This window comes from Mobilisporobacter senegalensis (assembly GCF_003752155.1).
Classification (GTDB): Bacteria; Bacillota; Clostridia; order Lachnospirales; family Lachnospiraceae; genus Mobilisporobacter; species Mobilisporobacter senegalensis.
Genome location: NZ_RJVG01000009.1, coordinates 57,672 through 115,342, shown reverse-complemented (window position 1 = coordinate 115,342; position 57,671 = coordinate 57,672). Strand labels below are relative to the sequence as shown.

Annotated in this window: 27 protein-coding genes (1 of these 27 only partly in view); 25 read left to right on the top strand and 2 right to left on the bottom strand. The window is 36.0% G+C overall.

What is annotated here, in order from left to right; translation table 11 throughout:
* Positions 1 to 238 precede the first annotated feature (238 nt).
* The 6 genes from EDD66_RS14095 (at position 239) to EDD66_RS14070 (ending at position 6,423) form a co-directional block, all read left to right on the top strand.
* Positions 239 to 2,542 carry an ABC transporter permease gene (locus EDD66_RS14095; RefSeq protein ID WP_170164367.1) on the top strand — a complete coding sequence of 768 codons (2,304 nt, stop codon included), beginning with the start codon at positions 239 to 241 and terminating at the stop codon, positions 2,540 to 2,542.
* A gap of 17 nt (positions 2,543 to 2,559) precedes the next feature.
* Positions 2,560 to 3,237 carry an ABC transporter ATP-binding protein gene (locus EDD66_RS14090; RefSeq protein ID WP_243115370.1) on the top strand — a complete coding sequence of 226 codons (678 nt, stop codon included), beginning with the start codon at positions 2,560 to 2,562 and terminating at the stop codon, positions 3,235 to 3,237.
* A complete protein-coding gene (locus EDD66_RS14085; protein WP_123610235.1) occupies positions 3,230 to 3,676 on the top strand; it encodes an acyl-CoA synthetase family protein in 447 nt (148 codons plus the stop codon). The genes EDD66_RS14090 and EDD66_RS14085 overlap by 8 nt, the downstream gene beginning before the upstream one ends.
* Positions 3,676 to 4,269, top strand: a complete 594-nt coding sequence (locus EDD66_RS14080) for an N-6 DNA methylase (protein WP_207667798.1) — start codon at positions 3,676 to 3,678, stop codon at positions 4,267 to 4,269. Before EDD66_RS14085 ends, EDD66_RS14080 begins: the two co-directional genes overlap by 1 nt.
* A complete protein-coding gene (locus tag EDD66_RS14075; RefSeq protein WP_123610234.1) occupies positions 4,259 to 5,410 on the top strand; it encodes a restriction endonuclease subunit S in 1,152 nt (383 codons plus the stop codon). Before EDD66_RS14080 ends, EDD66_RS14075 begins: the two co-directional genes overlap by 11 nt.
* 80 nt (positions 5,411 to 5,490) lie before the next feature.
* On the top strand, positions 5,491 to 6,423 hold the full coding sequence (locus tag EDD66_RS14070) for a site-specific integrase (protein ID WP_123610233.1): 933 nt from the start codon (positions 5,491 to 5,493) through the stop codon (positions 6,421 to 6,423).
* Positions 6,424 to 6,462: 39 nt separating this feature from the next.
* On the opposite strand, the gene EDD66_RS18735 is transcribed toward EDD66_RS14070, so the two are convergent.
* Entirely contained in the window at positions 6,463 to 7,644 is a 1,182-nt protein-coding gene (locus tag EDD66_RS18735) for a restriction endonuclease subunit S (protein WP_243115369.1), read from the bottom strand.
* A 343-nt stretch (positions 7,645 to 7,987) separates the two neighbouring features.
* Between EDD66_RS18735 and EDD66_RS14055 the strand changes: the two genes are divergently transcribed.
* The 14 genes from EDD66_RS14055 to EDD66_RS13990 all read left to right on the top strand — a co-directional run bounded on the left by EDD66_RS14055 (position 7,988) and on the right by EDD66_RS13990 (position 53,730).
* Positions 7,988 to 11,152 (top strand): type I restriction endonuclease subunit R, EcoR124 family, encoded by a 3,165-nt coding sequence (locus EDD66_RS14055; protein ID WP_243115376.1) that lies wholly within the window; start codon positions 7,988 to 7,990, stop codon positions 11,150 to 11,152.
* Between the two features lie 134 nt (positions 11,153 to 11,286).
* Entirely contained in the window at positions 11,287 to 11,538 is a 252-nt protein-coding gene (locus EDD66_RS14050; protein WP_207667797.1) for a hypothetical protein, read from the top strand.
* Positions 11,539 to 12,186: 648 nt separating this feature from the next.
* Positions 12,187 to 13,797, top strand: coding sequence for an AMP-binding protein (locus EDD66_RS14045; RefSeq protein WP_123610230.1), 1,611 nt, complete (start codon positions 12,187 to 12,189; stop codon positions 13,795 to 13,797).
* 16 nt (positions 13,798 to 13,813) lie between these two features.
* Positions 13,814 to 14,035 (top strand): phosphopantetheine-binding protein, encoded by a 222-nt coding sequence (locus tag EDD66_RS14040; protein WP_123610229.1) that lies wholly within the window; start codon positions 13,814 to 13,816, stop codon positions 14,033 to 14,035.
* A gap of 179 nt (positions 14,036 to 14,214) precedes the next feature.
* On the top strand, positions 14,215 to 31,314 hold the full coding sequence (locus EDD66_RS14035; protein WP_123610228.1) for a non-ribosomal peptide synthetase: 17,100 nt from the start codon (positions 14,215 to 14,217) through the stop codon (positions 31,312 to 31,314).
* A gap of 11 nt (positions 31,315 to 31,325) precedes the next feature.
* A complete protein-coding gene (locus EDD66_RS14030) occupies positions 31,326 to 42,632 on the top strand; it encodes a non-ribosomal peptide synthetase (RefSeq protein ID WP_123610227.1) in 11,307 nt (3,768 codons plus the stop codon).
* Positions 42,633 to 42,720: 88 nt separating this feature from the next.
* Positions 42,721 to 44,445, top strand: a complete 1,725-nt coding sequence (locus EDD66_RS14025) for an ABC transporter ATP-binding protein (protein ID WP_123610226.1) — start codon at positions 42,721 to 42,723, stop codon at positions 44,443 to 44,445.
* A gap of 65 nt (positions 44,446 to 44,510) precedes the next feature.
* Entirely contained in the window at positions 44,511 to 45,563 is a 1,053-nt protein-coding gene (locus tag EDD66_RS14020) for a saccharopine dehydrogenase NADP-binding domain-containing protein (RefSeq protein ID WP_123610225.1), read from the top strand.
* Between the two features lie 65 nt (positions 45,564 to 45,628).
* Positions 45,629 to 46,732 (top strand): DUF3810 domain-containing protein, encoded by a 1,104-nt coding sequence (locus EDD66_RS14015; RefSeq protein WP_123610224.1) that lies wholly within the window; start codon positions 45,629 to 45,631, stop codon positions 46,730 to 46,732.
* Between the two features lie 6 nt (positions 46,733 to 46,738).
* Positions 46,739 to 47,518, top strand: coding sequence for a thioesterase II family protein (locus tag EDD66_RS14010; protein ID WP_207667796.1), 780 nt, complete (start codon positions 46,739 to 46,741; stop codon positions 47,516 to 47,518).
* Positions 47,519 to 47,552: 34 nt separating this feature from the next.
* Positions 47,553 to 48,248 carry a 4'-phosphopantetheinyl transferase family protein gene (locus EDD66_RS14005; RefSeq protein ID WP_123610222.1) on the top strand — a complete coding sequence of 232 codons (696 nt, stop codon included), beginning with the start codon at positions 47,553 to 47,555 and terminating at the stop codon, positions 48,246 to 48,248.
* Between the two features lie 359 nt (positions 48,249 to 48,607).
* Positions 48,608 to 49,051, top strand: a complete 444-nt coding sequence (locus EDD66_RS14000; RefSeq protein ID WP_123610221.1) for a cadherin-like beta sandwich domain-containing protein — start codon at positions 48,608 to 48,610, stop codon at positions 49,049 to 49,051.
* A 291-nt stretch (positions 49,052 to 49,342) separates the two neighbouring features.
* Entirely contained in the window at positions 49,343 to 53,182 is a 3,840-nt protein-coding gene (locus EDD66_RS13995; RefSeq protein WP_123610220.1) for a cellulose binding domain-containing protein, read from the top strand.
* Between the two features lie 125 nt (positions 53,183 to 53,307).
* Entirely contained in the window at positions 53,308 to 53,730 is a 423-nt protein-coding gene (locus EDD66_RS13990; protein ID WP_170164366.1) for a hypothetical protein, read from the top strand.
* Between the two features lie 340 nt (positions 53,731 to 54,070).
* Here the strand turns inward: EDD66_RS13990 and EDD66_RS13985 are convergent, their stop codons facing one another.
* A complete protein-coding gene (locus tag EDD66_RS13985) occupies positions 54,071 to 54,403 on the bottom strand; it encodes a winged helix-turn-helix transcriptional regulator (RefSeq protein ID WP_330511247.1) in 333 nt (110 codons plus the stop codon).
* 209 nt (positions 54,404 to 54,612) lie between these two features.
* Here EDD66_RS13985 and EDD66_RS13980 point away from each other — a divergent pair, with 209 nt between their 5' ends.
* The 5 genes from EDD66_RS13980 to EDD66_RS13960 form a co-directional block, all read left to right on the top strand.
* Positions 54,613 to 55,173 carry a nitroreductase family protein gene (locus EDD66_RS13980; RefSeq protein ID WP_170164365.1) on the top strand — a complete coding sequence of 187 codons (561 nt, stop codon included), beginning with the start codon at positions 54,613 to 54,615 and terminating at the stop codon, positions 55,171 to 55,173.
* A 24-nt stretch (positions 55,174 to 55,197) separates the two neighbouring features.
* A complete protein-coding gene (gene dmpI, locus EDD66_RS13975) occupies positions 55,198 to 55,380 on the top strand; it encodes a 4-oxalocrotonate tautomerase DmpI (RefSeq protein ID WP_123610216.1) in 183 nt (60 codons plus the stop codon).
* Between the two features lie 58 nt (positions 55,381 to 55,438).
* Positions 55,439 to 55,939, top strand: coding sequence for a nitroreductase family protein (locus EDD66_RS13970; RefSeq protein WP_123610215.1), 501 nt, complete (start codon positions 55,439 to 55,441; stop codon positions 55,937 to 55,939).
* A gap of 220 nt (positions 55,940 to 56,159) precedes the next feature.
* Positions 56,160 to 57,410: an RICIN domain-containing protein gene (locus EDD66_RS13965; protein WP_123610214.1), complete on the top strand. Its 1,251-nt coding sequence runs from the start codon at positions 56,160 to 56,162 to the stop codon at positions 57,408 to 57,410.
* 200 nt (positions 57,411 to 57,610) lie between these two features.
* Positions 57,611 to 57,671, top strand: partial view of an ArsR/SmtB family transcription factor gene (locus tag EDD66_RS13960; RefSeq protein ID WP_207667795.1) — the 5' end (the start) only. 278 nt of this gene lie beyond the right edge of the window; only the first 61 of its 339 coding nucleotides appear in the window; it begins with the start codon at positions 57,611 to 57,613; its stop codon lies off the right edge, out of view.

Sequence of the window (57,671 nt, the reverse complement as noted above, 5' to 3'; positions counted from 1 at the left end):
ATTACTTATAAAAGTTGTAATTTATAAGTATGAAAGGAAATGAAATGAAAAAACATATTATTATGAAAAACATAGCTAGAAATATGGTGGAGAAAAAGTTTCGAACATTTCTAATTATTTTCTCAATTATGATTTCATCCGCACTTTTTTTGTTGCCAATTCCATATCAGATACTTTTGAAACTATGTATCTCGAAAAAATCAAACAAAATTATGGGAGTTCAGAGTTAATTGCCCAGATGAATGAAACATCACAGAATCCATTCTATTCCAATGATAAATTGGATAAGTATTCTGATGAATTTGAATATAGTATAGGTGCTATACAATGTAATAGCTTTTATAATAGTAAAGATGGATATGAAAGTACACTAATATCTGGGATGGATTTAGATGAGTTCAAATCCATATATAAACTTGAATTAGAGTCAGAAAAGAACTTATCCCCATTTGAGGATAACAAGATTATTGTTAGTAACCGATTCTCAGAGAAACATAATATTAAAGTTGGAGATAATATTAATCTTGAATTAAATGGAAAAGAAAGAGAATTCAAAGTGGCGGGAGTAGCGTATCCAACGGGGCCTTTTCAAGATGTGGGTTCAATGAACTATATCCTTACACCAAAAGATAGCTTATCCAAACTATTTGGAGTAGATGGAAAGATTAATGTTACATATATCAAAATGAAAGATCAAGAAAAGAAAGCATCTATAATAGAAAAAGTGAATGATGAGTCTGATGATATTGTGTTACAAGAGATTTTTACACAAGAAGAATTAGAAAAACAGACCAGCGGTATGACGACACCATTCATGTTAATTGTAGTTATGCTATCATTCATTAGTATATTTATCATACATAGTTCTTTTAAAATTATTACAATTGATCGACTTCCAACGTTAGGAACTTTTCGAAGCGTAGGTGCTACCAGAAAACAAACTTGTGGAATGCTTATTTTTGAAAGTGTCTTTTATGGATTTATTGGAGGCATCCTAGGGTGCTTTAGTGGTGTTGTGATTCTCTATTTTATCACTGCTATGACGATGCCTGCATGGGCCACTGGAATGGAAGTAAAGATTTCAATAAATATCGTATATATGATTTTGTCATTTGCCATGGGCGTGTTGCTTTCTATTGTTAGTTCTTTAGCAGCGGCAATCAAAATCTATAGAATTCCAATCAAAAATATTGTATTTGGTATAGTTACAAATGAAAAAGACAATGGAAAATGGAAATTAATACTTGGGCTGCTTCTAGCAATCTCGGCAGCGTTATGTTTACTTATTCAAAAGCAAGATATGTTGTTATATTTAGGAACGATTAGCATGGTATTTATTATGATTTCAATTATATTGTTGGTACCAAGTATTGTGTTTTTATTTACAAAAGTATTTGGAAAATTGTATGGGTTTATATTTGGTAATGTTTCGAATATGGCAATAAAGAATGTAAGGGAAAATCGAAGTATTTTAAATAGTATTTCCTTATTAGCAATTGGAATTGCTGGAATCGTTACAGTCAATATTGTAAGTTATAGCGTAGTAGAAGAGTTAACCAATTTTTTCGCAAATAGTACTTTGTTTGAAGTTTTAGTTCGAGATGCAGCAGCTGATGCAGCATATGAGAAGCAATTAAAAGATCTAGATGGCGTTGAAGATGTGTACGGAGTGTACTATGCAAAAAATATAGGGATTCATGATTCTGATGTGAAGATTAAAGCAATCCAAGGGGTGGATAAAGATAAATTTAGAGATTTCTGGAATGTTGATATATTAGAAGATAAAAATGGTTCTATAAAGAAGTTAGATGATGAGAGGAACATTATTATTTCTATATATTTAAAGGATAAGCTTAATGTAGAAAAGGGCGATATAATCGAATTGAGTATGTCAGAGGGAATAAGAAAATATAAAGTTATTGATTTCCTCTATACACAAAATTATGCTGGTAGTTTTGCACTTATATCTGATAACAATTTAGTTCGTGATACGGGGAATAAATTCTATTCAGAATTGGATATAAAAACTAAGAAAAAGCCAAAAGATATTGCACAGACGATTAAAAGAAAATTTTCTGATAGAAAAAGTGAAGTTGTTATAATGGAAGATTATGAAAAAGAGATATTGGCTTCTAATCAGCAAATGTATTCGATGTTAAAAGCGTTTACTGGAATTACATTAGTTATTGGTATCCTAGGAATAATGAATAATTTAATTATTGGCTTTATGGAAAGAAAAAAATCATTTGCAGTACTTCGTTCAGTAGGAATGGAAAAGAGACAAATTATTAAAATGTTATTCATTGAAGCTTTTACGGGCGGATTAATTGGAGGAACGTTGGGGTCCATTGGTGGAATGATACTGATTTCCATAGTACCAACGATTATGAAAGCAATCGGTAATCCGATTGTCATTCACAATTCGATAGAAATAGTTGCAATTGCTGGCTTATCTGGAATGGTGATTACTTTGATTGCAACCATTAGTCCATCTCGAAAAGCATTTAATTTAAATATTATTGAGACGATAAAATGTGAATAAATTAGGGGGATAACATAGTGAGAACAGTTGTTGAGACAATTAACTTATGCAAAACGTTTGACATGGGAAGAAATAATAAAGTCCAAGTGTTAAAAGGAATTGATTTTAGTGTTTCGAACGGTGAATTTGTTTCTATAATGGGACCATCAGGTTCTGGAAAAAGTACGCTTCTATATTTACTAGGAGGGTTGGACAAAACAACTAGTGGGAAAATAAAAATAAATGGGAAAGAAATCTCCAGTATGAAGGATAAAGAAGAAAGTATTATGCGAAGGAGGGATATGGGTTTTATTTTTCAATTTTATAATTTGATTCCTAATTTGAACGTCGAAGAAAATATTATGTTACCACTTGTATTGGACGGAAAAAAGACTAAAAATTATCGCGACAATTTGGATGCAATTCTTGAAAGTACAGGGCTCATAGAACGAAGGCTTTATAGACCGAGTGAGTTATCAGGTGGACAACAGCAAAGAGTAGCAATTGCAAGAGCCTTAATCAATGATCCTGAGATTATTTTGGCGGATGAGCCCATTGGAAATCTTGATTCAAAAATGGGAAATGAGATTATGGAATTACTCAAAAAGATTAATATCGAAAATAAAAAAACAATTATTCAAGTTACACATTCCATTGAATCATCAAAATTTGGAGATAGAGTAGTTAATATGAAGGATGGCGAATTGTATGATTAATTCTTTGAATGAAATAAGTACGTTAGATAATGCTTTGCTTAGAGCAAGCAATCAAGAGAACAAAGGGGTTACATTTATAAAGTCTGATCAAGTAGAAAAGTTCGTAACATATAAAGAAATATGGAAGAGTGCGAGGAAATTATTGTCTGCCCTACGAATGAGAGGATTGGAAGAAGGTAATGAACTTATTTTTCAGATAGAGGATGCTGAAGTATTCGTTTACACTTTTTGGGCGTGCATTATAGGAAGGATTATTGCAGTCCCAATCACTGTGGAGAATAATAATGAACATAAGTTTAAGATGCTAAATATATGTAAGTATTTAGAACATCCCTTTCTTGCAACGGATGATCCAGATAAAATTCAGAGATTAAAAGAGTTTGATGTGGAGCTGAAATATGGCTACATGGGTTCTACCACCTTAAAAATACCGGTGTAATGGCTATTGTTTTGCCCCACGGAGTATTATTTAGAGGAAATGCAGAAGGAAAGATTCGCCAAAAACTTTTAGAAGATGGTGCAATCAATACCGTAATTGGAATGCCAGCAGGAATCTTTTACAATACAAGTATTCCTACCACTGTAATCATTCTTAAAAAGAAAGATCGTGAAAAACGTGATGTGTTATTTATTGATGCTTCAAAAGAATTTACCAAGGGCAAAGCACAAAATACAATGAATGACGAGCATTTAGACAAGATTCTTGAGGCGTATATGAAAAGAGAAACTATTGATAAATTTGCCCATTTGGCTGCTTTTGATGAAATAAAGGAAAATGACTTTAATCTTAATATTCCTCGCTATGTGGATACTTTTGAGGAAGAAGAACCAATAGATTTAGGTGAAGTTACGGCAGAGATTGCCCAAATAACAAAAGAAATAAAGAATTCGCAAGAATTATTATTAGAAATGCTTCAAAATTTAGTTGGAAATGATGAGGAATCAAAAGTAGAGTTGCAAAGTGCTATTAGTAATTTAATGGAAGAAGGCATGGAAAAGATAGCAGAGGATGGTGTGAAAAGTGAAAAATGATAGGATACCAAAGATAAGATTTAAGGAGTTTACTGACGCTTGGGAACAGCGGAAGCTTGGAGAGTGGGGATTGTTTTATTATGGACATAGCTGTCCTAAATGGTCTGTAACAGAAGAAGCAACAATACCATGCATCAGATACGGGGAGTTATATACTAAGTTTGGAACAAAAATCGATAAGGTATATTCTTATACAAATATGCCAACAGATAAGTTGAGATTTAGCAAAGGTACAGAAGTCTTAATACCTCGAGTTGGGGAAGATCCTATGGATTATAATCATTGTACATGGCTATCCGTGCCGGGTGTAGCTATTGGTGAAATGATCTCTGTTTATAACACAGAACAGAGTCCATTGTTCACTGCTACGATGTTTAATGCAACTTTACAAAAGGAATTTGCTATTAGAGTCGAAGGTGGAAGTGTTACAAATTTATATTATGAGAAACTAAAAAATATAAATGTATTATTCCCATCTTTAGCAGAACAAGAAAAAATTGCGGCATGCTTTGAACAACTCGACAACCTTATCACCCTTCATCAGCGAAAATTAGATAGGCTAAAGCAGATGAAGCAAGGATATTTGCAGCTAATGTTTCCGAGAAATGGGGAAAGTGTACCGAGATTGCGTTTTGCTAACTTTGAAGGTGAATGGGAACAGCGGAAGTTGGGAGAAATTTGTAAAGTAAACTCAGGAAGAGATTATAAACATCTAAATGAAGGGAATATTCCTGTTTATGGAACAGGTGGCTACATGCTATCTGTAGATGATAAATTATCAGATGTTGATGGTATTGGAATTGGTCGAAAAGGAACAATAGATAAACCCCAATATTTGAAAGCTCCATTTTGGACTGTCGATACTTTATTTTATATGACATCTATGCCTAATAACGACTTAAAGTTTTTATTTTCATTATCTCAAAATATTAAATGGAAAAAGATGGACGAATCAACTGGTGTTCCAAGTTTATCTAAAACTTCCATTGAAAAAATTACTTGCTCATGCCCATCTATGGAAGAACAACAAAAAATCGGAGCTTTCTTCGATCAAATAGATAAAACTATAATCTTTCAACAAGTACAGTTGGATAAGTTAAAATTACTCAAAAAGGCTTATTTGCAAAAAATGTTTACCTAAACCTCTTTTCAATTTAGAAAAAATTCTTAATAATAGATAATTGTGATTTATTCGCTAAATATTATTAGGAGGTTTTTTACATGGCAAGAAAGAAAAAAACATCACAATTATTTCATGAATATTTTGGAGAGTGGATTGAACTTTATAAGGTTGGTGCAATCCGGTCTGTTACCTTAAAAAAATATTATATGAGCAAGCAACGAATCATGGAGATAGCGCCTGACTTAAAAATCCATGATTTGACTCGGAAAACTTATCAAAAGTTACTGAACGACTATGCACTCACCCATGAAAAGCAGACAACGATGGATTTTCATCATCAGTTAAAAGGAGCAATTCTTGATGCAATTGAGGAAGGAATGATTGAACAAGATCCAACTCGAAAAGTGATTATTAAAGGTAAAATACCTAAAGAAAAGAAACCAAAATTTTTAAATCAATTCGAAGTGCAGGCTTTGCTCAAGCAATTAAATTTAACTGATGAGATTAATTGGGATTGGTTCATTTTTTTAATAGTAAAAACAGGTATGCGCTTTTCTGAGGCTTTGGCTCTTACACCTGATGATTTCGATTTTTCAACTCAAAAGATAACAATTGAAAAAACATGGAATTACAAATCTCCTGAAGGAGGATTTCAACCAACTAAAAATAAATCTTCAAAAAGGAAAATCCAGCTAGATTGGCAAACAGCGATGCATTTCTCTGCCCTTATTAAGCACATGTCAAACAAAAATCCAATTTTTGTAAAAGGACGGGTTTTTAATTCTACAGTAAACAATCGGTTGCAAACCCTTTGTAGTAAGGCAGATATTTCAAATATTACAATTCATGGTTTACGTCATACCCACGCTTCTTTACTCCTTTTTGCAGGTGTTTCCATCGCAAGCGTTGCTAGAAGATTAGGGCATTCAAGTATGTCCACAACACAGGAGACTTATTTACATATTATTCGTGAACTTGAAAATCAAGATAATGATAAGATTATGCGACACCTATCGGCGCTGATGTATTAGTTAGTACGAAAAAGGCACTTATTTTGTGCCTTTTTCGTATTATATGAACATTTTCTGTAAATAGGCCTTTTTGAGTGATTTCAGTTTATCTAACTTTGCTTGATAAAGAATAATAGTATTATCGAACTGTTTAAAAAAATTACCAATTTTAATTTGTTCTTCTTTTTCTGGAAAAAGAGTTGCAAATCTATATAGATTTTTAATTGTAATCCCAAAAACTTTCATACCTGTTCCCACTCTGCTTCCGAATCGTTTAAATTCTTCTGTATGAAGTAAATAATACAAAAATAAAGGACAAATTTCTTGAGGACGCATTGCTATTGTATGGAGACCAGCTACAACTCTATCTGTTGGTCGCTCTAGTAGAATACTTGGTTCTGCAATCCCAACATAATCTTCTGAAGCATCTGCTACAACTATATCACCTTGTTGAAGTAATTCATAAGAGCCACCTTGAATAATTGGAAGTTGTTTGTCAGACTCTATCAAATCTGCAATTTTCTTATGAATATCTCCATAATGAATATATCGATATCCAGTCGGTTCATCTGTTTCTACCTCACGGGACAGTGAATATGATTTCACGGTATCAACCAATTCCCCCAACTTACGCTGTTTCCATCCCCCCTCAAAGTTAGCAAAACGCAATCTCGGTACACTTTCCCCATTTCTCGGAAACATTAGCTGCAAATATCCTTGCTTCATCTGCTTTAGCCTATCTAATTTTCGCTGATGAAGGGTGATAAGATCATTTAGCTGCTTAAAATACTCACCTATTTTTCTTTGTTCATCTATATCTTGTGGCAATGATAATGTAGTTTCAAAGAAATCTACAGGAGCAATATTAAGCAACCCATGATTTCTGGCACCTTCTGCGGCAATTGCCTGAATCCCTTTATGCCATCTGTCAGTATCATAATATGTCACCAGAAAATCTGAGTTTGTGCTTTCTTCATTCATTATTTTGAAAACAATATAAAGCGTTGATAATACGCCATTTTTGTATCGATCCAATCTTTTTATCGCACCCCAAGGAGTATCACTTGAAGTACTCTTGTTATACGCAAATTCTCCCTTTCTAACGAGAAAATATCCGCTTACATCCTTACTCGCTATTCGCTTATCAAAAAATTCATTTTGATCTATTAGTCCATATTGAGCTGAAATTGTAAGCGGCAGTGTAGACTCAAGATCTTGATTCTTACGAGTTATTCCTTCCACGGTATCAGATAACTTACGCTGTTCCCAAGCGATAATAAATTTCTATGATGCTTATTTTACGGTTATTTCCATATCATTGAAGCAAACTTAAGACACTTCCTAAGTGATATAGCCATATATTCTGATTGAGGAAAAGGCATGACTATGATAAAATGCAGATAGAAGTTATTGATAGTCCAAAAGCTATTTTGCCATCAAAAATAGTTTTACTGCGAGTAAATCTGGTGCGGAAAATCAGATTGCACATGCAAAATATGGATATAGATTACCTAGCAGCTAGAGTTGAAAATCATGTACAGAGTTTGGATAAAAATAATAAGTGGGAGGCACTGCATTGGTACGAATGAGTTTTGAACAAGAGTTGGAAATGGAAAGGTTATTAATTAATCAGCTTACTACAAGGAATAGTGCATCAGGATATGCACAATGGGAATATAGAAAAGATTTGAATAACGAAAATAAATTATGGGATAATTTTCGTAAGATTATTACAGATAAAAACTTGAGTGTTTTAGATGGAAATCCGATTACGGATCAAGAATTTGAACAAATCAAAAACTTTGTTTCGGGATTTAATACACCTTATGATGCCGGAAAGTGGCTTGCAGGTGAAAATGGTATCTATAAAATTATCCTTACTAGAGAAGATGCCAGTCTTGGCAGGATTCCTATGATTGTAGGAAGACGTGATGCAGTTGCAGGTGGTGACACGGTATATCAAGTAGTGCATCAGGTGAAGCGAGATAAAACAATATTTGAAGACCAAGACCGTAGATTTGATGTAACTTTACTAATAAATGGATTGCCCATGATTCAAATTGAGTTGAAGAGTCGAAAGCATAGTTATATGGAAGCGTTTTACCAAATAGACAAATACATGAAAGAAGGTAAATATAGGGGGGTATTCTCTACGCTACAGATGTTTGTTATCAGTAATGGAAGTGAGTCCCGATATATAGCTTCAAGTCTCAAAATGAATTCTAAATTTTTAACAAAATGGGTGGACGAAAATAATAAGCCGGTAACGGAATATTTAGAGTTTGCTGAGGATGTATTATCCATTCCTGCTGCCCATAATATGGTGCTTCAATATTCTGTGCTGGATAGTGATAAAAAGAGTGTAATTTTGCTTCGCCCATATCAAATTCATGCTATAGAAGCTGTAAGAGAATCCAGTAAAAGGCAAGAATCAGGATATATATGGCATACAACAGGTTCGGGAAAGACGTTAACTTCTTATAAAGTTGCCAGAAACTTACTTCAAATCCCTTCAATTGAAAAAACTATATTTGTGGTGGACAGAACAGATTTAGATCAGCAGACAACAGAAGCATTTACATCATATGCAGAAAATGATGTTATTGACGTTGATGAAACAAATAATACAAATAATCTGATCGAGAGGCTTTATTCACAGGATCAAACTATGATAGTAACTACAAAGCAAAAAATTAGTGCCATGCTCAATAGGTTTGATACATGGAGAAAAGCAGATAGAAATATAAAGAAAATTGATCGTATAAGTAAGTTGAAAATAGCTTTTGTTGTTGATGAATGCCATCGTGCAGTATCACCACAGCAAAAGAGAAAAATTGAGACTTTCTTTAAATCTTCTATGTGGTACGGTTTTACAGGCACACCAATTTTTGCGGAAAACAAGAAAAAAACATTAGGAGATTTACCAGCTACTACTAAGGGGCAATATGGTGAGGAACTACATAGTTATACTGTGAAGGAAGCCATTGATGACAAGGCAGTTTTAGGCTTTCAAGTCGAATATAAGCACACATTAAGTGATGAAACGTTAGACGACATTGTGAAACAAGCTACTGGTAAGAATCCATGTGACTTGGAAGCTGATGAAAAAGAAAAATTAATTCCTTCAAGTGTGTATGAAAATCAAGAACACATGATAGAGGTAATAAAATCAATTGTAAATAAATCTCGTAAAAAGCTGGGATTTGACAATGGAGTGGGGCAAATCTATAATGCTATCATTACTACATCTTCCATCAAACAAGCACAAAAATACTATGAATTATTTAAAATGCTAAAGAATGGTGAGCTTGTTGATAAAGACGGAGGGATTGTTCAAATTGATGAAAAAACAAAAAGGGTTTTACCGGATTTCCCAAAAGTAGCAGTAACATATACTGTTTCAGAAAATGAAGAAGATAGTTCGCTAAATCAAGACAAAATGAAAGAATCAATCAAAGATTATAATGCTGAATTTGCCACTAAATGGTCTATGGAGAATATTAAAGCATACAATGCTGATATAAGTAAGAGAATGGCAAGAAAAGAGGAGCACTATCAACTTCGCTCAAATCAGTTAGATATTGTCATTGTCAGAGATCGTATGCTTACCGGGTTTGACGCACCATGCTTATCTACAGTATTTATCGATAGACCACCTCAGCAGCTATATGATATTATTCAGACATTCTCAAGAACTAATCGACTTTATGATAAGAGGAAGACTTATGGGCAGATTGTAACATTCAGAACGCCATTAATCTATAAAAAGGAAGTGGATGCTGCGTTATTGCTATATTCAAATGGTGGGGAAGATTTCGTTTTAGCACCAACCTTTGAAGAAGCCAAGGAAGAATTAAAAAAGAGTATTGATGAACTAAGAAACATTGCTGCAGAACCTAAAGATGTACAAACCTTAAAAACAAAAGAAGAAAAGAAGAGCTTTGCAAAAGCATTTCAAGAACTTGATAAATGGTTTGCTTCTATACAGGTTTATTCAGAATATAACAGTGAAATTTTGTCTGTAGAATTTCAGATTACTGAAAAAGAAATAGAAGAATATTACGGTTATTATATCAATATCCTTGAAGAATTAAAGCGAAATCGAGGTGATGGGGACGAAAGTGTTTTGGATGTTGAGTATGAATTGACATCAATTCGTATTGATGATGTGAATTATGAATACATTATATCTTTGATGCAATCCTTCATACCTATTGTCAGTGAAGCTATTTCGGTTAATAATGCATATAGTCTGCCATCAAGGGATGATACTATTATGTTAAAGTTTGCAGAAAGAGATGATTATGTTGCACAGTCGGTGAAAGAAAAAAGTCGGGAGGAAATTGATAAATACATTAATGATTTAAGTGGTCGCAATCCTCAATTAGGCAGTGTCATGATGCAGTTGTGGCTTGAGATTCAAATGAATGTAGCGAGGTTTGAGGATAAGAGCGTTCTAGATGTTTTAAATGATATGATAGAGCGAACTATTGATGATACTATTAGAAAAGTATCAGATGAATGGTTTGTGGGATATGAAGAGTTAAAGTTTTATCTAGAAAACTATAGGGAAAAACGCGATAAGCAAGTAGGAGAGACTCAGCTTACAAATTCTCAGAATTACGAGGCATATAAAAAGAGATCCTTAAATCCTTTACCAAATAAAATAAAGTACAACAAAAAACTTCGCGAAGAAATCTATCCACAGATTTTACGTGATGTGATTTTTCCGTTGAGGAATCGCCGGTAATAGATTGATGAAATTAATCACATATCATTTGCCTCTTTCATTTTCGCAGCACCGTGAATACCGATTCCAATTCTCACAGTATCTGTGACCACGGTGGTTGCTCCGATAAGGTTAACAGAGTTTACATAGATCACATGGATAAGCTAAGTAATGTAGTTGAAGTTTTGAAGAAGACAGATTGGGATACTTTCACCGCAGAAGAAAAGCTTATTACTGAAAACGTAGCTTTGCTTGTAAATCTTCTTTTCAATATGAGAAAAATTCAGCTTGTTTTGGCATCTGGTAATGAAACAGAACCTAATAAAGTGAATACAGAAGTTGTGAATAAAGCAATTTCTGACTCGGAAACGTTTCTTAATGAAAGAGGACTTGCTGGGGAATTCTAAAGTAATATTATGTCAAATACAACCGCCATGTGGGTATCTATGGATAGATAGCCGTATGGTGGTTGTCTGATAAAAAGTATATAGAAAATTGGCTTAATAATTATCCAAGAAAGATACTGGGATACAGAACTCCAAATGAGGTTAAGATAGCATAGTACTTACTATACGTAATACGATAGGAAATATCAAATAATTACCAAATATTTACACAACATTCAAATTCACAGTTTCCATTAATATGGATGAATTGTTAAAATTTGTTGACAATAGGAAAAAAAAGTATTACAATACAAAAGAAGGGTATACTTTATTGAATCATAGGGGAGAACTGAATTTTATATTTATTATGGAGATATTTGAAAGTGTTTGAATGTTCCCTTTTTGAAGACGTAGGTTGCTTATACCTATGTCTATTTTTTTATTTAATAAAATATGCCTCTGCTGGTAACAGAGACATATTTTGTGATACTATTGCAAGCTAGGCTTGATATAATATCTATTCAACAAATAAATTATATCATAAATACACCTGGCTTTCAATAGGTGTATTTTTTTTGCCTAAAAATTGAGACTACAAATGCAGGTATCCAAATATGAAAAAATAAAAATATCGTAAATGAACTAAGAGAGGGAGAGTGTATAAGGGACATGAAAGGAAAAGATTATCCAAAATATGAGCCATATCAACCCTTGGATTTAAAGGATTTAGTAAGAAATCAGGTGAGTAATAATCCAAGTCATATGGCATTTGAGTTTTATCAGAAAAAAGAATATGTAACAAAGACATATCAAGAGTTTCAGGACGACATTATTAACCTGGGAACTTTTTTCTATGCCAATCTTTTGAAAGATAGCAAGATTGCCATCATTGGAGAAAATAGTTATGAATGGATTGTTAGCTATTTTGCAACGGTGATTGGAAGCAATGTGGTAGTTCCAATTGACAAAGATCTGTCCATTCAAGAAATCTACAACATCACAGAGAATAGTGGCGTTGAAGCAATAGTATATTCGGATGATTACGGGGATGTGGCAGAGGAACTACAAACCCTTAGTACAAAGATACGATGTTATTTTAATATGAAAAATATGAATGAATACAGGGAGAAAGGACAAGGGGAAGTTCAGCAGAAGAAGACCTTTATAGACAATGAGATTGATCCTGACCAGCTATGTACAATAATCTATACTTCTGGAACAACGGGAAAACCAAAAGGGGTCATGCTTAGCAACAGAAACTTAGCATCTAATGTAGCAGGATCTTGTCAAAATGTCCTGGTTACAGAATCATCAATGCTGGTATTGCCGCTGCATCATACCTTTGCATTTACAACAAGTATATTATGTATGCTTAACTGGGGTATCCGGATTCCTATTAACTCCAGTTTAAAAAAGTTCAATTCAGATTTAAAACAGTTTAAGCCATATTGTATGTTCTTAGTTCCCATGTTTGTGGAAACTATGTATAAACGAATTTGGGAAGTTGCAAATGAAAAGAAAATCACCACAAAACTGAAGTGGGTCATTGGAATTAGTAATTGCCTGAGAAGGATTGGAATTGATATAAGAAGACTGCTATTTAAGCAAATCATAGATCAGTTTGGTGGGAATTTGGGATTGATTGTTTCAGGTGGAGCCTTCCTAGAGGGTAAGTACATAAAAGGATTCGAAGAGTTGGGAATTACCGTTTTAAACGGATATGGAATTAGTGAGTGTTCTCCTGTGGTTGCGGTGAATCGGAACCAATACTATAGTTACAAAAGTGTGGGCTTACCATTAGTAAGCAATGAAGTGAAAATAGGACCTTGCGACCAGGAGGGAAATGGTCCGATTTTAGTCAAAGGACCAAACGTAATGCTCGGTTATTATAAGGACGAACAAGCCACGAACAATGCAATCTGTGATGGATGGTTCAATACAGGAGATATTGGATATTTGGATTCAAAAGGATTTTTGTATATTACAGGCCGGGAAAAGAATCTGATTATTTTAAGCAATGGAAAGAATATTTATCCGGAAGAGATAGAGGCAGAGTTGATGAATTGTGAATGGATCCATGAAGTGATCGTGTATGGACAAGAGGATCGTTTGCATGCGGCAATCTTTTCAGAATTGGAAAATCAGGATGCAGTAAGAAAGTTTATTAATACCTATAATCATGGAAAGCCGGTATTCAAACAAATACAGAGCATCACATTCCGAGAAGAGGAATTTAAGAAGACCACAACAAAGAAAATTATAAGAAACTTTACAAAATGATCAAAGGAGAAGAAGGATGTTAGAAAAATTGACAACAATACTGCAGGACTATGTGAAGAGCAACATACCAATTTCTGAGGATGCGGCATTAGTAGCTGATCTGGGACTGGATTCACTGGATGTTTTTTCTCTGGTTACAAGGATTGAAGAGGAGTTTGAGGTAGAAGTTTCAGAAAGGGCGATTCGTAAAATGGTAGTGGTGCAGGATATTATGGACTACCTGGATAAAAATTGTTAATAGTCAATTGCGAAACTCTAAAATTTTGGTTATTTGTGATACAAATAATACAATTCCGGAGCGGAAGCTAAGGGTCAGGAGCGTTGGAGCGGAGGAATTTGTATGAGTTGTATCACAATTTAGAATATATATTAGTTTCGCAATTATCTGTAAAAACTTACTATTAAGGGGGAGAAAATATGAAATCTTTTATAAAATCATTATTAGAGGATGAAGTTAGTATAACACTGGATCAATTACTTAAACAGTATGCAAATGAAAAATCAAGGGGAATTTACTTTACTCAATACGATGGCTCTGAATTATTTGAGTCTTATGAAAAGCTTTATTTTAATGCCAAATGCATCTTAGGGGCATTACAAAAGCAGGGATTTAAACAGGGCTCTCATATTATCTTTCAGACAAACAATAATCTATTCTTTATAAGGTTGTTTTGGGGTTGTATTTTAGGAGGAATGATACCCGTTCCTTTGTCTGTGCCGCTACTTGCATCGCCTGATACGGAAGCTTTCAAAAAGCTGGTAAAAGTAAGCAAACAGTTGTCAGATGCGTGGATAATTTCTGATAAAGAAAATTTAGATATAGTTAGAGAACATTATGAAGCAAATAATTTGAAATATTTAGAGTATGAAACCTTAGCTTCGAATTTGGAAGAGGGACAATGCGTTACAGTAGATTGTGAGGATGTAGCCTATATACAATATTCGTCTGGCAGCACAGGTAATCCCAAAGGAGTAAAATTGACACATAAAAATTTAGCTTATAATTTGTCACAGATATCAGAACGTATGAAACTACAGAAAAATGATATTATGGCAAGCTGGTTACCATTGACACATGATATGGGGTTGATAGGTTATCATTTAACTCCTATATTTGTGGGAGTATCTCAATTCCTCTTAAATTCTGTTATGTTTTTAAAGAAATCCTGGTTATATTTTCAAAAATGTACACAATTAAAAGCAACGGTACTTGCAAGTCCTAATTTTGGATTAGACTGGATGATGAATACTATGAAGGGTTCCCGTTTAAATAATATTGATCTATCCAGTGTACGAAACATAATGTGCGGGGCAGAACCAATATCAATGGATACCATTAGACGATTTTATGCAAAATTTTCGCCTTATGGCTTGCGTGAGAATACGATCCATCAAGTCTATGGTATGGCAGAAGCTTGTGTGGCTGTTACAATTCCTACAGAAGGACATAATAGAAGTGTATGTATTAACCGTCATAAAGCCCGTACTGGTCAAGAAGTGGAGTATGTAGAAACGAAGGAGCCCAATGCAGCAGAGTTCGCTATAGTAGGACAACCATTAGATGGATTAGAATTAATGATTGTAGATGATGAGGACCATATCTTAGGAGAAAATTACATAGGCAATATAGTTATCAAAGGGAAAAATGTATTTGGGGGATATATGAATCAAGATAGTTCCCCTTTCAATGAGCAGGGCTTCTTCTATACGGGAGATTTGGGATTTATACGCAATGGAGAATTAATTGTAATGGGCAGGAAGAAGGATATTCTGTTTGTAAATGGTCAGAATTATTATGCCAGTGATATAGAAAATATGTTAACATTGGCGATACCACAATTGTCTCAAGTAGTTGTGTGTTATTCTCGCAGTCAATCATCTAACAAAGATGAAATTATAGTATTTGTACATGATCGGCATGATGTTAAGACATTTTTGCCACTTGCCCATCAAGTACAGAATATGGTATTAGAACGGGTAGGAATAGCTGCAGATTATGTAATACCAATAAAAACGATACCGAAAACAACAAGTGGGAAGGTGCAGCGATATCGTTTAATGGAGCAATTTGAGAATCATGAGTTTGATGAAGTTATGGCAATAGCTCCATATTCTTATCAGAGTATTGAAAAATCTACAAAGAAGTCACCATGGAACAAAACAGAGATTGAAAATCAAATCCTTGAAATTGCAAAAGATGTATTCTCTATTACTTCTTTGAAAGTAGATGATGCTATTTCTCAGATGGGAGTTAGTTCATTAACACTGATTCGTTTCCAGGATGAAATAAATCAAAGATTTCAAGTTGAAATTCCTATTGTAAGCCTGTTAAAAATGTCTACACTAGAACAAATAATTATGTTTGTTGAGGAACAACTAAAGATAGAGGATGTCAATACATCTGAATTAACAGGCAATAAAGACATGTGGTATGAGCCGTTTCCAGTAACAGAAATACAAGGAGCCTATTTAGTTGGAAGACAAAATATTATGGAAATGGGTAATGTTTCTACACATGCATATTATGAGATTGAAACAGCATTGGATATAAAACGCTTAAATGATGCGTTGAATCATGTTTTAGAACATCAGCTTATGCTGCGTACTATTTTTGATGAAACAGGATTCCAAAAAGTTCGTCGTTCTATTTCTTCTTATAATATTTGTATAGAAGATTTACAAGACTTATCTTCAGATGAGCAACAAAAACGTATATTGGAAAAAAGAAATCACAGGTCACATTTTGTTTTCCAACAAGATCATTGGCCATTATTTGAGTTGTCTGCATTTATTCTTGGTGAGAAAAGAAATTATCTTTTCCTGGATATTGATTTATTAATTGCTGATGGAGGCAGTTTATTAATTTTCATACAAGAGATAATGAATTATTATGAGAAACCGGATATGGAAATGAAACCTTTAGAATTCCAGTTTTCAGATTATGTAAGAGCATTGGAGAGTTTTCGTGAAACTTCAGCTTATCAAAGAGCTGGGGACTATTGGCAAGCCAAAATAGAAAATTTTGCATATGCACCTCAGCTGCCATTCGTTCGTGAGCCAGAAACCATAGAGAAACCTATATTTCAACGATTGGAGAAGAGTCTGACAGCTGATAAATGGAATATTGTGAAAAGCTTGGCAACTCAGCATGGCGTGACACCATCCGTATTCTTATGTACAATTTATGCAGAAATTTTGTGCAAATGGAGCAATCAATCCAGAATGGCACTTAATTTAACATTATTTAATCGACAGTCCTTTCATCCGGATGTAATGAAGTTAATTGGAGATTTTACATCAGTTTTGTTGTTAGATATTGATTTGTCTGTTCATAGAGCTTTTTGGGAGAGAGCATCTATGGTTCAAGATATATTATTTGAAGCAGTAGACCATCGTTTTTATAGTGGTGTTGATGTTATACGAAATATTGCAAGTAAAAGAGAAATGACTAGTAAAGCAATTATGCCAATTGTATTTACCAGTATGTTATTTGACAAATTGGAATTTACAGATAGTATGACAAAATGGGGCAAGATAAAATACGGAATAAGCCAGACCCCTCAAGTATTTTTAGATTTCCAGGTTACGGAAAGAGACGGACAATTATTATTGACTTGGGATTATGTAAAAGATTTGTTTGATGAAGATATGATAAATGCTATGTTTGAAACTTATCAACTTCGGTTACAGCAAGTTATAGAGAATAATTCTGCATCTGTGCCGCTGCCTTTGAAGCAGTCTGAACTGCTTCTTGATTACAATCATACACAAGGAGATTATGAAGGAGATTTACTGCAAAAATTAATAGACCAGCAATGCCAGAAGACTCCGGATGTGATTGCAGTTAAATTAGGACAGGATACATTGACCTATGGTGAATTGGCAAGAAAATCAAATCAGATAGCCCGCTATTTAGCAGAACAAAACTATCCGCACAATTCTTATATTGGAGTTTGGGCAGAGAGACGAATCGAGACAATTGTAAATACTGTGGCTATTTTAAAAGCCGGACATGCTTATATTCCTGTTAATCCGGAACATCCTCAGGAAAGAATAGAATATATCGTGGAACATAGTGATATCAAGCTGATGCTTCACCCGGATCTATATGAAAAAGAGAACCTTTCTTCCTATAACGATGGAACTTTAGAGTCGTTAGAAAACTGCCGGCAGAATAAAGCCTATGCTATTTATACGTCAGGAAGTACAGGACATCCTAAGGGAGTTGTCATCACCCATGAAGCAGTAGTGAATACATTATTGGATATTAATGAAAAATTTAAAGTAGGCAGAGAAGATAAAATCATAGCACTATCATCCATGTGCTTTGACTTATCCGTCTATGATATTTTTGGAGCGCTCATTAGCGGAGCCCAGTTAGTGTTAATTCCAGATCTTTTAGACATGGATAGTATTCATCAGATCATGTTAGAAGAAGAAATTACCATATGGAATTCTGTTCCGGCAATTATGGATATGTATATGGAAAGCACAAATCAAGACACAGTGCAGAGAGCATTTACAGAAAGCTTACGTGTTGTTATGCTGAGTGGTGACTGGATTCCTCTTGGTCTGCCGGAGAAAATCAAAACAAGGATGCCAAAAGCACAGGTAATCAGTTTAGGTGGAGCAACCGAAGGTTCCATATGGTCCATATATTTTCCAATCAAGGAAATGAAGCCGGAGTGGAAGAGTATTCCTTATGGATATCCGTTGAAAAATCAGCAAATCTATGTACTGGATGAATTTGGAGAAGAATGCCCAGTAGGAGTTCCGGGAGAACTCCATATTGGAGGAAAAGGAGTAGCCGTGGGCTATCTGGGTGAAGAAGAGAAGACGAAAGCAGCCTTTATCAAACACAGATTAGGGTACCTGTACAAAACAGGTGATTATGGTGTTATGCGTCTGGAAGGATATATAGAATTCCTTGGAAGAAGAGACAGTCAGGTTAAGATACGCGGACATCGTATTGAATTAGGAGAGATAGAGCACTGTATCAATCATTTGCCAAAAATCCGCCAGTCAGTAGTAGCAGATTATTGTGATCAACAAGGAGAAAAGCATTTGTGTGGGTATATTGTCGCTGACGAGACGGTAGAATTGACAGAAATACAGAGAGAGCTGGCAAAATACCTTCCTGATTATATGGTACCGGCACAATTAGTACAAGTAGATGAAATCCCGCTTTCTGCAAATGGTAAGGTAGATCGTAAGTTATTGCCAGACCCGGAAAAGTATTTTGAAGAAAGTAAGATGACAAGAGGATACGAGGCACCAAAGACTCAGACGGAGAAATTGGTAGTAGAGGCATTTGAACATGTACTTGGTATGGAAAGAGTAAGCGTAAACGACAATTTCTTTGATTTGGGCGGAGATTCTATTAAGGCTATCCATATTTTAAACAAGATAAGAGAAGCGGGATACGATAGCTCCATGCGAAATCTTTTGATGGAGAGAACACCAAAACTAATAGCCATGAATTTATCCGCAAAACAAGAACTTATACCTGCGGAGCAAGGAGAAATAAGTGGTGAAATTCCACTGACACCAATTCAAAACTACTTCTTCGCACAGAATATGATGTATCCTGAACATTTTAATGTATGCCAAGTGTTTAAGGTTCGTGAAAAACTAAATGCCCTGGCACTGGAAAAAGTTTTATCTGCATTAGTGCAGCATCATGATATGTTGAGAGCTACGTACAAAGATAAGAAACAGGTTATAGGAAAAGCAGACGATAAGAAATGGTATGGCTTTACAAAAATAGAATGTGAATCTAAAGAGGTTAAGGAAAAAATTAAGACAACGAAGGTAAAGATGGATTTGGAGGAAGGACCATTATTGCAGGTTGTTTTATTCTGTACGCCGGAGCAGGATTATATGCTGTTGGTGGCTCATCATATGATAATGGATGTGATTTCCTGGCGGATCTTAAGTGAAGATTTGGAGAAGGGCTACTGCCAAGCTTTGGATCAGAAAGAGATAACATTACCGGCTAAAACCGTTTCTTTTAAAGTATGGAGCGAGGGATTAGCTCATTACAGCCAGAGTGAAAAGTTAAAGAGAAGGGTAGCTTACTGGTCAGAAATAGAAAATAAATTGGTTGATGGTAAGTTAAAAGAAGATGGAGTTGATGGAGGATTCCAACCGAAGACAGCTGTTGCATGCCTCAATGCCACCATTACAGAAAAATTATTAAAAGAAAGTGCTCATGCTTATAATACAGAGATTAATGACTTACTTTTAACAGCACTGGGACGTGCGGTATACAGAGTAACAGGTCAGAAAATACTTGCTTTACAGATGGAAGGACATGGTCGTGAAGAAACAGTAGGTTCTTTTGATTTAGGCAGGACAATAGGCTGGTTCACCAGTATATATCCCGTAGTTTTAGAAGAGTTAGGTACTGATATTGCACAGGATATTCGAAATACGAAAGAGACACTACGACGTGTGCCGGCACATGGAATCGATTATGGCATCATAAAGAATGCAGACATGGTTAATTCAGAAGAAATGGATGTGGAAGCTGCACCGGATATATCATTTAATTATCTTGGAGAACTGGGAACAAAGAAAGAATCTGACAATCCATATTTCCAGTTTTCACAACTAGGTTATGGACAGGATACGGATCCTCATAACCAATTTGGACCATCCATTAACGTCATAGGTCATGTACAAGAAGGTAGTTTATCTATGACAGTAACCTGCAAGACCAGTCGCTATTCAGCTGAGAGAATTGAGCAGATAGGAAAAGCATATGAAGAAGAACTGATAGCAGTCGCAGGACATTGCTCCCATGCACAGAAGAGTGAGTCAACGGCAAGTGATTTTGGTGAGAGAGTATGGACAGATAGTGAATTTTGTTATGTGCAGGAAGCTGTCAAAATCCACGGCGGAGAAATTCAACGTATCTATCCATTGACTCCTATGCAAGAGGGAATGCTGTATGAGAAGCTTTTAGATGAATCATCTACGAAATATGTTGTTCAGCAGACGATGCGGTTGGCAGAAGTAGATGTAGAGAAGATGCACAAAGCTTTTGAGTATTTAGCAACACAGCATGATATTCTGCGTACAAAGATCTGTTATCGGGGAGTAAGTGTGCCAAGACAAGTTTTGTTGAAAGAAAGAATTCCGGAATTTAATTATATGGAAGTAGATAATGAATCCGCTTATCTTGATTTAAAGGAACAAGATGTAAAACGTGGATTTGAACTGGAAGAAGATACACTAATTCGTATGAATCTGGTAAAAATAAACAATAGTGGGTATCGGTTAATCATGACGAACCATCACATTATTCTGGATGGCTGGTGTTTACCAATTTTGCGTAAAGAATTGTTTAGTGCGTATATGGCAACAGACGACGAACGATTAAGAGTATCTGCTAAGGCTGCTTCTAATAAAATTGGACGCTATGAAAAATTTGTACATTACATCAATGAAAAAGATAAAGAGATAAGTCTTAAATATTGGGAAGACCTTCTTCAAGGATATGAGACAAGGGCTGATATTCTGCCTATAGGTCGTCCGGAAGAAACAGAAGAAGAGAGTCAGAGTCAGGAGTTTAAGTTAAGCCTGGAGGTAACCGAACAAGCAGAAGCCATATGTGCCCAGTATGATGTAACATTGAACACGCTGGTAGAGGCTTGTTGGGGAGTATTATTGGAAAAATACAATCTGACAGATGATGTGGTATATGGAAAAGTTGTATCTGGTAGAAATGCAGAGATTGAAGGTATTGAAGAGATCGTTGGTTTATTTATCAATACAATACCAGTACGTATATCCACAACAAAAGAAGACACGTTTGCTGATTTATTGAAATCATTGCAGAGCCAGGCAATTGCTGCAAATGAACACGATTTCCTTTCCTTGGCAGAAATACAGAATCGTACCGTATTAGGAAGAGATTTAATTGGAACATTATTCTTCTTTGAAGGCTATCAAGGAACAAGTATAAATATTGATGGAAACTTAAATGTGGAATCTGAATATTACCGGGAACAAATCGGATATGATTTGGGAATGACGGCATTTAAGAGTGATAGTCTTCATTTTAGAATTCTATTTAGTACAAAGGTGTATAATAAGGAAGAAATAAATATTATTGGTTCTCATTTGCAAAGACTTATGGAACAAGCAATTGCAGCACCACAGACGAAATTAAATGAATTAGATATGACAAATGAAGCAGAAGAAAAGAAAGAATTAGTACAGTTTAACGCAACGGATAGTGACTATCCAAGAGACAAGACAATTGTACAATTATTTGAAGAACAAGTAGCAAGAACTCCTGATAATACAGCAGTAGTATGTGGGGATGAGAAATTGAGTTACGCGGAACTGAATGCCCGTGCCAATAAACTTGCATTAAAGTTACGACGGGAATACCATATCCAGCCTGACGATTTTGTTGCTATTATAGCAGAAAGAAGTTTAGAGATGGTGGTGGGATTATATGCAATCCTAAAGTCAGGAGCAGCATATGTTCCAATTGACCCATTTTATCCAGAAGAACGTATCAAGTACATATTGGAAGACAGCCAGCCAAAAGCGGTTTTAATTGGTCATGGCGAATATGATATTTCCCCTGAAAAGGTTGTTGACTTGTATAGTACAAGGGATTATGAAGAAGGTGCAGAGAATCCGGAACATGTGAATACTCCTCATGATCTTATTTACCTGGTTTATACATCTGGTACAACAGGAAAACCAAAAGGGGTTATGGTAGAGCATCAGCATATAGTCAATCAGCAGATATGGACACAAAGAGAATATCCATTGCACGAGGGAGAATCCCTTTTAATGAAGACCACTTGTGTATTTGATGTTTTTGCCTGGGAAGTATTCTGGTGGATGCTGGAAGGTGGTAAACTTGTTATTTTACAACAAGGAGAAGAAAGTCAAAGTGACAAGATAATCAAGATAATTCAGGATTACAAAGTAAATGCAATCCAGTTCGTTCCTTCAATGTTCAATATGTTTTTAGAAGAATTAGATACGAGCAAAGAGAAAATAAATACCCTGCGTTATATCATTAATATTGGTGAGAAACTGAATGCAGAAAGTGTGAGACATTATAATCAATTAAGGGAAAAAGGACAAGTAAGAGCAGAGCTGCTTAATCTCTATGGTCCAGCAGAAACTACAGTGAATTCCAGTGGATATCATTGTCCAACAGACTTAAATGTAGATAAAATATTAATTGGTAAGCCTATTAGTAATACACAAATTTATATATTATCTAATGAAAAAATAGCTGGAATAGGAGTAGCAGGGGAATTATGTATTGCAGGAGAAAGTGTGTCACGTGGATACTTAAATCGTGAAGAATTGACAGCACAGAAATTTATTAAAAATCCTTTTGGTTCAGGAATGATGTACAAAACAGGTGATTTGGCACGGTGGCTGCCGGATGGAAATATCGAGTATCTTGGCCGTATAGATGATCAGGTTAAGATACGAGGTTTCAGAATCGAGCCAGGAGAAATAGAAAGTACTTTATTGAAACTTGAAGGAGTCAGTGGAGCAGCCGTTGTAGTACGACAAGACAAGCAAGGAGAAAAATATCTGTGTGCTTATGTAGTCGTTCGTACGGAAGTAGAAGAATTAGACGAAGATAAAATCAAGAGCCAATTACGCAAAAAGTTACCAGACTATATGGTTCCTTTATATATTATCCCTATTGACCGAATTCCGTTAAGTCATAATGGGAAGCTTAATAAAGGGGCACTGCCGGAACCAGAATATAAATTAAAGGAATATGTAGCACCGGCAAACAGAGAAGAGAAGTTAGTAGTTGAAGCATTTGAGAAAATCCTTGGAATAACAGAAATTAGTGTCAATGATAGCTTTTTTGACTTGGGTGGTCATTCACTCAAAGCTACATTATTGTGTAACGAATTAGGAAAGACAATCGGCATAAAACTGCAGCTTAGTGAAATATTTGCTTTAGCTACACCAAAACGTATTGGGGAGAAAATTAGAAGTTTACAACCTGATAGTTTTTCAGAAATACCGAAAATAGCTAAAGCAGAGTTCTATCCTATGAGCTCTGTTCAGAAGCGGCTTTATCTTCTAAATGAGATGGTAGGTCCTAGTATTTCCTATAACATTTCTAATGTTATAAAATATGAAAACACTCTGGATAAAGATCAGTTACAGGGAGCATTAGATAAACTCTTAGAGAGGGAAGAAATATTGAGAACCAGTTTCCATCTTATGAATGGAGAGCCAGTTCAAATGATTCAACCAGATGGGAGAGTAATATTAGATTACAAAGAAGCAGATACAGTAGATATTCAGGCTGAATATGATAATTTTGTCTGCCCATTTGATTTATCCAAAGCACCTTTGATGCGGGTTAAGCTATTACAGACACCAAAAGCTTCTTACTTGATGCTGGATATTCATCATATTATTTTTGATGGAGAAAGTCTGCCTATTATGATGAACCGGATAAGTGAGTTATATGAAGGACATACTTTACCAATGCCGCGGGTTCAGTATAAAGATTTCTCTGCTTGGCAAATTACTCAGGATATTACGAAACAGGCAGCATATTGGAAGAACGAGTTCTCAGGCGAAATACCAATACTAAATTTGAATACAGATTTTCCACGTCCTAAGAAAATGAGCTTCAAAGGTGCCGATGTACAAACTAAGATTGAAGAACCAGTTTGTATGGAAATAAAAGAATTAGCAAAGAATTATGGTGCTACAGAATTCATGATTATGTTATCAACCTTTATGCTTCTATTGAGCAAATACAGTCAACAGGAAGAAATCATAGTCGGGACCCCTGTATCAGGCAGAACCCACGTTGATACACAAGAAATGCTGGGAATGTTTGTGAACTCCTTGGCTATCAAAGGAAAAGTGAAACAAGAGGAGAGTTTTGAACAGGTATTGCTTGGAGTAAAAGAAAAATGTCTTCGTGCATACGATAATCAGGAATTTCAATATGAAGACTTGGTTGAGGCGGTAGATGTAAAGAGAGATCTATCAAGAAATCCACTATTTGATGTAATGTTTATGATGTCAGAGAGTGAAATTATGTCTGGTCTAAAGAGCATTATGAGTGGAACATGGGTACCAATGGAAGGAAAAGTAGCTAAGTTTGATCTGAATTTAATGATAATACATACATCAGAGGGTTATGTGGTTAACTTAGAGTATTGTACAGATTTATTTAAACAGGAAACCATAAAGCAAATGGTGGATGATTATGTTTCATTGCTCTCAGAAGTTGTAAAACATCCAGAGGATAGCTTGCAAAAGCTGCTTAAGAAAGAGGATGTTAAGAAAGAGGAGATAGATTCGACACAAGCAGAACTTAATAATCGTGCCAATCATTTAGCACAGGAAGTTTCAGATCTGATGCAGGCCTTGTATCAAAGAGATCAAGCTTATTGGAAGAGAAAAGTAGAGAATTTCCCACTTGCACCACAGCTGCCATTTCTTTCTGATGGGAAGGTTGTAAATAACGCAGCAGTGAAACGTTTAGAAACGAAAATTTCTGGGAAAGACTGGACAATTGTGAAAGACAAAGCTTTGGATAAAAAAATTGCACCATCCGTGGTATTGTGCACAATATATGCGGAAGTTCTATGTAAATGGAGCAATCAATCAAATATGGCCCTTAATTTGAATCTGTCTAGTAGTCAGCCTTTTCATCAGGATGGAATGCGTCTGATGGGAGATTTTGTATCAAAATTGTTGTTAGATATCGATTTATCATCTTCCAGAGAATTTTGGGAAAGGGCTTCTAAGATCCAGAATGGATTATTTGAAGCGTTAGATCACAGATTTTACAGTGGGGTTGATTTCATCCATGATCTGGCTGAAAACCGTGGTCAAGAAGATCAAGCTGTAATGCCAATTATATTTACGACTATGCTTCGGGACGAAGCAGATTCTTTCAATACCAATATGGGCAGCAGAGAAGAATTCAAATATGGAATAAGCCAGACTTCACAAGAGTTCTTAGCTCTTCAGGTTATGGATAAAGATGGAGAATTATTAATGGCTTGGGATTATGTAGAAGATTTGTTTGATGAAGATATGATAAGTGCTATGTTTGAAACTTATCAACTTCGGTTACAGCAAGTTATAGAGAATAATCCTGCATCTGTGCCGCTGCCTTTGAAACAATCTAAACTGCTTCTTGATTACAATCATACACAAGGAGATTATGAAGGAGATTTACTGCAAAAATTAATAGACCGTCAATGCCGGAAGACTCCGGATGCGATTGCAGTTAAATTAGGACAGGATACATTGACCTATGGTGAATTGGCAAGAAAATCAAATCAGATAGCCCGCTATTTAGCAGAACAAAACTATCCGCACAATTCTTATATTGGAGTTTGGGCAGAAAGACGAATCGAGACAATTGTAAATACTGTGGCTATTTTAAAAGCCGGACATGCTTATATTCCTGTTAATCCGGAACATCCTCAGGAAAGAATAGAATATATCGTGGAACATAGTGATATCAAGCTGATGCTTCACCCGGATATATATGAAAAAGAGAACCTTTCTTCCTATAACGATGGAACTTTAGAGTCGTTAGAAAACTGCCGGCAGGATAAAGCCTATGCTATTTATACGTCAGGAAGTACAGGACATCCTAAGGGAGTTGTCATCACCCATGAAGCAGTAGTGAATACATTATTAGATATTAATGAAAAATTTAAAGTAGGCAGAGAAGATAAAATCATAGCACTATCATCCATGTGCTTTGACTTATCCGTCTATGATATTTTTGGAGCGTTCATTAGCGGAGCCCAGTTAGTGTTAATTCCAGATCTTTTAGACATGGACAGCATTCATCAGATCATGCTAGAAGAAGAAATCACCATATGGAATTCTGTTCCGGCAATTATGGATATGTATATGGAAAGCACAAATCAAGACACAGTGCAGAGATCTTCAACAGAAAGCTTACGTGTTGTTATGCTGAGTGGTGACTGGATTCCTCTTGGTCTGCCAGAGAAAATCAAAACAAGGATGCCAAAAGCACAGGTAATCAGTTTAGGTGGAGCAACGGAAGGTTCCATATGGTCCATATATTTTCCAATCAAGGAAGTGAGACAAGAGTGGAAGAGTATTCCTTATGGATACCCATTGAAAAATCAACAGATCTATGTACTAGATGAATTTGGAGAAGAATGCCCGGTAGGAGTTCCGGGAGAACTCCATATTGGAGGAAAAGGAGTAGCCGCGGGCTATCTGGGTGAAGAAGAGAAGACGAGGGCATCCTTTATCAAACACAGATTAGGGTATCTGTACAAAACAGGTGATTATGGTGTTATGGGTCCGGAAGGATATATAGAATTCCTTGGAAGAAGAGACAGCCAGGTTAAGATACGAGGACACCGTATCGAATTAGGAGAGATAGAACACTGTATCAATCATTTGCCAAAAATTCGCCAGTCAGTAGTAGCAGATTATTGTGATCAACAGGGAGAAAAACATCTGTGTGGGTATATTGTTGCTGACGAGATGGTAGAATTGGCAGAAATACAGAGAGAGCTGGCAAAATACCTTCCTGATTATATGGTACCGGCACAATTAGTACAAGTAGATGAAATCCCGCTTTCTGCAAATGGTAAAGTAGATCGTAAGTTATTGCCGGACCCGGAAAAGTATTTTGAAGAAAGTAAGATGACAAGAGGATACGAGGCACCAAAGACTCAGACAGAAAATCTGGTAACAGAAGCATTTGCACAAGTACTGGGAGTAAATAGAGTTGGAATAACTGACAGCTTCTTTGATTTAGGAGGATACTCCCTTAATGTAATCCAGCTGTGTAATGAATTGGAGAAGAGTACAGGGGTAAGACTGCCGCTTAGAGAGATTTTTGATTTAGTTACACCAAAGAATATTGCAGAAAGAATTAAAAACTCAAAGGTAAGTGCGTTTGAAGAAATACCAAAAATAGCAGAAGCAGAAAGCTATTCCATAAGTTCAGCTCAAAAGAGGCTTTATCTTTTAGACCAACTAACAGGTCCTGGTACAACTTATAATATTCCTGTAGTAATAAAGCTTAAAGTTAAACCAGACGATGAGCGGCTTCAGAGAGCATTGGATCAATTATCAGAGCGTGAAGAAATTTTGCGGACAAGCTTTCATATGGTGGATGGTGAACCAATTCAAAAAATTGCCTCAAGTGCAAGAATTGTGCTGGAACACAGTAAAGTGAATACAGCAGATTCACAGTATATTCAAGACGAATATAATGATTTTGTCCAACCGTTTGACTTGTCAAAAGCACCACTGATGCGTGCACAAATGCTGGATACTCCAAATGGTTCATACTTGTTTTTAGATATTCACCATATTTTATGTGATGCAGGAAGTATGCCAATTATGCTTTACGAAATACAAGAGTTATATGAAGAAAGAAAATTGTTAACACCACGAGTACAGTATAAAGACTTTTGTGTTTGGCAGAATGCCAGAAATATTACAGAACAGGCAGCATACTGGAAGAAAGAATTTTCTGGCGATATACCAATCCTGGATTTAATGACGGATTATCCACGTCCTCAAAAGCAAAGCTTTAGAGGTGCTAATTTCCGGACACAGGCAGAAGAAAAAATTAGTATCCAGGTAAAAGAGTTAGCAAAGAAGTACGGTGCAACTGAGTTTATGGTATTGCTGTCAACCTTTATGTCATTGTTAGGAAAATACAGCCGACAGGAAGAAATCATAGTAGGAACTCCAATATCAGGACGAACCCATACTGATACACAAAACATGTTGGGAATGTTTGTAAATACTCTGGCAATCAAAGGAAATGTCTGCTCCGATGATACATTTGAGAATGTATTATCAGGTATAAAAGAGAAGTGTTTGCAGGCATACGACAACCAGGAATATCAGTTTGAAGATTTAGTTGAAGAAGTGGGAGTAAAGAGAGATTTCTCAAGAAACCCGGTATTCGATGTGATGTTTGTATTGCAGGACAATGAGAGAGAGAGTTATTCGGATAGTATTCAATTTGGAACGAGAGAATCAGTCGAAGGAAATATTTCTAAATTTGACCTGACATTAACAATGATAAGCGATTCAGAAGGCTATAAGATTGATTTTGAATATTCTACAGACTTATTCAAACCAGAAACTATCCAGTACATGGCAAAACATTTTGTAACACTACTTGAAGAAGTTGTAATGTCTCCAGAAAAGAAGATGCAGGATATTCCCCTGACAGATACGGACGAAGAAGAAAAAATATTGGGTGAGTTCAATATGACGGATGCAGAATACCCTCATAATAAGACGATTGTGCAGTTATTTGAAGAGCAGGCTGCCAGAGTACCTGATAATATAGCAATCACATTTAAAGGACAACAGCTGACCTATGCACAACTAAATGAACGTGCAAATGCCCTGGCAAGAAAACTGCGAAAGGAATATGATATTCAACCAAATGACTTTGTAGTTATCTTAACAGAAAAGTCGTTAGAGATGATGGTGGGCATATATGCTATTCTAAAGGCTGGTGCGGCTTATGTGCCGGTTGATCCATCTTATCCGGAGGAAAGAATTAATTATATCATCAATGATTGTAAACCAAAGGTAGTATTATGTGGTGCAAAAGAACCTGAAATTTACATTCCTATATTGTATCTTCATGATGAGGCAAATTATGAGATGGAATGCAGCAACCTTACCCATGTAAATCAACCAGGTGATTTGATGTATATTATTTATACTTCCGGTACGACTGGCTGGCCAAAAGGTGTTATGATTCAGCATGTAAATGTAGTGCGGTTATTTAAGAATGACAAGTTCAAGCTTGATTTATATGAAAATGATATTTGGGTACAATTCCATTCTTATTGTTTTGATGTTTCTGTTTGGGAAATATTTGGTAGCCTGTTAAATGGGGCAAAGCTTGTAATACCTTCTGAAGATACGGTAAAAGATGCCTATGCATTTGGAGAGCTGCTGCAAAAAGAAGCAGTAACAATCTTATGTCAGGTACCTTCCCCATTTTATGCATTGATCGATGCAACGACAGGACAAACAATAAATAGTTTACGGTATGTTATTCTTGCAGGAGAGGCACTTTATCCAACACGTTTGAAGAAATGGCATGAGAACAACAGGCATTGTCGTCTGGTAAATATGTACGGACCAACAGAAACCACTGTATATGCTACTTATCGTGATATTGACACTGAAGCCATCGAGAGAGGAATCAGTGACATAGGAAAGCCGCTTCCAACATTAAAGATTTATATGTTAAATGGAAATGCACTTTGTGGAATTGGAGTTCCAGGTGAGTTATGTATAACGGGTGACGGTGTATCTCAAGGATATTTGAATCGACAAACGCTGACAGACGAGAAGTTTGTAGATAACCCATTGGGAACAGGAAAGATGTACCGAACAGGAGATCTGGCACGTTGGTTACCGGATGGAAATATTGAATACATTGGACGTATGGATGACCAGGCAAAAATCAGAGGATATCGTATTGAACCCGGAGAAATAGAAAGCCGTTTATTGGAACTTGAAGGCATAAGTGAAGCTGTAGTAGTAGTTCGGGAAGACAAAGTGCAAGAGAAATATTTGTGTGCATACATAATAGCTGAGACAGAAATAGAGGAAAAGGACGTAAAAATCCACTTGAGAAAAGTATTGCCAGATTACATGGTACCTGCACACATTATTCCAATTGATGCAATTCCACTGACACGTAATGGTAAGCTTGACAGAGCGTCATTGCCGCTGCCGGAGTATAAGTCAAAGGAATATGTTACACCACGAAATGAGAATGAAATGCTGGTAGTACAGGCATTCGAGCAGATACTGGGTGTGGAAGATATAAGTATAACAGATAGTTTCTTTGAGATGGGAGGATCTTCACTGAAAGCAGTGTTACTGTGTAATGAATTGGAGAAAGCCACAGGAGTAAGGCTATCACTTAGCGATATTTTTGCTTTTGGTACTCCGGAGCAGATAGCAGAAAAAATGGGGTCTACAGAGGTCTCAACATTTGTGGCAATAGCACAAGTTTCAGCGGCTGAATACTACCCTGCAAGTGCAGCTCAAAAACGACTCTATCTTCTGGACGAGGTGACGGGACCTAACATTAACTACAACATATCGGATGTCTATGCTTATGAAGAACCGCTGGATAAAGAACGATTACAGAAAGCTTTGGATAAACTGTTGGAGCACGAAGAGATACTGCGAACTAGTTTCCAGGTTGTGGACAGTGAGCCGGTTCAAACAATTTCTCCAGACGCAAGGGTTTTATTAGACTACATCGAAGTGGATACACTGGATATACAAACGGAATATGATAAATTTGTTCAACCGTTTAATCTATCCGAAGCACCATTGATGCGTGTAAAATTAGTAAAGACAACAAATGGTTCCTACCTGTTTGTTGATATTCATCATATTATATGTGATGGAGAAAGTCTTCCAGTTATACTGCATCAAGTAAATGAATTTTATGAAAATGATGGAACTGATCGTCATTAAGAGGTGAACTTATGAATAAAAATTCTAATCGAGTCCAGTATAAAGATTTTAGTGTATGGCAGAATGTTCATGATATTACAAAACAGGAAGAATATTGGAAGAGGGAATTCGCTGGTGAAATATCCAGAGTAGATTTGAAGACGGATTTCCTCCGTCCTCAAACACAGTCTTTCAGAGGGTCCAATGTTCTGGCAAAGGTGAAAGAGCCAATAAGTTCAGGGGTTAAAAATTTAGCCCAAAAGTATGGTGCCACTGAATTTATGGTGACCCTATCTGTATTCATTTTATTATTAGGCAAATATAGCCGCCAGGAAGAAATTATCGTGGGAACAGCCGTGTCGGGTCGCGTTCATGCAGATACGAAAGGTATGTTGGGGATGTTTGTCAATACCCTGGTAATAAAGGGAAAAGTTTGTCCTGACGATACTTTTGAGCATATGCTTTTAGTTGTAAAGGAGAAGTGTCTCCAAGCATACGATAACCAGGAATATCAATTTGAAGATTTGGTTGAAGCAGTAGAGAAAAAGAGAGATTTCTCAAGAAATCCCATATTTGATTTCATGTTCGGATTGAAAGAAAAGAAAAAACCATCGGAAATGCAAGGTCTGTTGGGAGGAAAAAGTGCATTTATAAAAAGAAATGTTTCAAAGTTCGACTTATCCGTTCTGGTAGAATGTACGTCAGAAGGGTATGAAGTTGATTTTGAGTATTGTACAGATTTATTTAAACAAGAAACCATTGAATACATGGCAAAGCATTATGTAACACTACTTGAGGAAGCGGTAACACATCCGGAGAAGAAACTTAAGGATTTGCATATGATCGATGTCAATGAAGAAGAGAAGATATTAACTGATTTCAATGCAACGGATATAGAATACTCTCGGGATAAAACAGTTGTCGGCTTATTTGAAAATCAAGTAAAGAAAACAGCAGAAAATATCGCACTTAAATTTGAAGACAAAAAAATGACATATGCCCAACTGAATGAGAGAGCAAATCAGTTGGCATGTACTCTTAGGGATGCAGGAGTGGTTCCAAACGATTTGGTAGCTTTGGTTACAGAGCGCAGCATGGAGATGATTGTAGGAATATTAGCGATCATCAAGGCCGGAGGAGCATATGTGCCAATCAATCCGGAATACCCGGAAAATAGAATTAGGTATATGCTGGCGGACAGCAGACCAAAGGTTGTATTGACGTACAAGACCCAGTTGCCAGGAAAGGTAGAAACTCCAGTATTAGATTTAGAAGATGAGAATAATTATGCAAATGAAACGGACAATCTTTCACCTGTTAACAGCCCAAGTGATCTAGTATATTGTATCTACACTTCTGGTACAACTGGAAATCCAAAAGGGGTTTTAATTGAACATGGAAATGCAGTCAATATGTGGGTAACATATAAGGAAACATTTGCACTAAACCACAAGGATACGGTGTTACAATTTGCAAATATATCTTTTGACCAGGCGGTTGGTGATATTTTCCCTGCACTTTGCAATGGTGCGGCATTATGTATTGTACCAAAGCATATAACATATGATATGGAGCAACTACAAAAATATATAAGTGAAAATAATGTAACAACAGCATCATTGACGCCTAAAGTAATTGAAGGGTTGTGTGCTGAAGAATTACCGACACTTCGTTTGCTGGAGTCAGGCGGAGAAGCGGGTAACTTAGAAAGCTTAAAAGAATGGGCGAAAAGATTAAAAGTATTAAATACATATGGTCCTACAGAATCTACGGTAAATGCAACCAGCTTTAGAGTGAATCCGGACTCTGCTGCAATTACCATTGGACGTCCCATTGCAAACACAAAAGTATATCTTCTAAATGGAATGGAGTTATGTGGTATTGGAGTACCTGGCGAGTTGTGTATAGCAGGAGATGGTTTAGCAAGAGGTTATTTGAATCAGCCGGAACTGACATCTAAGAAATTTATCAAGAATCCATTCGGAGAAGGCAGACTGTACCGTACAGGAGATCTAGCACGTTGGCAGCCAGATGGAAATATAGAGTATTTAGGTCGAATGGATGAACAAGTCAAAATCCGTGGGTACAGGATAGAGTTAGGCGAAATCGAAAGTGTGTTAAGAAAACAGAGCAAAGTAGCAGATGTTGTCGTTGTCGTAAAAGAAGTTGGAAGTGATAAAATTCTCTGTGGGTACCTGATTGCAGAGAAAGGTGAAAAACTCAATATATCTGAAATTAAAGAAGCATTAAAAGAAGAATTAACGGAGTATATGGTTCCTGCCTTTATGGTGCAGATAGATGAATTGCCGCTGACCATGAATGGAAAATTGGATAAGCGTGGGTTACCAGAGCCAGATATATTAGAAAGCCTGAAATACGTACCACCAGGAAATAAAACGGAACAAGCAATTGTAGAGGTATTTGAGGAAATACTGGGAGTATCTCCAATCGGAGTAGAGGATAGTTTTTTTGAATTAGGTGGACATTCGCTAAGAGCCACAGCAGCAATTAATGCAATCGAGAAAAAAACAGGAATTCGTTTGCCGGTAAAAGAGATATTTAGTTCACCAACTCCTTCCCTGTTGGCGAAAAAGATTGAGGCAGAGGGAGAAGGCGAATACAGTCCAATACCAAAAGCGGAACAAAGAGAAACTTATCCGGCATCCTCTACGCAGAAACGATTGTTTATTCTGGACCAGATGGAAGGCAGCAGTACAGCATACAACATGCCGTCAGCATTAGAAGCAACAGGAACCCTTGATTTGGAGAAAATACAAAAAGCGGTAGATAGCCTTATCAAACGTCATGAGTCACTGCGTACAAGTTTTGGAATGAAAGAAGGAGAAACGATTCAAATCATTGCAGACGAAGTATCCTGCAAGGTGGAATATGAAGAAACCGACAGCTGCAGCGAAGCAGAAATGGAAAAATTCGTACGTCCATTTGACTTGGGAAAAGCGCCACTAATGCGTTTTAAAGTAGTAAAAGAAAGGAATCGTAACAAATATATTTTACTATTTGATATGCACCATATCATTTCCGATCATAAGACTCTGAATATATTAATCGAAGATTTCTCACGATTCTATAACGGTGAAGTATTAAAACCACTTGAAATCCAATACAAAGATTACAGTGAATGGATGGGTGGCAGGAACCTGGAGAGTCAAAGAGACTATTGGAAAGAAGTATTTAAAGAAGAGGCACCAGTTCTGGATCTGGCAACGGATTATCCGCGTCCAAAAACCCAGAGTTATAAAGGAGCACAAGTATCTACTAGATTGAGCAAGGATCAAAGAAGTGGAATAGAAAAAATAAACAAGCAAAATGGAACTACAGATTACATGACCTTACTGGCTGTATTTATGGTAGAACTGCACAAATACAGCAGGCAGCAAGATATTGTGGTAGGAACACCAATATCGGGCAGGGTGCATCAGGACACCGAGACGATCGCAGGAATGTTTGTAAATACCCTGGCAATGAGAGGATATCCAAGGGATGAAAAAACTTTCTTAGAATTTTTAGGAGAGATAAAAGAGCTTGCATTGAATGGGTATGAGAATCAAGAATATCCATTTGAAGAATTAGTAGAGGAAGTAGAAGTACGCCGTGATATGTCACGTAATCCGCTGTTTGACGTTATGTTTGCCATTCAGAATAACGAGGATACCAATCTTACGATGGATAAAACGGTGCTATCTATACTGGAGCTGGATTCTGCTGTTGCAAAGTTTGATTTAGACTTACAAGCTACGGAGTATGAAGATGGGTACATATTAAATATCGTATACTGTAGTGATTTGTTTATCAAAACTACAGTACAGGCAATGCTGGAACATTTCAAGACATTGCTGGATTCTATTATAGCTAACCCGGAAGCAAAATTGTCCGAACTAAAAATGGTCAGCGAGGAAGAACAACAAAGAATACTAACCGTTTTCAACGATACACATACGGAGTATTCACAGAATCCTACGGTAGTAGAATTGTTTGAGAAACACGCAGAACAGACACCTGAGAAGACGGTCATAGAATATGAAACGGGAGCTCTTAGTTATAAAGAGGTAAACCGTAAGGCCAATGCATTGGCATGGAAACTGATTTCGTTAGGTGTTAAGCCAAATGACAGAGTCGCCGTAATGACTTCACTGGAAGCGGAAACCATTATTGGAATTTTAGGAGTTCTAAAGAGTGGGGCTTCCTATGTACCAATTGATCCGGCGTCTCCGAAAGAACGAACAGGGCATATACTTGACGATGCAGCACCAAAAGTAATATTAGCAAAAGATAAGAGTCTGGAAGCAGAAATACCGGTCATTTCTATGAATCTTGAGGATATGGACGAGAATGGGAAAAATCCAGAGCGTACTGTTGAAAAAGACCACATTGCATATGTGATCTACACATCAGGAACCACAGGAAAGCCAAAAGGAGTGGCGGTTACACGAGGCAATTTGGAACACTACCTGTCATATGCAGATAAAACGTATCAAAAAGGCGCCTGTACTGCTGTATTAATTACAAGCTTAAGCTTCGACCTTTCCGTAACTTCGTTGTATTTACCGCTTATCAGCGGTGGATGCCTTCTGCTAAAGGGAGGAGATACTGAGGAAAGGTTAAGAGCAGCATTAAAAGATAACAGGGTGACCTTCCTTAAGCTTACTCCTTCCCATCTAAAGATGCTGGAAACTTATGCAGACGGAGTAGATTTACCGAATTTAGAAACGCTGATTGTGGGTGGAGAAGAGCTGACAACAGATACAGCATGGAAAACCCAGAAACTATTAGGAGAAGGTGTAAAGATTCATAACGAATATGGTCCTACAGAGGCTACCGTAGGATGCTGTGACTATATATATTCCAAAGAGAAAGATAAAGGTCTAAGCGTAGGAATAGGACATCCAATTTCCAATATACAGATATACATACTGAATGGTATGGAGTTATGCGGCGTAGGAATTCCCGGTGAGTTATGCATAGCAGGAGACGGAGTAGCGAAAGGATATCTGAACCAGCCTGAATTAACCGCCAGGAAGTTTGTCGACAATCCATATGGAGAGGGTAAGTTATACCGCTCCGGAGATTTGGCGAGATGGCTGCCTAACGGGGATATGGAATACCTGGGAAGAATAGATGAGCAGGTAAAAATACGGGGATTTAGAATAGAGCTGGGAGAGATAGAGAATGCTTTAAGGAATCAGCCGGGTATATCTGATGTAGCGGTTGCTGCAATGGAAGCAGGTGGTGACAAGAGTGTATGTGCATACTTGATACCGACAAATAAAGAGCGGAAACTGGATATGTCTGAAATTAAAAACGCTTTGAGAGAAGAATTACCAGAGTATATGTTACCTGGCTTTATGATGCAGATAGACGCATTGCCACTGACTCAAAATGGTAAGCTGGATGTAAAAGCACTGCCAGAACCAAATGCATTAGCGGGACAGGAATATATACCACCAAGAAGTAAAACAGAGAAAGCAATTACGGAAGTATTTGAAGAAATCTTGGGAATATCACCAGTGGGCATAGAAGACAGTTTCTTTGAACTTGGTGGACATTCGTTAAAAGCTACGGCAGCAATTAATGCAATCGAGAAAAAAACAGGAATTCGTTTGCAGATGAAAGAGATATTTAGTTCACCAACTCCTTCCCTGTTGGCGAAAAAGATTGAGGCAGAGGGAGAAGGCGAATACAGTCCAATCCCAAAAGCGGAACAAAGAGAAACTTATCCGGCATCCTCTGCACAGAAACGATTGTTTATTCTGGACCAGATGGAAGGCAGCAGTACAGCATACAACATGCCGTCAGCATTAGAAGCAACAGGAACCCTTGATTTGGAGAAAATACAAAAAGCGGTAGATAGCCTTATCAAACGTCATGAGTCACTGCGTACAAGTTTTGGAATGAAAGAAGGAGAAACGATTCAAATCATTGCAGACGAAGTATCCTGCAAGGTGGAATATGAAGAAACCGACAGCTACAGCGAAGCAGAAATGGAAAAGTTTGTGCGTCCATTTGACTTGGGAAAGGCACCGCTAATGCGTTTTAAAGTAGTAAAAGAAAGGAATCGTAACAAATATATTTTACTATTTGATATGCACCATATCATTTCCGATCATAAGACTCTGAATATATTAATCGAAGATTTCTCACGATTCTATAACGGTGAAGTATTAAAACCTCTTGAAATCCAATACAAAGATTATAGTGAATGGATGGGTGGCAGGAACCTGGAGAGTCAGAGAGACTATTGGAAAGAAGTATTTAAAGAAGAGGCACCAGTTTTGGATCTGGCGACGGATTATCCGCGTCCCAAAACCCAAAGTTACAAAGGAGCGCGTGCGTCTGTTCAGCTTAGTAAAGAGCAAAAGATCGGAATAGAAAATCTTAATAAACAAAATAAAACCACAGATTACATGACCTTACTGGCTGTATTTATGATAGAACTGCACAAATACAGCAGGCAGCAAGATATTGTGGTAGGAACACCAATATCGGGCAGGGTGCATCAGGACGCTGAGACGATCGCAGGAATGTTTGTAAATACCCTGGCAATGAGAGGATATCCAGAGGATGAAAAAACTTTCTTAGAATTTTTAGGAGAGATAAAAGAGCTTGCATTGAATGGGTATGAGAATCAAGAATACCCATTTGAAGAATTGGTAGAGGAAGTAGAAGTACGCCGTGACATGTCACGTAATCCGCTGTTTGATGTTATGTTTGCCATTCAGAATAACGAGGAAATCAATCTTACGATGGGCGAAGCCCAATTGAGTATGTTAGAAATGAATTCCAGTGACACAAAGTTTGATTTGGATTTACAAGCTACGGAGTATGAAGATGGGTATGCTTTAGATATGGTATATTGTAGAGATTTGTTTACCAAAACTACAGCACAGGCAATGCTGGAACATTTTAAGACATTGTTGGATTCCATTATAGCTAACCCGGAAGCAAAATTGTCCGAACTAAAAATGGTCAGTGAGGAAGAACAACAAAGAATACTAACTGTTTTCAACGATACACATATGGAGTATTCACAGAACCATACAGTAATAGAACTGTTCGAGCAGCACGCAGAACAGACACCTGAGAAGACGGTCATAGAATACGAAACGGGAGCACTTAGTTATAAAGAGGTGAACCGTAAGGCAAATGCATTGGCATGGAAACTGATTTCGCTGGGTGTTAAGCCAAATGACAGAGTCGCCGTAATGACTTCACTGGAAGCGGAAACCATTATTGGAATTTTAGGAGTTCTAAAGAGTGGGGCTTCCTATGTACCAATTGATCCGGCGTCTCCGAAAGAACGAACAGGGCATATACTTGACGATGCAGCACCAAAAGTAATATTAACAAGAGATACGAGTCTGGAAACAGAAATACCGGCCATTTCTATGAATCTTGAGGATATGGATGAGAATGGGAAAAATCCAGAGTGTACTGTTGAAAAAGACCATATCGCATATGTAATCTACACATCAGGAACCACAGGAAAGCCAAAAGGAGTGGCGGTTACACGTGGCAATTTGGAACATTACTTATCATATGCAGATAAAACATATCAAAAAGGCGCCTGTACTGCTGTATTAATTACAAGCTTAAGCTTCGACCTTTCAGTAACTTCATTGTATTTACCGCTTATCAGCGGTGGATGCCTTCTGCTAAAGGGAGGAGACACTGAGGAAAGGTTAAGGGCAGCATTAAAAGATAACAGGGTAACCTTCCTTAAACTCACTCCTTCTCATTTAAAGATGCTGGAAACTTATGCAGACGGGATAGATTTACCGAATTTAGAAACGCTGATTGTGGGTGGAGAAGAGCTGACAACAGATACAGCATGGAAAACCCAGAAACTATTGGGAGAAGGCGTAAAGATCCATAATGAATATGGTCCTACAGAGGCTACCGTAGGATGCTGTGACTATATATACTCCAAAGAGAAAGATAAGAGTCTAAGTGTAGGAATAGGACATCCAATTTCCAATATACAGATATACATACTGAATGGTATGGAGTTATGCGGCGTAGGAATTCCCGGTGAGCTATGCATAGCAGGAGACGGGGTAGCGAAAGGATATCTGAACCAGCCTGAATTAACCGCCAGTAAGTTCATCGACAATCCATATGGAGAGGGTAAGTTATACCGCTCCGGAGATTTGGCGAGATGGCTGCCTAACGGGGATATGGAATACCTGGGAAGAATAGATGAGCAGGTAAAAATACGGGGATTTAGAATAGAGCTGGGAGAGATAGAGAATGCTTTAAGGAATCAGCCGGGTATATCTGATGTGGCAGTTGCTGCACTGGAAGCAGGTGGCGACAAGAGTATATGTGCATACCTGATACCAACAGATAAAGAGCGGAAACTGGATATGTCTGAAATTAAAAACGCTTTGAGAGAAGAATTACCAGAGTATATGTTACCTGGCTTTATGATGCAGATAGACGCATTGCCACTGACTCAAAATGGTAAGCTGGATGTAAAAGCACTGCCGGAACCAAATGCATTAGCGGGACAGGAATATATACCACCAAGAAGTAAAACAGAGAAAGCAATTACGGAAGTATTTGAAGAAATCTTAGGAGTATCACCAGTGGGCATAGAAGACAGTTTCTTTGAACTTGGTGGAGATTCTATTAAAGCGATCAGGGTAGTTTCGAAGTTACGGGAAAAAGGTTATAAGCTTTCTTTCGCAGCATTAATATATCAACAGACACCAAGAATGATTGGTGAAAATATTCAAAAGGGAGGAGTAAGTCAAGTATATGAACAGGGAGAAATCAATGGGGAAAGTTCACTAACTCCAATACAACGAGAATTTTTCCATAAGTGTCACATGGTACCAAATCATTTTAATCAGGCCTTAATGTTAAGAAGTGATGAGCGGTTTGATATACCTGGTTTAAAGGCAGCAATTACTGAAGTCATTAAACATCATGATGCCCTGAGAAATGTATATGACGGACAACGTCAAATTACGCTGTCTACAGAGGAAAGCAAGCTATATGACTGGTACGAAAATGATTATACAAAAGTACAAGATATATCGAAAGAGATAGAATGTGCCAGCGATAAATTACAGGCAAGCATAGACCTTGCCAAAGGACCTTTGGTAAAAATAGGGCTGTTCCATTCAAACAGTGGAGATCATTTACTAATTTGTATACATCATCTGGTAATAGACGGTGTATCATGGAGAATTCTGCTGGAAGATCTATTCGGTGGATATGGACAAATACAAGAGACAGGTAAAATCACGCTGCCAAAGAAAACGGCTTCGTACAAGGAATGGGCGGATGCTTTAACACAATATGCTAAGAGTGCAGTGCTTTCAAGTGAAATAGCATACTGGGAAAATATATCAGAGAAATCAAATAGTGCTGAGACATTCAAGAGTACACAAACAGCAAGTGGTCAATACAAAAACACAGTGGTGAAAGTGGACTCTGAAACGACGCAAAAGTTGTTGTTTGAAGCAGGAAAGACATATAAAACAGAAATAAACGATTTGTTATTGGCATCGCTGACAATTGTGATAAAACGATGGAGAAACTCTAAGTACCTAACCATAGAAATGGAAGGTCACGGTAGAGAGGCAATAGATAGAGAGATAGCCATAGATCGTACAGTTGGTTGGTTTACAAGTGTATATCCTGTTATTTTGGAGACAAAAGATACGGTTGAAGAAAGTATTTTTGAGACAAAAAAAACATTGAGACAGGTTCCTAATCATGGAATCGGATATGGAGTTCTGAGATATCTTGGTGAGCAAAAAGGACTTGAGACGAGAGCAGCAATAACATTCAATTATCTTGGAGAATTGGATAACGAGATAGACAGAATTGAAGGAATATCAATGTCGGAAATGCCATTAGGAAGAAGTATGTCAGAAAAAAATTCATCAGGGATGGGATTGTCTCTAAATGGGGCTGTTTTAAATGGGCAACTTGAATTTGATATAATATATGATACTGGCTTGTATACTGACGAAGATGCTCAAACATTTGTGCTGGCATATGAAAGAGCAATTAAAGATGTTGTCGAAACGTGTTTAACCAGAAAAGGAGCAGTAAAAATACCATTAGATATACCATTTATTGATAATAACCGTGATGGCGATTTAAAGAGCATGATACAAGAACAGTTGAATTATTATGGAGATAACTATATTAAAACACATTCTATTTTAGAATGTCCTGTATTGACAGGACATGAAGATTTCTTGCGGCCAGATACAGAAATTATTACTGGAATCATAAGAATAGAAGGAACGGCAGAGAATGCTTCTTTGGCAGTCAAGAAAATAATTTCCAGGCATGGGGCATTAAGAACAAAACTGAATCAAAAAATGGGCTATTTAGAAGAATACGATTATTCAGATGAATGGGAAATTCCAGTAATGAAAGGAAACTTAGAACTATCTACAGAACAATTTAAGGAAATTGTGAATGAAATGAGTTTTCTGACAGACGGTAAGCTGTTATCTAGATTTTTAATTGTAGAAATAGATGCAGATAATTGCTTAGTACTTAGTGCAATTCATCATTTAATATGGGATGGAGTCTCACAGGATTTGTTTAAGACTATGCTTAATGAATCTTTGAACAACAGACTTAACACTCAAAATAACTATTCTTTCATAGAATATTGCAAAATGATTAAAAAGCAGGTTGATGAACTGGAAATTTCTAATAATCAAGAGGCTGAAATTGAAAAGTATATTGAAGTTGCCAAAAAGGCAGCTAACTTAGTCTCTCGACGAAACACGAAAAGGTTTACAGAAATTCATGTAAAACTAAGTGAGTTACAATATCAGAAATTTAGTGAACATCCCGTTAATACAGCAGCAGAATTTATATCAGGGCTTATGTATAGTGACTTATCTGAAGAATTAAATAATATGCCTATTTCTGTTTTGACACATAACAGAGATGAATTCAATAAGGGAATGCTGGGGCTGACTTTAAATTTAGAGTATTCAATTTATGATATGAAAAGCAAAATACAAAAACAGCTTTTATCAGCATTAGAAAAATCGAGTGTTAATCAATCTGCAATTACAGAAAAGTTGATGCTTATAGCACAAAAGTACGGTTTTAATGAAATGTTAAATAGCATTCCAATTATTAATTATCAGGGAGTCCTTGATAAGTTTGCAAGTAGAGATGACATATCATTAGAGAAAATGTTTTTACAAACAATGATTATGGAGTCTGAAGACTTTGGAGTCAGCATGCACTTCTACATTCAAAATAGCACTCTAATTGCTCGTATTACAGGTATTACAATTGAAGAAGAGCTCGTTAAGGACGTTATGAAGAATATTTAATATTGTATCTTATCCAAAGCAAATCCAGAATCCATTTCATTTTACAGACATGCTCTAAATGAGATTAGAAACAAGGAGAGGGCTTAATATGAATAAAAAAATTTCAAAAAGCATATACAAAAAGAATATAATCTTATTTGTTTTTTCATGTTTACTTGCTACGGTAACATCTATGTTGTTTATTGCACTGGCGATTATACTACAAAAATTTATTGATTATTCTATTAATAAAGATATTAACAATATCGTTGCGCTGACCACTATTTCAGGTATTTTATTACCTTCAGGTGCAGTGGGAATGTATGCAGGGTATGCTATAAAAAATTTATATACAAAAAGGGCAACATTGAACCTGAAAAATACCCTTGTTGAATATATTTTACGGTTAGATATGAGAAGTTTCAACAATGAGAGTAATGGAACCTACATATCACGATTGTCAAATGATATAACTGTAATTCAAAACGATTATATAAAAGGGACCGTGGAAATCGTTGTTCAGCTGACCATGCTTGTAGGCGGAGTGCTTATGATGTTTATCATTAATTCAATCCTTGCATTGAGTATATTACTCACTTGTATCATTCCTCTTGCGGTTTCCAGTGTATTTAATAACCGTATGCAAAAAGCACAATGTGAAGTAGCTGAGCAAAATAAAAGTTATGTATCTTTTATCAAAGATATATTATCTGGAAATCAGGTTGTTAAGAGTTTTAACATCGAAAAAGAGATTTTTGAAAGGGCAAAGGCAAAGGCCAACAAGCAGGAAAAAGCTAAAATGGTATACGAAAATCTATTGTCACTAATTATGTCACTTACTGATATTTCAACATTTCTTGTTGCCGTGGTAATATTTGTAGTTGGAACTCGGTTGCTAATGAAAGGAGACATTACGGTAGGGGAAATCATGGCTTTTATCCAGTTGCTAAATTGTGTAACAGTTCCTATTAACAGACTCATAACTGGTTTTACCAAAAGACAGGCCAGTCGAGCTTTATTAATGAATTTTAATAAAATAGGAGAAGCAAAAATTGATCAATCTCATAGAGTTGATATTCCTGAATTTAGCAATAGTATTATCTTGGAAGGACTTTCATTTAGCGTAGATGAGAAAAAAATTCTAAATGATATTAATTTTGAATTTGAATATGGAAAGTCCTATGCAATCGTAGGAACAAGTGGGAGTGGAAAGACAACCTTATTAAAGATGATCACAGGGTTTTATGATGGGTATGAAGGAAATATCAGTTACGATGGAGTTGATCTTGGGAAAATAAGTGATCAGTCAATTTTCCAGAATGTTAGCTTTATACATCAGGATTGTTTTATATTTGATGATACGATTGAACAAAATATTAAATTGTTTCGCGAATGTGAATCAGATGAATTTGAGCAGGTAATAAAGAAGAGTATGTTACAGAAATTGATTAACGACAGAGGCGGTATTGATGTATTATGTGGAGAAAATGGAATTCATTTTTCAGGTGGGGAAAAACAGAGAATTTCTATAGCAAGAGCACTCCTGAGAAAATCTCCTATATTACTTATGGATGAAGCGACTTCAGCGTTGGATAATCAAACAGCCAGGGACATTGAATGTATGTTAAGTGAAATGCAGAATATTACAAGAATCGCCATTACACATAGGATGGATGAATCTATTCTCAGTGGATATGATGAAATTGTCCTGTTGCGTAATGGAAAAATTGAAGAACACGGTACGTATCATGAATTAATGGAAGCAAAAAAAGGATTTTATGCATTGAGTATGTTGAGTAGTTATAATAGTGATTTTTCAATGGAAGTGGAATAGGTGTTATTGAAATAAGTTTTTAGACTGTTTTATGTCTGAATCAAACGAAAGGAGTGGTCATACTGATGGAACAAATAGGGGTAGTTGGATGTGGCGGAATGATCGGTGAAGTTATTTGTAAGAACTTATGTAAAGACTTTATAGTTAAGGGGGGACAGCGGCATGAACCTACAGTATTATTGAACCTCAATAATTTCAAGTGGCATTTTCTAGACCTTTTTAATTCAGATAACCTGGATGATTTTTGTGCTGGTTGTGCAATAGTGATTAATTGTGCAGGACCTGAATTTGTAATTAAAGACAGAGTTGCTCAGGCCGCTATGAAAGCGGGAGCAAAATACATTGATGTTTCCAATGCTTTATTATTGAATCAAGAGGAAAAGGCAGTGCTTAGTGCTAATGGTGTAAATTATATAGGTGCCGGTTTTTGTCCTGGTATCACAGGTCTGCTATTAAGACGAGTGCTGAATCATTTACTGGATGAAACCCAATATGTAAATTGTTATATAGGTGGTGCGGAACATTATACAAAAACATCTATCTCAGATATTTTAATGAGTGGGTATAGTGTAATTGGGAAAACAGATTCCTATTGGAAAGATAAGTCTGTTAAAATGGAAAATATAAATATGATGAAGAAAGAATTTGTGCCTGAAGTCGATGTACCTGTCTATAAGAAACCGTATTTAAGCCAGGAGATAATTGATATTCTGGAAGCCAGTTCAGTACAAGAACTTCACTGGTACAATATAGCATCCAATGATCACATCTTTCGTTTGGCAATGCAATTTTATCAAATGCAGCTTGAGTCTTCAATGGAAGAAGCAATGGCAAAAATAGACATTCATTTAGAGGATCAGCCTAAAGAGGAATGGGTAGCTTTAGTAATTGAGGCTTCAGGAGTAAAAAATGGTAAGAATGTAAAATGTAAATTGAATTTACAAATGGAAACGAGTTCAGAGCTGACGGGTATGGTAGCTGCTGAAGTTGCACGACAAGCTATTTCAAGTAATAGACCGAATGGTATATATTGGGCTTATGAAGTACTACCTTTAGATTTTATGAATCAATATACTTTTTCTAATAAACATGATTTTTATGAGGAAAAAGTATATTGAAATAAATGATAGTACATATGCTGCATTGAGTACAAGCTATACTAATTTATCAGAAGGAGCATCTTATGAGAAAGTTTTTACTTAAGCGATTGCTGTTTATCTTATTTGGAGTTGTGGCATATATACTTACAAAATATGCCCAGAATCATCAAGATTGGGCGGAACGATACAGTAGATCAGTATATCCGATGTTGTCTAATACAGTAGGATTTTTACCTTCTCTAGTAGAATTTTCTATTAGTGAATGGCTGGTGGTAGTGGTTTTGTTGTTTCTGATATTATATATTGTTTATTATGTGCGCAAGGTTATCATAAGTAAAGGTGCACGTAGGATGATAGTTTATCGTGGCGTTATGGGAACAGCCGCGATATGTAGCGTGATATATTTTTGTTTTACTGTTTTGAGTGGATTAAATTATCATAGGTATTCTTTCTTATCTTATACCGAATATCATGAGGAGAACTACAGCGAGGAGGAACTGGTGAAATTGTGTAAGTCACTTGCCCATGAAATGGGACAGGCAAGAGAAAAATCAGGTGAAGATAATGACCTTATGCTTCAAGCACCGGATGATTTTGATTATTATGCACAACAATCCGTGTTGTCGATACAAACGTTGGCAAAGAAGTATCCTATTTTGGAGCGTTCTTTATATTCCACACCAAAACCAGTGGTAATGTCAAAACTGATGTCTCGTGCAGGGATACAAGGTGTTTTTGTTCCTTTTACTTTTGAATCTGATATTAATGTGGATATGCCAGTTTTCATGATGCCTGCTGCTATGGCACATGAACTGGCACATCAGGGTGGTTTTATGCACGAGGATGAGGCAAATTTTATATCTTATCTGGCATGCAGGGAGCAGGATGATCCATTGATACTTTACAGTGGACTTTTTCTGGCGTTTGATCATTCTATATCTGTGCTAAAGAAAGTTGATTCGGATAAGGCATCGGAGATAATATCCAGTCTGTCCAAGAGGGTGCAGCATGACATGGTGCAGCGTGAGCAGTATTGGGGCAAGTATAAAGGTATTATTTCAAATATTTCAAGTATTGTTAATGATGCATATCTGAAGGCGAATAACCAGACAGACGGTTTGAATAGCTATGATAAAATGGTAAATTTATTGCTGGCAGAGCAGCGGGGGTTAGAGAAGTATAATTAATTTATTGTGGACAAAAAAGTTTTTGATAGAAGACGTGAGTATCTTGTTGGGAGAGGTGTGAGTGAAATAAGTAAAATAAAAGTATTTCCCATTCCATATGCTGGAGCATCAGTAAATGTATATTATGGATGGAAAGAACTACTACCGGATAGATATGAATTGTGTATGATTGAATTAGCTGGAAGAGGAACTCGATTTGGCGAGCCTTATTATCAGTCTGTTGATGAAGCAAGTGATGATATTGCAAAAAGAATAAGTGAACAATTAAAATATGACGATGAATATGTTATATTTGGACACAGCATGGGGGCCTTATTGACTTATGAGATATATTATAAACTTAAGCAAATAGGAATTAGAGAACCAAGGCATCTGTTTGTTTCCGGGCGAAATGCCCCACATAGTTTTAATAAGAGAGATAACATTGAAAATATGACTAATGAAAATTTTTTGCAAATGGTAGAAGAATATGGGGGAATACCAGAGGAGTTTTATATAAAAGAGATTATGGAAATTTTTCTTCCAATTTTGCGAGCAGATTTTATAATATTGGACAGGTATAAGTTTCAACCCAAAGTAGAAAAAATAAGTTGTGGAACAAGCATTTTTTATGCTGCTGATGATTTTTCCACCCATGTGGAAAAAATTAGAAAATGGACCGAAGTTATTGAAGATCATGTGAAGTTTCATAAGTTTAAGGGAGAACATTTTTTTTTAAACAGATATCCTAATGACATTGTAAATTTTATTGTTAAAGATACAGAAACAAGGGATACTGGAGCCTGAATATTCAAATGAAAAGAAAGGAATAGATATAGATATGTTATATCAATATGCCATTAATATTGGGGAAATAACTAACACTGCTCAGTTAAAAGACTTAATGAATGATTTGTCTAAAGAAAGAGTGGTCCGAGTTAATAAATACTATTTTGAAAGAGACAAGATAAGATGTATAACAGCTGAAATATTATTACGTTATATATTGCAAAAACAATTTGGATTGGAAAATAATCAAATTAAATTTCAGTATTCTCCATATGGTAAGCCTTTTTTGGCATTTGGTGAAAATATATATTTTAATTTATCACATTCAGGTGATTGGGTTGTTTGTGCGGTTGATAATTATCCAATTGGAGTAGATATAGAAAAGAATAAAGAATTACATTTACCACACCTATATAGTTTCTTTTCAAAGAAAGAAATTCAACTATTACATGATACATCTAAGGATGAGCAGACAGACTTATTTTATCGTATTTGGACTCTAAAGGAGAGTTTTGTTAAGAATATTGGTAAAGGGTTAAATTATTCATTTAATAAGTTTTATTTCGATTTTAATGACAATAAAATAAGGTTTTTTCAGAATGATATAGTTAATAATGATTTTCAGTTTATTAGTTTAAAATTAGATGAATTCCATTGGTATGCATTATGTACAAAGTGTAATCAACATGACATAACGAATAAAATGAAAATAGTTACTATAAAAGATTTTTTTGAAATTGCTAAATAAATTCTCGCATACTTGTACCATTTCATCTTCTGACTGCTCCATTGACAAAACTCGATAAAATCATATAGAGTTTCCAGCTCTATATGATTTTATTGAGTTTTTGTTTTTGTGTACTTAAATCATGATAAAGATATTTCTAAATTTATAAAAGGAGGTTTCGAATGAACTAAAAACAAAGAGAGAGAATAAGAAAATGGATTCAATAAACACTTTATATTGTAATGGATAAGGTTTAATGATAAAATAAATAATATGTCGAAAGAACTTGATTATTTACTCCTAATCCTTATAGAAGTTGTGAAGAAGCCCAGACTAAGCGAAAAACATCTTTTTAGTTAAAATCAAGTTATAGATGCAGATTGGTTACTGCTTCTGTATTAAATGGAGTAAGCAGTATTACTGTGAAAGCTGCGGTAAGCAGCAAAGCAACCTGGAAACTCTACAGTGATAAAGCTTGCAAGAAAGTAGTTTCAAACAATAAGCTTAAATTAAAGGTTGGAGCTAACACGGCATATCTGAAAGTAACTGCAGAGAATGGTAAAACTAAGGCATATACTCTAAAGATCACTCGTAAAGCAGCAGAGTATGAAACTCACATCAAGCTTGGCGTAATCGGTAAAAAGAGTTATGCAGAAACGGTTGCTAAAATATTTAAACAAGAGTATGACAGTGCTAATGTAAAGGTTCAGAAAAAAGGGAAATATTATCTGGTAACTATGGACTTTAACAATAAAACAGCAGCGAAGATTGCTTGTGAGGATATGATAAGAAGAAAGTATATTGTAAATTATTATTTTGAATAGAATAAATATAAGGAAAGGAGCTATTGCTCCATAGATTATTCATCTATGGGGCAATAGCTCCTTCTATCAGTTGCTTTTTGAAATTTATTTAAGGCTTGTTTACAAATATATAATTGTCGTTTACAAGATATAGCATCATATGGACTTAATTGACAATGTTTGGATTATTATGATATAATATGGAAAAAAGTGCAGTGGGAAATGTAAGAATATTTATAAGATAAAGATACGGGTAAAAATAAGGTTTCTTTGAAAGGAAACTTTATTAATAAAGGTGGGAGGCTATTACATATGAATTACAAGAGGGGAAGAATGCAAAAAATGATTGCTGTACTGCTAGTTATATTTTTAGCAGTTACACCAATTAATGTTACAGCAGCACAAGCAAAAGAAGGTAAATACATTGGGGATGGGTTTGAAGTGACTTTTAAAGTTACGAGCCAATGGACAGATTCATTTAATGCAGATGTGACCATTAAGAATATCGGTAATAATATAATTGATAACTGGGCAATTAGTTTTTTAATGCCCTATGAAATTACGCAGATATGGAATGGTATTGTAAAATCAAATGAGGCCGGAAGTTATGTGATTAAGAATGCAGTTTCGAATCAAGATATAGCCCCAGGGAAAAGTGTAGGGTTTGGTTTTACAGCAAAGTGTAATGGAGCGGTACATATCCCGGCGGTATATGAAATTCTCAGCTATGAAGAAGTCGTATCATCAGATAAGTATGAAATTAATTTTTTAGTAACGAGTGATTGGAAGAGTGCATTTAATGGAGAAATTAGAATAAAGAATATTTCTGATAAAACGATAGAAGATTGGAAACTACAATTCGATTTTGATGCCAATATCGAGCGTTTTTGGACTGCAGAGATACTTGAACATACCGATAATCACTATTACATAAAGAATGCAGGATATAATTCAAATATAAAGCCCGGTGATACTATAGTTCTGGGATTTAGCGGAAAGCCTGGTAATGTTAGTATAAAACCAGTTAATTATCAACTTAGTCAGATTGCTAATAATATTACAGAGCCCATAAAAGAAGTGACAGAAGAGGATTTACAGGGGATAACTTGGGATCAGATGCAGGATACTGATCAGGACGGTTTGCCTGATGAATACGAGCATGAAATTGGTACTGATTATCTTAAACCAGATTCGGATGGTGACGGATTACCAGATGGTTTTGAAGTACTATATGCTTGTACGAATCCATTGAATCCAAGTACTCTTGGAAATGGTGTGACAGATGATAAACTAGATTCGGATGAAGATGGATTAACTATGAAGGAAGAATATTTACTATCTACAGATCCATTAGAAGCTGATACGGATAATGATGGTTTGTTAGATGGGGAAGAAGTTAAAATTTATAACACACTGCCATTGGTTTATGATACGGATGGAGATGGCATTGGTGATGGAGATGAAATATTACTGGGATTAGATCCACTCAATGCAAACACTAATGGAACTCCAGATTCAGAATCCGAAACAAAACAAATTATTGAAAGCGATAACTTGACTTTAGAGCGTATTAATCAGAATAACGATAATTATCAGTTATCCTTGGAAATCAATGCAAAAGGCAGTGTAAATAGTGGATTGTTTGTACGAGAAAGTGCATATACAAATATAATTGATAGCATAAGTATTCTTGGAACAGTACCTGAAATCATTATAGAAGATACCTCTAAGCTAGATTCTATGCTTATTAAATTCAGAATAGATCAGAAGAATATATATACAGAGTATAGCAGTACAGATTTGATTGGAATTAAACGTTATAATATTTTTATGTATGATGAAGAATTAGGTTTTCTTTTACCAGTTGAGACACAATTCGATGAAGCAAATCAAACCATTTATGCAGAAGTAAATGATGCCGGAACATTTTGTGTCATGGATTTGGAAAAATGGTTCAGCAGTATGGAACTTGAGTTGACAGAATTTAGCTCAGAAGAAGCTGACATGATTAAAAATCAATCCATTGATGTATCTCCTATCATTGAAGCAGAAATTAATGGAGATACCATATCGGATCAAACAATGGAGGAATCAAATCAAATCACTGATGATAGAAAAATAAACATTGACATTGTATCGGAGGAACGTGTGGAAGATCAGGAAGCAGAACCTGAGTTAGAAAAGGAAAACCATGCAGCCAGTATGAGTTCTGATACGCCATTTTCCATGGTAAGTATGTTACCTGGTTTTAATACGACAATTGCAGATAATGAAAACTATAATAAGGATGTAATGGATATTGTATTTCTTCTTAATACGGCTGTGCAAGGGTTAACAAGCGGAGATTTTAGTAATATAAAATATAATATCAATGAGATTGGCAAACGAGCATTCTATGAATCAAAAAGTGTACGTATCTATATTATTGATCCGGATGGTAATAAATTAAAAACGATGTTCGGACAAGAATATGCAACCAATGAATGGCAATTAAATTCCATGATTGATAAAATGTTAAACAATCAACCGAAAGTACCCTATTTAAATGAACAGTTTGATACACTATTAAATGATGTACCATTTCAAACAAACTCGTCTAGGGTTGCAGTAGTCATTGGAGATGCTTATATTAACTCTTATTCCATGCTGTTTCCGCAAAAGTTGGCGGATGCGAATATCTACACTTGTGTAGTGGAGCCAAGAACACAGGTTGGCTCTTTGTATTGGAATATGGCTACCGCCACTAATGGGATTTTAGTATATGATTTTGAAGATTTTACGGATGATATTACAAAGTTCTTATATGGATTTATTCCGGATGTTCCAAACAAAAATTTTACTATTCTAACCTCTACAGGGCTAAAATCTATCACATTACGAGGTGATTTGGATACAAAGAATGGTATAGATACAGATTATGATACGTTAACCGATTGGCAAGAAGTTAACCAACCATATGTTACGGTAGCAAGTGATGGGAGGGTACTCCTGCCTACATTATCAGAGTATATATCAAGGTATGGTTTAAGAAAACCCTACTTGATAACAGCATTTGCAAGGCTTGGAAATACAATGACAACGAGAGGTATTTCGTTAAATAATGCCTTTGACGATATTCGGATTTTACCAGTATTGTCGGATCCAACCAGCAGGGATGGGGATGGAGATGGAATCTTAGACAAAGATGAGTTTAAATGGGATGGAAAGGATACTCGTTATCAAGGTGTAGACCCATTGCATAAAGATACTGTAGAAACTTTGTTTTATAAGCTGACAGATCCGAAAGGTCCAAACCGCAGCAGCTATCCATCTTATTTAGAAATAAATGATAACAATGTTACGCTGCATGTAAGGGTTATGTTCAAAGATGATGCTTCGGATGAGGCTGTCTCTGCATTTCAAACAACCTATAGTTCGACAGAACTAGAGAACCTGTCCAATAGCATTATTAACAGATTAGACAGTAATTTTACCTTTAAAGATGTTATAATGGATGGTATCAGGAGTCGTTGGGATGGCGTGTATTATGGCGGTGATTATGATTTCTATAAAGGACTAAAGGTTAACTTTTCAGTAAATATTACGGAACAAACATCCAAAGGATGGTTTGAAAAGACAATTGAAGTTAATGTAAAAAATGGAGTTTGTGGCGTTTGTAATCAAAGCGGCACTAATTGGAAAACGAATTGCAAGCGTATTATTACGATGTATACAAGCTATTGTAATAACAGCAAGCATAAGAATAAAGTAAATAGTGATTGCACTGATTATCAAAATAATCTATACACAATAGCTGCTTATGAAGGCACAACGGCCCATGAGTTTGGCCATGTATTTGGATTGAAAGATTTATATGGTGCTGCGAGTGTTAATAATGGATATGAACCAATTAGTCAAAATGAAATCAGATATAATACCAGTGCTTTTTATTTGCCAAGGGCGGAAGGTATGATGAAGTGTAATGGTAGAGCCATTAGTAATGATATTGAGATGGTCTTAATCGCATTTGAAGAAAACAAGTGGCAGTACTTTGTTCCGGCAGGAAGCAAACAAGTTATATCTTCTGTCATTAAAGAGCCTCAGAAGTATACCTTGAATGGAAATACAAGTGTACTATATGTATGGGATAGTAAAAACAAAGTATTTAAGTAATATAAGGAATGTGACCGAGGGTAATAAGTATGTTTATGAAAAAGTTTATAATCTCTTTAATAGTGCTGATTAGTATTGTTTCAATACCTTTTATCTTACAGGGTATTCGGAAAGAAGAGGATATAATGATAGAGAAGGATGAAGTGATAGAAAAGTCATGGTCAGAATTAGAAGTGTTTGCTAAGGATAATAAAAAGCAGATTACTCAAGTATCACAGATACTGTTAAAGTATAAGGATAAAATTAGCTTAGATAAAACACCATTAGATTATGAAACACTTATCATGGATGAAGATGAAACTGTAAAAGAAGATTTTAGAAGAGTATTTAAAACCGTATCATTTTCTTATGAAACAATTACTAACAAGCAGGATAGTATCGTATACTATTTTTATAATTACGAAGATGGAACATCATATGGGATTGTATATTTCGATAAAGATGGAAAAGATAAGCAGGATACTCTATCTTTTATGAAAAATTTTGGGGAAGTAATCCAGATAACCGATTCCATTTATGCTTACTATTATCGTCTAAACCATACGTAACATAGGATATTCCATGCTCACCTTTTTCGATTATAAATATAAAATTTATATAAGGAGAGAGTATCAATTAAGAATGGGGCGACTGGTTTGATTTATTTATTGCCAGCAATTTTGTATGGAAAAACTTTAACAACCTAAGTATTCAGAAGTTGTAGTGGTTGTGTGACCTAATGCATGACTTATCAGAGGTCAAATTACTAGAATTACAATTAAATGTTTAGGGTCATTCGACATGAAGAAACTAAGAAACCAGACTTTTCAGAATTGAAAAGTCTGGTTTCTTAGTTTGAAAAAATGCAAAAATAATTGATTTGAACATTATTGGACGCTGCAATAAACATCAATAAGAGCCCTTATTAATATTCCCCCATTTACTAATTTCATTTAGAATATTTTTAAGAGTCATACCTCTCTCTGTTAAAGAATATTCCACTTTTGGAGGAATTTGATGATATTCCTCTCGATGAATAATACCATCGGCTTCTAACTCTTTTAATTGATTACTTAACATCTTGTGTGTAATACCTGGCAAAACTCGTTTTATTTCACCGTATCTTTTTACTCCATCGTTTAAAAGATGCCACAATATCAGTATTTTCCATTTGCCGCCCAAAATATCTAAAGTATATTTTGCCGGGCAAATCTCAGTTAAATCCTTTTGATTAATTTCCACAATATCACCTCAATAATAGAATTTATTAGGGAAGAAACAATTTGAACAGGAGTACCGATTCATTGGTTATGATTTATACTATCATATTTAATAGTATATAACAATATAGTGCGTACTTTTCGTTTAAATGATATTGGGTATAATCTAAGTGTAAGCTATCTGTTCCTAAACAAATCAGTAAATAGATGATAATCAAGGAGGAAATTAAAATGAATGAAACAATTATGAATATCAAGAAGAGAAGGAGTACAAGAGTATTTTTACCTGAGCAAATTCCAGCGGAAGAATTAGATATAATTATTGATGCGGGACTAAGTGCGCCGAGTGGGCATAATCGACAGTCATGGCATTTTACTGTAGTTCAAAATAAAGAACTGCTGAATGAATTAAGTAATGAGACAAAACAAGTTGGAAAAAATATTGATGATGCATTTGTACAGCAACTAGCTAATAATGAGAAATTTCATGTTTTTTATGATGCACCAACAGTCGTAGTAGTGTCCGGAGACATTAATGGATTTATGCCAGAAACGGATTGTGCGGCAGCTACACAAAATATGTTGATAGCCGCAGAATCATTAGGAGTTGCTTCTTGCTGGGTGGGGTATATTACATATTTATTGTCAAGTGATAAAGGTAAAGAATATAAGAGACAACTGGGAATACCAGCGGATCATATACCATACTATGCAGTAGCCCTTGGTAAAAGCAGGACAAACCGCGGCAATGCACCTGTAAAACGTGAAAACACTGTGAATTTTATTAAGTAGTGAAAGATAAAGAAGATAAAATAGATGCCGGTAATTAGTATAGAAGGAACTAAGCTTAGTGAAGGGCAAAAAAGAAACCTTGTAAAAGAACTTACAGAAATATCTGCAAAACTTATGAACGTACCAGAACAAGCATTTGTAGTATTAATTAAAGAAAATGATCCTGAAAACATTGGCGTTGGTGGAGTATTGCTAACGGACAAGTAACAAATGGATATAGTATATGTTGTTGAATAATTATGTAATATAAGAAAGGAGTTAAAATATGGAGAATGTAAAACAAACAATTATAGATGCCTTTAATTTTAGATATGCATGTAAAAAGTATGATAAATCAAAGGTGATTTCTAAAGAGGACTTTCACTTAATCTTAGAAACAGGTAGACTTTCGCCTAGTTCATTTGGATTTGAACCATGGAAATTCCTGGTGGTGCAAGATGAAGATCTAAAAGAAAAGCTTAGGCCGATATCATGGGGAACAATTAATAGTTTTGATGGAGCCAGCCATTTTGTGATTATTTTGGCTCGAAAAAAAGTAGATACAATCTACAGCTCTGAGTATGTTGACAGTATTTTAAATGATATGTACAACCTTAACGCAATGCTTGAAGTCTATTCCAGGCAATTTTCAACTCCATATCCTGCACGTACGACCATTGGAGTATCATCGTTACCGCTAGGTGCTCAGGTTGAAATAGAAATGATTGCCCGCAGGAAAAAATGCAAAGAAAATAGAAGCGTATATCCGAAATCAACTAAAGGATGATCGAGCAGAAGATCAACTTACACTAAAAGAGAATATTAAGTATATCGACTATCTGAAAAATAATTGGAATATATTCACTGATTCACAAATAAAATGATATATAGAGGGAAAAAACATAATGAGCTGGTCAGGGATGAAATACCTGAAGAATTAGCAGATATTATGGAAGAGTTACATGGGATACGAAGAGAAATGAATAAAATGAAAGGAGATAACATTTATGTTCAAAAAAAAGAAAGTATTGAGTATACTGGTGGCGTTTGCTCTTGTTATTTCAATGCTCCCTTCCGTAAATGCCCATAATGCGAAAGCTGCGACCAACTGGTCATTGGTTTGGAGCGACGAGTTTAACGGAAGCACTTTAAATACGTCCAATTGGACGGCAGAAACAGGGACAGGAGCCTCTGGATGGGGTAATAACGAGTTACAATACTACACCAACCGGAGTGAAAATCTTTCCGTATCCGGCGGAAACCTTGTTATCACTGCCCGGAAAGAATCTTATGGGGGAATGAATTATACTTCCGCAAGAATCAAAACCCAGGGTCATTACAGTTTTACTTATGGTAAGGTAGAAGCAAGGATTAAGCTTCCTACCGGACAGGGACTCTGGCCTGCCTTCTGGATGTTAGGCTCTAATATTACATCGGTAGGTTGGCCGAAATGCGGTGAAATTGATATTATGGAACGGGTCAACAGTAATCCTTACGTTAACGGAACCGTACACTGGGATTCCAATGGGCAGGCGGATTACGGGCAGATATCAGGAACTCTTGATTTCTCACAGTATCACACATATTCCATAGAATGGGACTCCAGCTATATTAGGTGGTATGTGGACGGAACACTGTTTAATGAATTTTATATTCAGAATAATGCCGGCGGAACAGAAGAATTCCAAAAGCCATTTTTCATTCTGTTAAATCTTGCAGTAGGAGGAAATTGGCCGGGAAGTCCGAACAGCTCGACACCATTCCCATCACAGATGCTTGTGGATTATGTGAGGGTATACCAAGGACAGTCTTCATCACCTTCGATTGTAAGCGGCGGAATCTATACTCTGGCAGCTAAGTGCAGCGGGAAGGTGCTGGACGTGGCGGATGTTTCCTATAACGATGGAGCAAAGATACAGCAATGGACCAATTACAGTGCGAGTAACCAGAGGTTCCGCATTGACGATATGGGAGACGGGTACTATAAATTAACTGCCGTCCACAGTGGAAAATGTCTTGATGTCCCATACGGAGCAGCTACCGTAGGGTTGCAGCTTCAACAGTGCTATGATAATGGAAATGATGCGCAAAGATGGAGGATTGTAGATGTAGGAAACGGCTATTACAAGCTGATATCAAAAGCCACAGGTTTAGCAATGGACGTGGATCATTCCTCAACAGCAGACGGTGCAAAAGTACAGCAATGGAACGATAATGGTACGGATGCTCAGAAATGGTATCTGACAAGAGTTCAATAATCTAACAGATACATTAACAGCTCACATGACTTGATGAAGTATCAAGATTTGTGGGCTGTTTTTCTATATTTATTTAAGCAGAAGAAAAAAGTTCGTCTCGTTCTGCTTTCTCAATGTTGTATTTATTCTTTTTCAAGAGTATTATAAACGTAGTGGTTTATTAGTGCGAACCAAAGAACAGACAAGGTGAGATGACGATTATGGATAAAAAAGAACAAATTAAGATGATACAAGAAGATTTTAAGAATGCACAATCGACTT

Bases quoted from the DNA above. Each gene is read 5' to 3' on its own strand.
- EDD66_RS14050 (WP_207667797.1), top strand. From the start codon at position 11,287: ATGGATAAGCTAAGTAATGTAGTTGAAGTTTTGAAGAAGACAGATTGG.
- EDD66_RS13980 (WP_170164365.1), top strand. From the start codon at position 54,613: ATGAATGAAACAATTATGAATATCAAGAAGAGAAGGAGTACAAGAGTA.
- EDD66_RS14025 (WP_123610226.1), top strand. From the start codon at position 42,721: ATGAATAAAAAAATTTCAAAAAGCATATACAAAAAGAATATAATCTTA.
- EDD66_RS13965 (WP_123610214.1), top strand. From the start codon at position 56,160: ATGTTCAAAAAAAAGAAAGTATTGAGTATACTGGTGGCGTTTGCTCTT.
- EDD66_RS14015 (WP_123610224.1), top strand. From the start codon at position 45,629: ATGAGAAAGTTTTTACTTAAGCGATTGCTGTTTATCTTATTTGGAGTT.
- dmpI (WP_123610216.1), top strand. From the start codon at position 55,198: ATGCCGGTAATTAGTATAGAAGGAACTAAGCTTAGTGAAGGGCAAAAA.
- EDD66_RS13995 (WP_123610220.1), top strand. From the start codon at position 49,343: ATGAATTACAAGAGGGGAAGAATGCAAAAAATGATTGCTGTACTGCTA.
- EDD66_RS14070 (WP_123610233.1), top strand. From the start codon at position 5,491: ATGGCAAGAAAGAAAAAAACATCACAATTATTTCATGAATATTTTGGA.
- EDD66_RS14040 (WP_123610229.1), top strand. From the start codon at position 13,814: ATGTTAGAAAAATTGACAACAATACTGCAGGACTATGTGAAGAGCAAC.
- EDD66_RS14095 (WP_170164367.1), top strand. From the start codon at position 239: ATGAATGAAACATCACAGAATCCATTCTATTCCAATGATAAATTGGAT.
- EDD66_RS14005 (WP_123610222.1), top strand. From the start codon at position 47,553: ATGTTATATCAATATGCCATTAATATTGGGGAAATAACTAACACTGCT.
- EDD66_RS14030 (WP_123610227.1), top strand. From the start codon at position 31,326: ATGAATAAAAATTCTAATCGAGTCCAGTATAAAGATTTTAGTGTATGG.
- EDD66_RS14085 (WP_123610235.1), top strand. From the start codon at position 3,230: ATGATTAATTCTTTGAATGAAATAAGTACGTTAGATAATGCTTTGCTT.
- EDD66_RS14080 (WP_207667798.1), top strand. From the start codon at position 3,676: ATGGCTATTGTTTTGCCCCACGGAGTATTATTTAGAGGAAATGCAGAA.
- EDD66_RS13990 (WP_170164366.1), top strand. From the start codon at position 53,308: ATGATAGAGAAGGATGAAGTGATAGAAAAGTCATGGTCAGAATTAGAA.
- EDD66_RS14035 (WP_123610228.1), top strand. From the start codon at position 14,215: ATGAAATCTTTTATAAAATCATTATTAGAGGATGAAGTTAGTATAACA.
- EDD66_RS14045 (WP_123610230.1), top strand. From the start codon at position 12,187: ATGAAAGGAAAAGATTATCCAAAATATGAGCCATATCAACCCTTGGAT.
- EDD66_RS13970 (WP_123610215.1), top strand. From the start codon at position 55,439: ATGGAGAATGTAAAACAAACAATTATAGATGCCTTTAATTTTAGATAT.
- EDD66_RS14055 (WP_243115376.1), top strand. From the start codon at position 7,988: ATGAGTTTTGAACAAGAGTTGGAAATGGAAAGGTTATTAATTAATCAG.
- EDD66_RS14020 (WP_123610225.1), top strand. From the start codon at position 44,511: ATGGAACAAATAGGGGTAGTTGGATGTGGCGGAATGATCGGTGAAGTT.